The sequence below is a fragment of the Corynebacterium glaucum genome, assembly GCF_002287505.1.
Lineage (GTDB): Bacteria > Actinomycetota > Actinomycetes > Mycobacteriales > Mycobacteriaceae > Corynebacterium > Corynebacterium glaucum.
Window position 1 is genome coordinate 283,919 of sequence record NZ_CP019688.1, and the last position, 54,804, is coordinate 338,722.

Genomic DNA, 54,804 nt, shown 5'->3' on the forward strand with positions numbered 1-54,804 from the left:
CTGCTGCGCGGACAACGGCATCACGCCCGTCATTCTCGACGACTACTCGACGGGCCTGCGGGTCTTCGCCCACCGCTTCGACCACTACGACGGCGACATCGAAGACACTGAGCTTGTCGCCCGCGTGGCTGCGGAGCACCCGGACATCGACGCGGTGATCCACTGCGCGGCGATGATCGTTGTTCCCGAATCCGTCGAGCACCCGCTGGCGTACTACGACAACAACGTGGGCAAGTCGGTCACCCTGCTCGAGTCGCTGCAAGAGGCGGGCATCGATCGCTTCATCCTGAGCTCCACCGCCTCCATGTACGAGCCAGAATCGGACTACATGGTGGACGAGGCCAGCGACGTGAAGCCGCTCAGCCCGTACGCGGCGTCGAAGCGCATGGTGGAGCGCGTGCTTGAGGACACCGCTGCCACCGGCAAACTCACCGCGTTAAGCCTGCGCTACTTCAACCCGATCGGCGCGGACCCGCAGCTGCGCACCGGTCTGCAGAACCCGCACCCCACCCACGCGATGGGCAAGATGATCGAGGCCCACACCGCTGGCGAGCCCTTCACCGTCACCGGCACCGAGTGGCCGACTCGCGACGGTTCCGGCTTACGCGACTACATCCACGTCTGGGACCTCGCCCGCGCGCACGTCTCCGCGCTGAAGCTGCTCGTTGAGTCCGAGGCAGGCACCTACGACGTAATCAACCTGGGCACCGGCCAAGGCACCACTGTGTTCGAGCTCGCCGACGCTTTCGGCGAGGCCACCGGCACCCCGCTCGAAGTACGCACCGCACCGCCGCGCGACGGCGATGTCGTGGGCTGCGCCTCCCGCACCGAGAAGGCGAAGCACGTGCTCAACTGGGAAGCGGAGCGCTCGATTGCGGACGGTGTGCGAGATTCTCTCGCCTGGTCCCAGAAGCTCGCGGGCGTGCTCGAAGAGGAAGAACGCCTCAAGGCCGCAGAGCGCTCCGCCGAATGAGCCCGCGCAACCAGCCCCGCAACAAGCAGGGTAAAGCGGCGAGTGATAACCCTACGCTGGTTAGGCTAGGCGAGCAGATCGCGGCGCAGCGCCGGGAGGTGGGCCGCTTGCAGCAGGACGTCGCTGATGCCGCCGGGGTGTCCCGCTCGACCCTGCACACCATCGAGCACGGAGGTGCGGGCGTGCGTTGGGAGAAAGTTGTAGCGGTGGCCGAGGAGCTGGGGCTGCAGATGGGGTTTGGTCCCCAACCTGAGTCGGCCTTAGCTGTTGATAAGCCGTCCGAAGAACGCGTGAATTGGGCCTGAAAACAGCCAGGCAATGATCGAGGTAACTCCTAACATTGCCGCGAGTGAGATGAGCACGGTTGGGCTATTAGAAGATCCCTGCTTCTGCTTGCCACCCGTGGTCGTCGCGAATTCGTACGGGCGCAAATCCTGCTGACTGCGCACATACTCTTCGAAAACATCAGCATCGATCGGGATCTCTGACGTAATACGCTCAGCTTCCAAGAACCCGGTCATCCCGTCGCCACCATCAGCGATGAAGCGCGATACCGCAACGGTGTATTCAGCAGCATCTTCCAATGGTTTTCCGCTTTCGAGCTCGATATTGCTAACTCGTTGACCGAAGGGCGCGTCCGGGTCGAACTCGAACCTAAGACCAGCGGTTCGAGGGAAGCCCCCGCCGCCCGTGGGATTGGATTCAATGCCTTGCTCCAAAACTTGGCGGATTTGGGCACCGGTTGCTTTCACTGCGGTCACTGAGTTGCCGAACGGCAAGACCGATTTCAGGCTCCGGAGCGTAATGGGACCCTTCTCAATTTCTGCGCGCTGACCTCCTCCGTTCTGCAAACCGATCTCGGTATCGAAGTACTGGCGGTAGCCGTCGGCTACAAGATAGCCAAGGTCGGCTTTGGAAAGATCCTGTCTTGCAAAACCAACCTGCTTTGCGAGGCTGAGATCAAGCTCCTCATAGTAAGACTTGGATTTCTGCGCCCAAGCAGAATCTTCCGCGACTGTGGGATCAACCTTGATGCTCGTTGGAACCACCGTTACTTTCCCGGTTGCCCGGTTTTTCGTGATGTCTAAGTGCTCGACTGTGCCGTAATCGGCCTCAGGAGCGAGGATCCAACGTCCATCGGTGGTCTGTGAATGTTCAGCCGGTGTCTGTGCCCCGTTTTCCTCGCGGAGCGCAGCATCGATATCCGGTAAAGCTTCCATAACGTCGTGGGTCAAGTCGCGGTCAATCTGGGAAAGCAGAATGATGGAATCTGCACCCTGAGCTTGAAGCTCAGCCACTCCGGTCCGAGCCGAAGGGATGAAATCCTGGCTTACCACCTCGCGCGAGGCGGGCGTTCGCTGCAACTCATGAGTGAGAGCAATGAAACCAATTTTTAAGTCACCCTGATCGAGCAGAGCAGTGGCGCCATCAGGAGAAAACGGCTTGTCATCCGGGGTCGTCAGGTTCGTCGAAATCCAGGGGAATGAAGCGTTCTCGACCAGTTCGAGTGCGTATTCGGCGCCAAAGTCGAAATCGTGGTTGCCGAAGTTTGCGACATCAACTCCAATGGTGTTGAACGCATCCACGAACGGCTTTCCCCGGTAAACAGAGTTGAATAGTGTGCCCGAAGCTACGTCGCCTCCTACGGCGATAAGAGCACCATCTTCTTTCTCTTGGACTGACTGCAAAACGGTTACGAGGCGAGCCATTCCTCCATGTTCGCTACCGTCTTTCCAGACGCGGGGCTCGAACTCCTTCATGTCTTGGAAGTAGACGACATCGCCGTTCACGACGTTATCTTGAGCGAGAGCAGGAGTGATTGTGGTGGTCAGGGCTACGGCGACAAAGGTGGCAACTACTTTTCTCACGCTATTCAGATTTCACGAGGGCCAAAAACTTCTCGTAAATCTGGAGTGAAATTCTGCTAAAGGCTTCCGGGGTCTAAAGCCCCTCTTCGCGGCGCTTGCGCCGCTCCTCTTCCTCCCGGCGCTTGCGCTCGGCTTCTTCCCGCGCGCGGCGCTCTTTGAAGCGGTTCTTCTCGATGTTCCAGAGGAACTCCTCATCATCGTCCGGACCCTTGATGGCCGGGCGCTGCGGCTGCTTCGAGGCGGTGCCGTAGCGCTCGTTGGAACCCGGGCCGAAGGCGCGCCACATGAGGTAGATGGCGACGGCGACCAAGACGATGAGTAGAAGCCTTCCCATGACTACCAACATACTTGGTCAGCGAATACTGTAAATAACCGTGAGCGAGCAGATTTCCCAAACCGCAGCAGCACCCGACGTCGACCCGCAGGCCCGCGCGCGGGCGAACAAGGCGGCGGCGATTTACGGGCTGTACCGGCTGCTGCTGTTCATCGGTCTCACCGTGCTCATCCAGGCACTCGCCATGCTCATCGGTGCGCCGGTGCCGCTGATCATGTCCGCGCTGCTCGCGCTGATCGTGGCGTTTCCGCTTTCCATGTTCCTCTTCACCCGCCAGCGCGTCGAAGCCACCGAAGCACTCGCCACATGGAAGGCGCAGCGCACCGCTCGCAAGGAATGGATCGAGCGGGAGCTCTCAGAGCGTTAGCTTGACGACGGCTCCTCCGCCCCGCCTCAGCCACCGAAGAGGTAGGCAATCACGAGCATGGCGGGCAGCGAGAGGAACGTGGTGATGAAGACGGTGTCACGCGTCACGGTCTCGCCGACGCGGTACGTGGCGGAGTAGTTGTACACGTTCTGCGCGGTCGGTAGCGCTGCGAGGATGACGGCGGCGTAGAGCTCCGCCCCGGTGAGCCCGAACGCAACGCCAATTGCCCACGCGGCAGCCGGCATGCCTGCGAGCTTCAGCGCGGATGCGGTGATGGTGGGTTTTGGGTCCTTCTGCAGCACCTTGTCGCCCTTGAGTGAGGCGCCGAAGCTCATGAGAATCAGCGGGATCGACGCGCCGCCAAGGATTTCCAGCGGGGCCATGACCGGCTCCGGCACCGTCCACTCGGCTGCAGAAATGATGAAGCCAATCACTGCGGCAAGCACCATCGGTGCTGTGAGTCCCGCGATGATGGCCTTGCGGGTGGAGCCCTTCTCGGTGCCGCCCCAGTTCAGCCCGGTGATGATGATCGGGGTGAGCACCGCAACCTGGAGGACTAGGGCGGGGACGACGTAGGTGGGATCGCCGATCACGTACATGGCGATTGGCAGGCCGATGTTGACGGAGTTGTAGTAGCTCGAGCTTGCCGCACCCGCCATCGTCTCGGGGATGCTGCGGCGAAACAGTGCGGCGCTGAGTACCCAGTAGATCACCATCGTGGCGACGGAGGCGATCGCGATCACCAACACCACCGGCGAGTAGAACACGCTCGTGTCCGAGGTGGCCACCCGGTGGAAGATCAGTGAGGGGGTGGTGACGTAGAACGCGATCTGGTTCAGCATGAGCCGGTTGCTCTGCTGGATCACGCCCTTTTGGGCAAGAAAAAACCCCGCCGCGATGACGACGAAGATGATCGAAAACCCGGTAAGGACGTCTAACACGATGGCAAGTCTATGCCTGCGCGCGGTGGTTTAGAACGCGGCCTAGAAGAAGCCCTCTCGATAGATCTGGCCGTAGAAGAGCGCTTCAGTGTCACCGAGGGGGGAGGCGTCGTAGATGTGGCTTTGAATCGCCGCGATCTGGGCACCGGCCCACCACAGCGCGAGCGCGGTGACGATCGCCCAAACGAGCATGGCGCGGCCGTTCATACCCAGTACGGGGATGAGCTCCTTGCCGGTCGCCCCGCTTTGGACGGTGAGGATCGCCGAGACCGCGAACGGCAGTGCCGCCAAGCCGAGGAGCGCCGGGGTGCTGATGGTGCCCAGCAGCAGCGACACCACAAACGGCACCAGGGTGAGCGCGGTGAACAGCAGGCGCGAGCTGCCGTAGCCGAGCCGCACAGCAAGGGTGTTCTTGCCTGCGGCGGCGTCGGTTTCAATGTCGCGGATATTGTTCGCCAGGTTCACCGCGGCAGAGATCGCCCCGATCGCGATCGCTGCAAGGAACCCGATGCCGGAGACAAACCCGGTTTGCACGAACTCGGTGCCCATGACCGCCACGAGCCCGAAGAAGATGAAGACGGCTATTTCACCGAATCCCGCGTAACCGTAGGGGCGCGAACCGCCGGTGTAGAACCAGGCGGCGGCGATGCAGATCGCGCCGATGAGGATGAGCCACGGGGAGGACATGATCGACAGCACAATGCCCAGGAGGGCGGAGAGGCCGAAGGCGACGAACGCTGCAAGCTTCACGTCCTCCGGTCGTGCGAGACCGGAGGCGGTGAGGCGGGTTGGGCCGGTGCGGTCCTCATCCGTGCCGCGGATGCCGTCGGAGTAGTCGTTGGCAAAGTTCACGCCCACAATGAGCGCCCATGCGACACCGAGCGCGAGGAGCGCGCGGCCGATGTCGGCGCTGCTCCAAAATGCGGCAGCGCCGGTACCGGCGATCACCGGGGCGAACGCATTCGGCCAGGTGTGTGGGCGCGCTGCCTCCCACCAATCCTCGAACCTCGCGGCGTTGCGAGGCTTCTCGGGGGAATCCTGCGTTTCGTTATTCGGCGAGGCGGTGCGGTTCGCGTTTTCAGGGACATCGGAGCCGGGCTGCGCGGTGGTCATGCCACCTATCATGCCCGCAACACCGGCATGTGGCTACAGACTGGGGTTAGACGAAGCGGATGAACGGGCGGCGCTGCTTGTGGCGGAATTTATCTGGCTGGTGATGTGCCTTGGAACGCAGCGCGTGCGGGTTGTGGTTGGTGGTAAGGGTCGTCGCGTACTTCGGGTTCGTGGTGTGCGTTTTCCTGTGGAGCGTCTCGGTCCTCACACCCCCTGATTGTCGCAGAAATTACACCCGTGTGCTTTGCAACGCCGATGTCACCGAATGAACGCCCGGTGAACACCGGAAGGGAAGAGGATTTACGACTGTACTCGTAAAACTTGGGCACTTCGGCGAGATTTACGATTATGATCGTAAATTGTGAACCTGTTCCCCCGTCCCCAATATCTCGGCGAGTTGCTTGCCGTCGAAGGCAATGACCTAGTCAGACTCATCTCTGGTGTGCGCCGCAGTGGCAAGTCGACGTTGCTCCAGTTGTACCGCGAGGAGCTTGAGTCACAGGGAGTGAGCGCGGATCGCATCTTGGTAGTGAATTTCGAGGACATGGCCAACGATGCTCTCCGTGACGCGAACGCATTCCACGAGTTCGCGGTAGAGGCCATCGCGAACGGGGTGACCCACCTTCATGTTGATGAGGTGCAGGAGTTGGACCAGTGGGCGAGGGTGATCAACTCGCTGCGTTCAACCGAACAGGTGGAGATTTGCGTAACGGGATCCAACGCATCGATGTTCGTGGGGGAGGGGCTGACCTACCTCGCTGGCCGATACATCACGATTGAGATCTTTCCTCTCTCACTTGAGGAGTTCCGGATCTTCACACAGACACCTGAACTTGAGCCCACCGACGTCTCTTATCAACGATGGATGGATACCGGTGGCTTTGCCCGAAGCGTGCTCGCCACCACCCCAGACCTCACCAGGCAGATGAACCGGGATCTTTTCGATTCCATCTTCACCCGCGATATCGCCCTCCGCGGTGAGGTTCGTGATACCGCAGTGTTCCTTCGCGTAGCCGCATTCGTGCTCGATAACGCAGGCTCGCCTCTGTCGGCGAACAAGATCTCCAACACCCTGAAGTCCAGCGGGGTGAAGGTGAGCACCGACACCGTTGATCGTTACCTCAAGCTGATGACGGATGCGCACCTAATCTATCCCTGCCACCGGTTCGACACACGCGGCAGAGGATGGTTGAAATCCACACCCAAGTACTACTGGGTCGATGCTGGACTTCGCGACGCGTTAACCGGGCGGCGTGGTTCCAACTCCGGTCACGACCTAGAGAATCAGGTTTTTCTAGAGCTTCAACGCCAGCGGTACGAGGTGTTCACAGGCATTAGCCGTGGCGGCGAAATCGACTTTTTAGCTCGTCGCGATGATGTGACGCTCTACATCCAAGTGGCCCTCACGGCAATGGACCCGACGGTGCTGGACCGGGAGCTCTCATCTTTCGTTGGACTGCCTCCAGGTTCCCATTGCATTCTCATCACTGGAGACCGTGTTCGATTGGCCACGGGCAACGTCGATCAAATTAACGCCTTCGATTTTCTTTCGCGGCAGGCGCAGCTAAACGGGGTTTGGTAACGCAGTAGAAAATCCGGGCCACCCAGATTCAGAACAACTCGCGCACGGCGGCGCGGTCGACCTTGCCGGGGCCGAGCTGGGGGAGCACCGGGACGATCTTGAGCTCCTTCGGCACTTGCCAGCGCGGCATCTCGCCGGTGTCGACAAGCTCGTCGAAGGCGTCGAGCAAATGGGTGATCGTCGCGGAGCCGGAGTATGCGGCGCAGACGCGCTCACCCAAGCGCGGGTCCGGTGCGCCGATGACGCAAGCACTGGTGACACCCGGGATGCGCAGCATGAGCTCCTCAAGCACCTCGGGATGCAGCTTGAACCCACCAGAGTCGATGACATTGTCCACGCGGCCGTGGATGCGCAGTTGGCCGTCGACAAGCGATCCTGCATCTGAGGTGCGGAACCAGCCTCCCTTGAGGTCTTCGGCGAGCTCCGGTGAGCTGGGGTTGCGGTAGCCGCGGGCGACCATGGGGCCGCCGAGGAAGACGCGGCCGTCGGAGATTTTGACCTGCGCGCCGGGGATGGGTGTGCCGTTGTAGACGCAGCCGCCAGAGGTTTCGGAGGAGCCGTAGGTGGTCACGGCGTTGATGCGCAGTTTGGCGGCGGAGTCCAACAGTGCGGGGTTGGCGGCGGCGCCGCCGATGAGGACGGCGGTGAAGCGTCGTAAAGCATCGATGCCCTGCAACGACGACAGGGTTTTTGCGAGCTGCATCGGGGTGAGCGCGGTGTAGGTGCGCTCGCCCGTGTCGGCGAGTTCGTGGGCGCGGGCAGAGAATTCCGCGATGCTGAAGCCCTGCGACAGGTCGAGCGCGGCCGGCTCGACGCCCGCGACCATGCTGCGAACCAGCACCTGGATGCCGGCGATGTAGGCCGCGGGCATGGCGAGCAACCACTGGCCCTCGCCGCCGAGTGCCTGGTGGGTCGCGTCGGCGCTGGCGACAAGGTTCGCGGTGGTGAGCATTGCGCCCTTCGGCGTGCCGGTGGAGCCGGAGGTGGCCACGACTAGCGCGATGTCGTCCTTGATCGGCTGGCCGGGAGCGAGGGTGTTGCGCAGGAGGTTTGCGCGCTGCGGGTCGTCGGTGGGCACTGGCAGGATGGCGCGGCGGCCGGTGAGTGCTTCCTCGAGGATGGGCATGAGCGCCAACGGGTCGGCGGGGTCGACGGGGGCGAGCTCGAGGATGTGGGTCACGAGGTTTAACAATAGGCAGGGGAGAGACTTTATGGTTCTTTATGAATCGGCGAATCATAAAGAGGTATAAAAGACGCATGCAGATGAGTCCCTACACGCCTGGTGAGGTGGCCGAAGAGGTGTACGGGCGTGAGCCGATCCTCGAGGGGATTCGACGCGACCTTGCATTCATGACGGTTGAGCCGCGCTTTGCCGGACGGATCCGGGTGTTCGCGGGCCCACGTGGAGTGGGCAAGACGAGTTTGCTTCGCGCTGCGCAAGCAGATGCTGAGCGGGTGGGGCGGTTGGGCTTTCAGACGGTCTTTGTCACTGCCGGAGACGGGCCACTGTTGCTGTCTTTGATCGAATCGTTAAAAGAAGTGCAACTCGGGCCTGTGTCGTTCGGTGGTGAAGCCGGAGCGGCAGGGGCACCGGCTTCAAGCCAAGGAAGGCGCTTGCAACGGGTCTTGGTTGCCGCGGGTGAGGAAGCGCAATCTCGAAGTCACGGGTTGGTGATTCTGATTGATGAGATCCAAAGTGCTGATCCGGAGGGTCTTAAAGCGCTGGCCTACGCATGGCAGCAGATGCAATCTGAGCACAGAGATTTACCGATGGCGGCGTATACCGCAGGTTTGAGCCACTCACAGGACGTGATTACTGACGCAGTGAGTTTCGCGGAGCGGTTCAAATACCAGCACCTGCAAAATCTGTCCCGTCAGGATGCGGAGCAGGCACTGCGCTCACCCGCAGCGCAAAAAGGGGTTACGTGGAGCGAAGATGCGTTGGTGGCTGCGCTGGACCTCGCCGGAGGCTACCCGTTCTTTATTCAGGTTGTGGGGGACGAAACCTGGCAAGCGGCGGGCCATCCAGGGCCCGGAACGCTTATCGAGCCGAAGCAAGTAGCAGGCGCGATCAGTGGGTTTGATGACACTCGGCAGTCCTTCTTCCGCGCGAGGTGGCAAAAAGCGACTCCTGCAGAGTCCCAGTTCCTCCGAGCGATGGCAGCGCACGGGGAAGGGCCAGTACGGCGCGGAGCCATTGCTGATGAGATGGGCCGCAGCACCAACGACATCAGCATGGCACGACGGTCGCTGCTAGATAAAGGGCTCATCGACGCAACCAGTCACGGCTACCTCGAATTCACGGCTCCTGGGTTTGCGGAGTTTATCCGCGAAGAATCCTCCGATTCTCTATAAATTGACGTGCAGTTGAAATCCGGTGACCTCGTCCTCGCTGCGTTCGGCGCTGTTCTCGCCGCGTTGTACACCGTGGATGCCATCACCAAACCTGGCGACGCATCCGGCTGGGCGCAGGCGGCGCTTGCCTGGGGTTTTGTTGCTGCGCTGGCGATGTTGCGCACGAAACCCCTGTTTACCGCCGTGCTGCTCGTTGCCGGCAATGCCGCGTGGTCGGCGGTGTGGATGCTCGCACCGGTGAACATCGGCTACACGGTGTGGGTGGCTACGGTGCCGCTGGCAGTCTTCGTTGCCCGTCGCTTCCGCCGCGGCCCTGCGGTGGTCGCGGTGACGGTGGCGGCGCTCGCCTGGTCGGTGATCTCACCCTTCATGTGGACCTGGGACGAGCGCCTTGTACTGTTCTACCGCCACGGCTGGGACGCCGGACTCATGCTGGTCATGCACTGGGCGGTGGTTGCGGTGGCGTACCTGCTCGCCGCGAACCTTGCGGCGGAGGACGCTGCCGCAGAGGCAGCGCGCCAGCGGGAGGCGAAGGCTCGCGAAGAACGCCTGCTCATGGTCCGCGAGGAGGAACGCCTTGCCATCGCCCGCGAGATCCACGATCTGCTCGGCCACACGCTCACCTTGATCAAGGTGCAGGCGAACGCGGGGCTTACAGCGAATCAGGAGCGCGAATCGCTCGAGCAGATTCGCGCCGTCGCCTCCGAAGCGCTCGGCGACATCCGCATGCTGGTGCGGGGTTTGCGCGGGGACAACCCCGACTTCGCACCGACCGCGGGCATCGCGGAACTTCCGGCCACCCTGCAACGCTTCCGCGAGGCAGGGGTGCAGGTGGAGTACCAGGCGCCTCAGCACGTCCAGGTGCCCGCGGTGACCGGCTTGGCCGCCAACCGCATCGTCACCGAAGCCGTCACTAACGCCGCGCGCCACCAGGTGAATCCGCAGGTGCGCGTCACGCTCACCCCGCTCGACGAGGCGCTCGAAGCTACGGTCACTTCCCAGGGGGCCATCGCCCCGCGGACCGGAGCGGGCATCGGGCTCGAGGGCTTGCGCGAGCGGGCCGCAAGCACCGGCGGCACCCTCGAGGTGGTACAACAAGGCGACACCTTCACCGTCCGAGCAGTCCTGGGGGTTTAAGTTGCGCATTTTGCTTGCCGACGATCAACCGCTCCTGCTTTCAGCCCTCGCCACAGTCCTCGGAGCGCAGCCGGACATCGACGTTGTCGCCACCGCCCAGAACGGTGCCGAAGCGGTGGAGCAGGCACGCGAATTCACAATCGACGTCGCCGTGCTGGATATCCGCATGCCGGTGATGGACGGCATCGCGGCCGCGAAGGCGATCATGCCGCTCGGGCCCAAAGTCATCATGCTCACCACGTTTGACGACGACGCCTTGGTCCAAGCCTCCATCGAAGCGGGCGTGCACGGGTTCTTACTCAAAGACGCGGATCCAGATGTGCTCGCAGACGCGGTGCGCACTGTAGCCCGCGGTGAATCCGTGCTGGCCAGCGGGGTGACGGGGAAGGTTTTGGAGTGGGTGCGTGGCGGCGTCGATAAGCACAATGTCCTTTCTGACTTCGAGCGGCAGGGCCTCGGGCTGCTGACCGGGCGCGAGCTGGAGGTGCTGGCGGAGCTCGGTGCGGGGGCGACGAACGCGGAGATTGCGCAGGCGCTGTTCATTGCGGAGACGACGGTGAAGACGCACGTGTCGAGCCTGCTGGCGAAGCTTGGGGCGCGCGACCGGATTGCGCTGGTGCTGATTGCGCAGCGCGCCGGGATTTCCTCCTAGGGGAGGAACCGGTTTCGTCCCTGGGTCGGATCTGTTCGCGACGGGTGGTCGCGACGATGTGGGGCATGGAACTTCGACCATCCCAACTCGCCTGCGAGGGCGTCTCCGTCGCGTTCGGCGCGCAGCAAGTACTACACGACGTTTCCCTGGCCACCATCCCCGGGCACGTGCATGCGCTGCTCGGGCCGAACGGTGCGGGCAAATCGACGCTGATGTCGGTGCTGCTCGGGCTGCTGAAACCCGACGCGGGGACCGTGACGCTGATGGGGGAGCCGTTTCGGCGCGAGCGGCTGCGGCATGTGGGCGCGTCGATTAACGACCCTGCGTTTTACGGGCACTTAAGTGCGCGCAAAAACCTTCGGGTGCATACGACGCTGTTGGGCTTGCCGGATTCGGAGGCCGATCGCGTGCTGGAGCTCGTGGGGCTGGGCGGCGCTGGGAAGAAGAAGGCGTCGACGTTTTCCACCGGCATGAAGGGCCGGCTTGCGCTCGCGCAGGCGCTGATTGGCGAGCCCGACGTGCTGGTGTTGGACGAGCCACAAAACGGCCTCGACCCGGAGGGCATCGCGCACCTGCGCACGTATCTGCGTGAGTACGCGCGCGCCGGGCGCACGGTGCTGGTGAGTTCGCACCAGCTCGGTGAGGTCTTGCACCTTGCCGACGACGCCACCGTGATCGCCGGTGGCGGCGTGCGATTCGCCGGGGAGCTTGCTGCGCTGGGGCCGAACCTGGAGGAGTCTTTCTTCCGGCTCACCACGGGGCAGGCTGGGCAAGCTGTGCAGGGCGGCCAGGCCGAGCAGGGTGGTGAGGCGCGGTGACGGACACTAAGCAATATGTGCGAGCCGAGTGGATCAGGGCGCGCGGATCGACGCTGTGGTGGTTGGCGTTCGCGGGACTTCTGCTCGGGTGCGTGTTCACCGTCTTCGGGATGGGCTTCCAAGTGGAGACAGCGAGCGACCTGATGAACTGGCACGGGTTGCTGATCACCGGCATGGCAGCGCCGCTGGCTGCGTTGTTCGCGGGTTCGGCTGAAGCGCGGGAGCGCACGGCCCGCTCCGGCGGCACCGCGTGGCGCCCGGTGTCTGCGCGGGCGACGCGCGCCGTTCGTCTGCTCATCGTTTGGGCAGCACTCGCGGTGTTCTACCTGCTCGTCTTCGGCGTGACGTGGGTGGTGGCACTACTGCTCGGCTACGAGGGTTCGTCCCAGGTTGCGCTCGCCGGCCTCTTCGCCTGGGTTGGGGCGCTCGGCGCGGCCGGGCTGGCCGCCGGTGTGAGCCGCCGCATCGGGGTGCTACCGACCATCGGCATCGCCGCAGTGTGCAACCTGGGTCTGGGATTCTTCGTCGACCGTGACTGGTGGTGGTTCAACCCGGCCGCGTGGCCGCTGCGGTTAGTGCTGCCGGCGATGGGCAAACAGTTCAACTTGCTGCCGCTTGAACCGGGCTCGCCCATGTACGGGGAGTCGCCGCTGCCAGCGCTTGGGCTCTGCCTCCTCCTCGCCGCGGCTGGGTTTGCCTGCGCGGTGCTTATGGAACCGCGCACGGTGCGCCTGCGCCGCAAACCCGAGACCCACCAGGTGAGCGCCCCAAAAGCAACTGGCCCCGCAGTCGCGCGTCCCACCCATGTGGGATTCGGCGCGGCGCTGCGCGGCATCCATCGCGCCGCGCTCACACCAGCTCTCGTTGCCGCGCTCGCGCTCACCGTGCTGGTCATGGTGTTTGCCATTCGCTACCCAGCGGAGGTGCGCCACGCACTGGACAGCTATGCGCTCCTGCCGGTCGGTGCCGGGGTGCTGCCCACGCTCATTTGGCCCCGTCTGCGCCCCGCCTGGGCGTTGATGCAGATTGAGCACCCAATGACCCTCACCGCGCTGCGAACTTGGGTGCTTGCGGTGGTGGCACTCGTGGCAGCAGCCGCAGCGGCCACCGGCGGGGGAGCACCCGATGACGAGGCGCGCCGGTTCGTGCTCGCCGTGCTGACCACGGGTGCGCTTGCGCTGTTCGCGCTGATCGTCACCGCGCGCTTCGGTGTTGCCTGGGCGCTGGCGGCCACGATCGTGTGGACGATCTTCTCGGTGACCATCGGCGGCGATGTCCTCGCTTCCACGCCGCTGTGGATCCTTGCGGTGCCAGCGTGGCCGGAGGTCGCCGACACCACCGTCCGCTTCGCCATCGCATTCATCGCCGGGGTGGTGTTGCTCGCCGCGGCGTGGGCGGGAGCGGGGAGGGCGCTAAAGGGCATCGCACCTCTCCGTCGATAAGCAAACAGCCCTTTGTATACATTGGGCAAATATAAACTGCTATAAAGGGTGGCATGCAGCGCAGCCCATACACCCCCGGCAGTGTCGCACCCGTGGTCTACGGGCGCGAGGCACTGCTTCGCGATGCCCGCCGCGACCTGGCCTTCATGAAAGAATTCCCTGAGCTCAAAGGCCGGTTGGAGATTTTCGTCGGCTCGCGCGGGGTGGGCAAGACCAGCCTGCTGCGCACGATTGAGAACGACGCGCGCAGCCTCGGGTTCGCTTCGTGCTGGATCACCGCCGGCGACGGCCCGTTTATCGGCGCGCTCGTAGAAGCGTTGGACACGCTCTCGCGCGACTGGCAAGACACCGCGCGCGAGGAGCTCGCCAACATCCTGCGCAACCTCTCGGTCACCGTCGCCGGGGTCAAAGTCACCAGCGACGCCGACGCGCCGACGGTCGAGATGAGCAGCCTCGGGCGCGTCGTGCAGCAAGCACTCCAGGAAGCAGCAGAAGGTGCAGGTGATCCAGGGCTAGTCTTGCTTGTCGACGAAATCCAGGCCGCCGATGCCAACGGCCTGCGCGCTTTAGCTTATGCGTGGCAGCACCTGCAATCCGAGGCCCCTGGTCTGCCATTGATGACGTTCTGCGCCGGCCTGACCCACAGCCAGGATGTGATCACGGACGCGGTGAGCTTTGCCGAGCGCTTCCGATACCGGCAGCTGGAGAACCTCGACCCGGAATCCTCGCGGGCTGCACTGGAGGAGCCGGCGCTGGCGCGCGGCGTGCATTGGACGCCGGAGGCGCTGGACAAGGCGTTGGCGCTTGCGGCGGGATACCCCTACTTTTTGCAGGTGATTGGCGACGAAGCATGGAAAGCCGCCGGCTACCCCGACGCCGGCGAGGTGATCGGCGGCTCGCACGTGTCGGAAGCGAACAGCCAGTTCCGCGAGGTGCAGCGCATCTTCTTCCGCTCCCGCTGGATGAAGGCCACCCCGTTAGAGCAGGAATTCATGAGCGCGATGGCCGCCGACGGGGGATCGCCCGCGCGACGCGGCGAGATCGCGGAGCGCATGGGGCGCACCACTCAGTCGATCTCGATGGTGCGCCGCTCGCTCATGGACAAAGGGCTTATCGACGCCCCGGCTCACGGCTATGTCGAGTTCACCGCGCCCGGTTTTGCGGAGTTCGTGCGCCGCGAAGGTGACCCGTCCGAGGAGCGCTGAACCGATCCAGGACGCTGCGCGGCGAAACAGCTGGGGTGATTGTGACGATACTAGGGGTGATTCCACAGTTTTGACCTATCGCAGCCTTAGGAGTCCTCCGATGAAGAAAGTGATCGCTCCTGCGGTCGCCGTCGCCGCCACTCTTGCCCTTGTCACCCCCGCATCCGCTGCAACCCTCACTCCCGAAACCGATCAAAACGGCGGCCTGCAATGTCGCATCACCCTCACCGAGCCGGAACGCGTTGGTGCGCAGAAAGCTGAGGCGGTGGCCAAGACGCTCACGTTGGCAGGGCACGAGGTTGCCCGTGCTGAGGCGCTGGAGGCCGCATACCCGGGTGCGAAGGCGCACGGTGACGCGTACGTCGACGACCCGAACGTGCGCCAGTTCCTCAACGACGACCGCACACTCGCGCTCGGCCAGGCCAGCGGCAGCAAGTCCACGCCGGAGACACTCGCAGGCAAGGACCGTGCACGCGAAGCAGCAAAGGCAAAGCTCGTCTCAGTGGGTATGCATCCGACGACGGCGGACAACTACCTCGACAGCAAGCAGGGCACGCAAATCCAGGACCAGGCCTACCTGAAGCAGATGCCGCTTTCGGCGCAGTACGTCATCGGCATCGACCGCGGCTACCTGCGCCACAGCAAGCGCGACGGCGTGGTAGTGGGCAACACCGGTGAAACCGTGGCGCGCGGACTGCCGATCGATGAGCCGCAGCGCACCGCGTTCGTCTTCAACTTCAACAACACCTACTACGGGCGCGCGATCAACGAGCTTGAGCGAAGCTACGCCGACCAGCTCACCACCGCGCCCAGCGAGTGCCACAAGGGGTTGGGCGAGCTCTACTTCCCGGCTGACTTCGTCGTGCCCGAGCCGGAAACCACTCAGCCTGCACCGCCGAAGCACCCGGTGCTCGCGATGTTCGAAACCTGGTTCAAGGCACTCGGCTCGTTCATTGAGTCGCTGATTCCGGGTGCCAAGCTCCCAGTGACGCTCAGCTCCAGCTAGTAGTAGTACGGGAACTGATCCCAGTTCGGGGGCCGCTTCTCCAGGAAGGAGTCGCGGCCCTCGACTGCTTCGTCCGTCATGTATGCCAGGCGGGTGGCTTCGCCGGCGAAGACTTGCTGGCCCACGAGGCCGTCGTCAAGCAAATTGAAAGCGAACTTGAGCATGCGCTGGGCGGTGGGGGACTTGGTGTTGATCTCGCGGGCGGCCTGGATGGCTTCCGCTTCGAGTTCGCCGTGATCCGCGACGATATTCACAGCGCCCATGCGCTGCATGTCTTCGGCGGTGTAGGTGCGGCCGAGGAAGAAGATTTCGCGCGCGAACTTCTGGCCGACCATCTTGGCCAGGTAGGCGGAGCCGTAGCCGGCGTCGAAGGAGCCGACGTCGGCATCCGTCTGCTTGAAGCGGGCCTCCTGGCGCGAGGCGATAGTCATGTCGCACACCACGTGCAGGGAGTGCCCGCCGCCGGCTGCCCAGCCGTTGACCACGGCGATGACCACCTTCGGCATGGTGCGGATCAGGCGCTGCACTTCGAGGATGTGCAGGCGCCCGCCCTCGGCCTTCACGCGGGCTTCGTCAACCGTCTCTGCGGTCTCACCGCCAGCGTACTGGTAGCCGGAGCGCCCGCGAATGCGCTGGTCGCCGCCGGAGCAAAACGCCCAGCCGCCGTCCTTCTTGCTCGGGCCGTTGCCGGTGAGCAGGACAGTGCCTATCGACGGGTCGCGCCGGGCGTGGTCGAGCGCCTGGTAGAGCTCGTCGACGGTGTGGGGGCGAAACGCGTTGCGCACCTCGGGGCGGTCAAACGCGATGCGGACGATGCCGTCGGCGCGGGTCTCGCCTACGTGGCGGTGGTAGGTGATGTCCGTGAAGTCGAACCCCTCGACGCTGCGCCACTGGGAGGCGTCGAAGGGCTGCGCGGTGGAGTACTGCTGCTGCTCGCTCATGCAGACCGATGGTAGTGGCGTTGTAGACCTCAACGTTGTAGACCTCAAGCAAAGCGCCGAGGTAAAAGCCCAGGTGGGGTGTGACTGGTGTGGCGCCAAAACTGTTGAGGTCTACAACGTCAACCGGCGAATGGGATCCAGCGGCGCACGCGAGGCCTAGTGCAGCAACACCAGCACCAACGATCCCACCCCGAGCAGAAACACCGTCGCGGTCATAGCGAAGATCCGCCCGATCGCCGGATCCACCCGCTCGTGCTCGATCCCGGCCACCTCGCGCATGTACGCCGCGCGGTTGGACAACACCACGTACACCGCGGCGACCAGCGTCAACACGATCAGCGCAATCACCCACGGTCCGAACACGTGCGCCCAGCGCAGCAAGATCAGCGAAACCACCAGCATGGCCACGGCAGTGCGCGTCCACGACATCGACGTGCGCTCAGGCTGCAGCCCCGGATCAGCGTGCACGGCAAACCTCCTACACCACGATCAGCACGATAGTGATCGCCAGCGCCACGAACACCAGCAGCGACAGCACCGGGATGATGGCTGGCACCGGCAGCGGTTTGCCCGTGCGCATGGCGCGCTCCACGTGCACCCAGCGCACGGCCGCGCCCCCGGCAATCGCCACCCCGCCGAGGATGACCAGCACAGCCACCGCCGTCTGGTGCCGAGGATGCATGCCCTGGATCTCAAACGCCGCCAGCGCGATCCCGCCCGCCAAAAACGCGAGCGCGGTGCGCGTCCACGCGAGGAACGTCCGCTCGTTCGCCAGCGTGAAGCGCGGATCGGGCTCCTCGCCGTCGGGGAAGAGGCGGCGCGCAAACGCAGTGCGCTCGTCCGCGCGCTCGTCACCGCGCTCGCTGCCAGGTTCGGTGCTCATGGCCCCAACGCTACGCTGGCCTGCATGCCCACACCGCCCACACCGCCGTCACCGCATATCCCGCACCCGCTGCCCACCGTCGAGGAGATCCTCGAGCGCGCCCACGTCGTCGCGCTGCCGATGGCCGTGCGGTTCCGCGGCATCACCACGCGCGAGGCGCTGCTCATCGACGGCCCCGCCGGCTGGGGCGAATTCTCCCCGTTCGTGGAGTACGCCGCACCCGAAGCAGCGATGTGGCTGCGCGCCGGCGTCGAGGCCGCCTTCGAGGGCCTGCCCGAAGCGCACGGCACGGTCGAGGTCAACGGCACCGTCCCCGCCGTCGCCCCCGAAGAGGTCGAAGCGGTCCTCGCACGCTTCCCCGGCGTTCGCACCTACAAAGTCAAGGTCGCAGAAAAGGGCCAGTCGCTTGACGACGACATCGCCCGCGTCAACACCCTCCGCCACCTGCAACCCGAGGCACGCATCCGCGTCGACGCCAACGGAGGCTGGAGCGTGGAAGAAGCCGTCGCCGCCGAAGCCGCCCTCACTGCGGACGGCCCACTCGAGTACCTGGAGCAACCGTGCGCCACCGTCCAGGAGCTCGCCGAAGTGCGCGCGCGGGTGGGCACCCCGGTCGCCGCCGACGAGTCCATTCGCCGCGCCGAGGACCCATATCAGGTGGTGAAGCTCAAGGCGGCGCAAATAGGCGTCGTTAAGCAAGCGCCCCTTGGTGGGGTACGAAATGTGCTGAAGCTGGCGGCCGAGCTGGGCCTTGAGCTCACCGTAGCGAGCGCGCTGGACACTGCCGTGGGGATTGATGCGGGGCTGGTCGCGGCAAAGCTCACCGGGTCGCGCGCCGCGGGCCTTGCCACCCAGCGGCTGTTTCTTGAGGATGTCGCGCCGGAGCGCTCGCTTATCGACGGCTCCTTTACTCTGACTCGGACCACCCCCGACGCCGACCGTCTGCACGCACTTCGGGCTTCGGCCGAGCGGCGCGACTGGTGGTTTGAACGGGTTCGCGCGTGTTACCCCCATTTAAGGGCATAGCCGATATCAGTTCAGAAGCAAATTCTGCGTTTTTGCTATAGGCGGACGCTTGCAGGCTTAGAGTTTGGCGGACATCGGCGTACAGCCGTCCATGAATATCGTGAAAGAAGGAAGCCGCGATGTCTACTCCTGTAGTGCACGATTCGTCCGCACTGTCGGACGGCGATCTTGCCCCCAGTCCCGAACCGGGAGAGTGGCGCCGTCAACTCATCGGCCTGCTTGCGGGTATCGCTCTCGCCATCCTCATCTACTTCATCTTCCCTTCAGGCGCGGGTGACACCGTGGCTGCTTCACCGGGGGCCAAGGAAGATGTCGAATACACCTCGCAGGCGATGCGCGTCGTCGCCGCTACCACCGTGCTGATGGGCGTGTGGTGGATGACCGAGGCGATCCCGCTCGCCGCGACCGCGCTGCTGCCAATCGCCATCTTCCCGATTATGGGAGTAGCCAAGTTCAAAGATGTCGGTGCGCCGTACGCGTCCGCGACCATCTTCTTGTTCATGGGCGGCTTCCTTTTGGCGCTTGGCCTCCAGCGCTGGAACCTGCACCGCCGCCTGGCGTTGTACGTAGTCAAGATCGTGGGAACCTCTCCGCGCCGTCTCATCCTGGGCTTCATGCTGGCGACCGGATTTATGTCTATGTGGGTGTCCAACACCGCTACCGCCGTGGTCATGCTGCCGATCGGTACCTCCGTGCTGCTTCTCACAGCGGACACCGTCGGCGGAATGAAGAACCAAGCGAAGTTCGCCACCGCCCTCATGCTGGCCATTGCCTACGCCGCCTCCATTGGCTCGCTGGGCACGCTGATTGGTACCCCGCCGAACGCGCTGTTGAAGGGCTACATGGAGGAAGCACACGACATCACCATCGGCTTCGGCCGCTGGATGATGGTGGGCATGCCGGTCGCCATCATCTTCCTCTTCATCGCGTGGTGGCTACTGGTGACCGTCTTCAAGCCGGAGATCGACGAAATTCCGGGCGGCAAGGAACTCATCGACGAGGAGATCCGCAAGCTCGGACCGTGGACCTACCCGCAGATCATGGTGGGCATCATCTTCGTGCTCGCGGCCCTGTCCTGGATTTTCATCCCGCTTGGCATTGAGCGCTACGGCTGGGGCTTCCCGTACGACGACGCCATCGTCGGCATCATCGCCGGCCTGTTGATGTTCACCATTCCCGCGGCAAAGGATGGCAAGCGGCTGCTGGACTGGGAGACCGCGAACGAAATGCCGTGGGACGTGCTGCTCCTCTTCGGCGGCGGCCTGTCCCTGTCCGCGATGTTCACTTCCACCGGTCTGTCTTTGTGGATCGGTGAGGCCGCGAAGAGCCTGGCGACACTGCCGATGTTCCTGCTCATCGTGGCAATCTCCGCGCTGATCATCTTCCTGACGGAGCTGACCTCCAACACCGCAACGGCGGCAACCTTCCTGCCGATCATGGGCGGTGTTGCGGTGGGCATTGGCCTGACCGGCTCCACCGAGATGAACGTGATGCTGCTGTGCATCCCGGTTGCGCTCGCCGCTACCTGTGCATTCATGCTCCCGGTGGCGACCCCGCCGAATGCGATCGCCTACTCCTCCGGCTACGTAAAGATGGGCGACATGATCAAGGGCGGTATCTGGCTGAACCTCATCGGCATCGTGCTGATCTCCCTGGCGACCTACTTCATCGCCGTCCCAGTCTTCGGACTGGTGCTCTAAGCCCACAAACTTGCGGCGTCCTACGGATGAAAGTGGGTCAATCTGACGCTTAGGCTCGCGAAAGCTTAAGATTCGTGTCGTGCCAACCCGCGAGCCGCGCAGACCCACGATCCTCGACGTAGCCAGCGTCGCAGGGGTGTCGAAGTCAACCGTGTCGCGGGTGATGCAAAATGACGCACGAGTCGCAGAAGACACACGCGCCAAAGTGCGGCAGGCTATCGAGGAACTGGGCTACGTTCCGGCTCTTTCTGCTCAGCTCATGCGCGCTGAGCCGGCTCCAACAATCGGGCTGTTCGTCAGTTCCGTCGATATCCCGATCTTCGGACAATTGAACCGTTATCTTCACGAAGAACTCAACGCGCTCGGGTACCACGTACTTCAAGAAACAATTGTGAGCTCGACGCGCAGCGAGCAGGAATCCGCGATGGAAAACCTCGTTCGCATGCCTATCAAGGGAATGCTGGTATCAGTTGGGGGCGTCGAGAACGATCTGCATCAGAAGTACGCGGCGCGCGTGCCCCTTCTTGTCGTGGGTCGACCTGAGCCGAGCGGCACGCTCCACTCTGTCGGTTACGACGAGGATTATCACGGGGAAACTCTGGTTGATCACCTCGCGAAGCTGGGCCACCGGAAGATTATGATGCAAGACGCTCGAATGAACCGAACTATGGGTACCTGGACACGCGTTCAGGCGCAGAAACGACGTGCAGCGGCGTTGGGGATCGAGTTCGACGCGACCTACACCAGCCTGATGAGCGAACGAGAGCTTGAACAGTGGCTTCTGAAAACACTGGATGATGGATACACCGCGATCATGGCTGTGTTCGACCGGAGGCTTGTTCAGCTGCTCCAAGCCGCAAAACGATTAGGCATCAGGGTCCCAGAAGACATCTCAATGACCGGCTCGGACGGTGTCATGGACGGTGTCGACCTTCTCGGCTTAACAACTGTAAGAAAGCCAGTAGAACTGGTTGGACGCGGTGCAGCTCGCAGGATTGTTGAACTTGTGGAAGGCCCCGAACCTGCAGCTGTTATCAACGAGCGGTACCGCGGCGAACTCATCATCGGAACGACAGCCGGCCGACCCTAGAAACGAATGTGGCCGCGCGGAATGCGCGAGGCCACACTCAAGTGTGATCTTGCCTAGAGGGGGAGAACCTCCGGGAATGCCAGCATGTCATTGAAAATGTTGAATGCAGGTCGCTCGAGGTCAAAGACCTCGATCTCCCGCACCCACTCTGTGTAAAGTTCCGCCAACTCCGCGTTCAGGTCGGAGGTGAGTTCGGGCGCGCTCAGGCGGTAGCCGAGGCTCGAGTGAAACAGATAGGTGTCGAAACCTGGATCTGAAATCTCCAACACGTCGCGAAGCGTCGATCGGAACAGGTGCAGCTCGTTCGCCATCTGATCATCAACCGGCTCCAAGCCAACCGTGAGTGAGACCCCCAAGTCGTAAACATGGGTGGGCCGCATCCGCAGATCAGGCACGGGCGCGATGTCAGCTTCGGCGAGTCGCTGGCGCATCATGCTTACTGCGGTGGGCAGATCCATCACACCACTCAGCCAACCGGGCCACTTACCTGATTCGCCTTGGATGGCCCTGTCCTTCAGGCCGGGAAACACAGTCATGTGATAGCTCGACGGGGGGAGGAGGCCGAAATGCTCCGCCAGGCCTCGAGAGCGGACATCGTCTTGAATACGCTTCTCCACCTCGTAGGTGGGGCTGTCTGGGACAACATGCGCAACGAAGGTGGATCCACGGTGGCGCTTCGCCACACCTTCGGCAGTGAACTTTTCGAAGGTCTGCGGGTTGCTATCCAACGGAAACTTCGCCATTGCCCTAGTTGCCTGCACGCTTGTTGTAGGACTCGATCTCGTTGGATGCACCTTGCTGAGCTTCCTCAAGTGCGGTAGCCGGGTTCGAGCCGTTCGCAATCGAGGACATCGCAGCTTGGTACGACTGACGGGCAGCGTTTAACGCACCGGTCTTGCATCCAGCGGTGATCTTGTTGCTTGGGGTGTTTTGCAGCTGATCAACCAGGGCCTGCTGCTGCTCAGTTAGACCTGCGAGCGCGTCATTGGCACCGTTGGTGGTGGGCAGGTAACCGGTCTCCTCGAAGATTTTCTGCTGCACCTCGTCAGAACCGACATACTTCATGAACTCCCACACCGCTTCTTGGGTTTCTTTGGAGTGTCCCTCCTTGATTGCCCACAGCGAGTTGCCGCCCGGGACCGCGCCGGCTTCGTCAGTGTCACGGGGCAGGGCGATGATGGACCAGTCGAAGCTGGGGTTCGCCTCGGTGATGTTGCCGTAGTTTCCGGAGGAGTTGAGCTGGATTGCGGCTTGCTCTGACAGGAACGCACCGGTCGCAGCGGAGCCGTCGTTACCCGGATTGTGAATGACACCTGCTGAGTAAAGGTCCCCGATTCGCTCCCACAACTTGACGGTCTCGTCCGAGGTGAGATTGAACTCGGTCGCTGCCTCATCGACGCCGTTCTCCGGAGTGCAAAGGAACTGGTCGGTCATGGACTGGAACTGCTCCATGTACCAGCCGCTCTGGTGGAAGGTGAGACCTGGGCGTCCAGTCGTCTCGTGAACCTTTTCCGCCGCGTCGAGGAGGCCTTCTACGGTCTCGAGGTCAGCGTGGCTCAAACCTGCCTCTGCAAGAGCGGTGTCGTTCACGTAGATCGCTGGCTGGGACACCATGAACGGCATGGAATAGACCTTGTCTTCGAAGGTGTAGTAATTCGCCACAACGTCAACCAGATTGTCCCAGTCGTAGTCGTCTCCGAAGTCCTGGGCCGGTTCTGCAACACCGCTGTCGCGCAGGTACGCAGTCTGAACGTCCGAAGCCTGGAGGAGCGCCGGTAGGTCACCGGTTTGCACTGAGGCAATGAACTTGGCAATCGCATCCTCGTAGCCCCCCTGGTAGGAGGCCTGGACTTCGATTTCTCCTTGGTGCTCCGCATTGAAGTCACTGACGATTTCTTCGAGGGTGGTCGCAGCTGCGCCCGACGCGGAGTGCCAGAAATCGACGACGACGGCACCGTCGGCGGCGGTGGTGGTGTCACCTCCACCGCCTCCGCAAGCGGTCAGAGAAGACGCAGTGAGGATGGTTGCGGTTGCAAGAGCGAAAAACTTCTTGGACATTTACTTGACAGCTCCTTCGGTGAGGCCGCGGGTCAGGTACTTCTGACCGAACACGACGAGCAGAACGGTTGGGATGACGGCGATCATGAGGCCAGCAAGGACGAGACCAGTGTCGATAGCAGCTTCGTCGGCAAGCGCCTTGATGCCAGGTTGGATGGTGCGAACGGAAGCAGATTGGGTGATCAACAGCGGCCACATGTATCCGTTCCACGCGGCGATGGCACCCGTGACGATGGCGGTCATGCAGACCGAGCGGTTGAGGGGGAGTAGGAAGGACCAGAGGAATTTGAACGGTCCTACGCCTTCCAGAATCGTGGCTTCGCGGATTTCCTTGGGGAAGCCCAGGAATGCCTGATAAAAGAGGAACAACGTGAAACTGGACGCGAGGTACGGCAGGAAGATGCCGACGACGGTATCGTAAAAGCCCATGCCGCGAACCGTGAGGTAGTTACCAATGACGGCAACCTCACCGGGGATCATCATCGGCAGCAGGAAAAAGATGAGGACTTTCGACGCGCCGGGCAAGCGGCCGAAGACAAGTGCATATGCAGCGAGCACCGAAGTGATGAACTGTCCTGCCGTCTGGCACACGGTCACGATGACGGAGTTGATCAGCTGACGGCCAATCGAAGACTGCTCCCAGGCACGCGGGTAGTTGCTGAAGATGGTGTCGCCGAAAAACAAGGACTGGACACCGCCTTGGATGTCACCGGACGACCGGAACGAGCCAACTAGCGCGAACACGATTGGCAGCGCGATGGAGAAGCAGACCAGGAGCAACCAGATCCACATCACCACAGTTGTAAAGGGGGAACGAAGGTTGTTGTTCATGGGGCTTACCTGTTGTTTCGGTTCGAGAGCCTGAACTGGATCAGCGTGAGGACGAGGATGATGACGAACAGGACCATGCCACGCGCGGACGCGGCAGCGAAGTCCGCTGTGCCGCCGCCGAAGGCCAAGTCGTAGATGTCGAGCACCAGAGTTCGGGTCGAATTTCCCGGTCCGCCGCCAGTGAGAACCTGGAAAATGGTGAACTCCTTCATCGCCGCCATCGCCTGCGTGACAGAAAGAACCAGCAGCATTGGCGCGATGCTCGGCAGAATGATGTGACGGACGTACTTAGAGCCGGTTGCTCCATCAAGGTTTGCTGCCTCCACCATCTCCCCAGGAATGCCGTCGATGGCGACGAGCATGAGCAAAGTGACGAACGAAATGCCGATCCATACATCTGTGATAAGCACCGAGATCATCGCCATTCGAGGACTTGTCAGCCAGCCGATCTGGTCGAAGCCCAAGGACATGAAGATTTGGTCGAACAGGCCGACAACGGGTGCGAACATTTGGCGGAACACCAGGGTTCCAACTGCGGTGGAGACCGCCATCGGGATCAACACCACCGGCCTCATCCACACGGTGCCTTTCATGCGGTACGACAGCGGCAGTGCGATTGCTAGGCCGATAGCCAGCTTGAGAATCACCGATGCCACGGTGAACAGCAGGGTGCGGGAGAACGTCGACAGGAATGTTGGGTCCGAGAACATGTTGAGGTAATTGTCGAACCCGGTGAAGCCAGCTGGTCGGCCGAATAGGTCGGTCGACGTGAAAGAGAGGTAGAGCGCGCGGAAGAACGGCCAGAAGTCGAAAACAAGGAACAGAATGGTCGCCGGAAGAAGGCACAACCAGGCCCACAGTTCTCCTCGCTGGCGTGGGGCTTTCGGGCCTGCCGTGTTCTCCCGCGCTGCTTCGAGTGCGTCAACGGGAGGGACCTCGGGGCCGGGAGCCCCTTTCAGCTGCATACTCATCAGTTGATCCTCGCTGTGGTTTCAGCGTCGAACAAGTGCAGGAAGTCGCGATCGAAACGCAGGTCGAATGCGTCTCCTGCGGCGATCCGCAACGTGTTCGGCACGCGGATAATGAAGTCCCCGAGATCATTCAGACCGTCGATTGAAGCGTGTACGTACTTGTCGGAACCGAAGTTCTCGACGTACTCCGCCGCGGCGCGGGTATCGCCTTGACCATCGCTCACCACCTCAAGATTCTCTGGGCGGATGCCAAGCACAACGCGATTGGACGTCGGCTGCTGTGCAAGGGGCGGGAGGGGGAGTCGGATGTGTCCAATTGTGATCTCGCTGCCCTCGATCGTGCCCGTCATCATGTTCATCGACGGGGTGCCGATGAACGTGGCGACGAACGTATTCGCTGGCGTGCGGTACAGCTCCTCGGGCGAACCAACCTGCTGCATGTCACCGCCTTCGAGCACGGCGATGCGATCGGCCATGGTCATGGCCTCTGTCTGGTCGTGCGTCACGTACAACATCGTCGTGTTCAGGCGGCGTTGCAGCTGGCTGATTTCCGCGCGGGTGGACACACGAAGTTTGGCGTCCAGGTTGGACAGTGGCTCGTCCATCAAGAACACCTGGGGGTCGCGGACGATTGCACGGCCCATGGCCACACGCTGTCGCTGGCCACCGGACAGTGCTTTGGGAAGGCGTTCAAGATACTGGTCGAGGTCAAGCAAGCGGGATGCTTCTGCGACTCGCTTCTGCTGCTCATCCTTGGATACGTTTTGCATCTTGAGCGCAAAGGCCATGTTCTCCGCCACAGTCATGTGCGGGTACAGGGCGTACGACTGAAACACCATCGCTACGTCACGCTTGGATGGCGCGAGCGTGGATGCGGGGGTGTCGCCAATGTAGATCTCGCCTCCGGTCAGTTTTTCCAAACCGGCCACCATGCGCAGAGTTGTTGATTTGCCAGATCCAGAAGGTCCGACGACGGCTACGAACTCCCCGTCGCGAATCGCTAGATCCATGTTGTTGATGGTCGGACGGGGGTTACCGGGGTAGTGAAGGGTAGCTTTATCGAAAGTAATAGCTGCCATGTGTGATCCCCTACGAGTTAACGTTTGGTAAGAATGCCGAGGGATCGCAGTTCAAAGCGCGCTTGATCTACCGAACGCCACAGGTGCCCGTGCCAACCTGCAGCATGCGCTCCGACAATGTTCCTCTCTCGGTCATCGAAGAAGTGAATGGTGGAGGGTTCCACATCCGAAAAATGGCTCGCCGCAAGGTCATAGATCGCCCTGTCGGGCTTCATGAGGCCGTGTTCGGACGAGAAGACGAGGTGGGCGAAGACTGATGCCCAATCGCTTTCCCGAACGCTTTGCGCCATCCGGTGTGGAGCATTGCTCAAGATTCCGAGTGGCACGCCGGCATCCGCAATCTCGAGTAACAGTTGGTGGGGTTCCCTAGCAATGGTCGAAGCCAGCTCAGCATCCTTAGCTGCCGCGGAGGCAACCAGAGTTGGATCGGATTCGATTCCTGCACGCTGAAAGACTGGGGGCCAAAATTGTTCATCAGCCGCGCCGAGGTCGTACTCGTCCCGGATCGCCCAGTAGCTGTCCGTGAATACCTCACGGTCGAACTCGCCCTTCAGGGCAGCCACGTGATCCAATAGCTGCTGCATTCGGGTGCCTTCCGGTACGAGAACTCCGCCGATGTCGAAAATTACGACTGGTGACACGATGTCTCCCTTTCAACGCCTGTCAGTGGGAACGTTCTCACCCAACCGCACCCAGGTTTCTCTAAAGTGAGATTAAGTTAAAATCTAGTTGAACTTGCGGGAACGATTTCATGCAGTACATGGGCACAATCTGAAGTTTTCTGTGCAATCAAGATGGAGAGAATCCACGGTGGCGGTTTATCCTTTCCGCATGGATAACGAGACGCGCCAGTTTGGTTCTCAGAGCGACGCCCCTGAGCCGCAGCGCAGGCAGCGCCCCAAGCAATACATTCCGGAACAGCAGCTCCAAGAGCCGTCTTATAGCGAGCCCCACTATGACGAGCCGTACTATGCGCCGGAGCCTGCCGACTTCGAGCCCGAAAAGCGCGACAACGTTCCGGCCATCATCTTTGGTGTGCTGTTCGCGATCGCCGTGGCCGCGGCAACGGTGCTGTTCTTCCTTTGGCGCGGTGCCGCTGCGGAGGCGGACAAGCCGCCGGTCACGGTGACGCAGACCGCGACCGAGGTGGTCACCACGACTGAGACCACCACCCGCCGCCCGTCGCTCTTCGGCCGCGACGAGACGACGCAGGCCCCGGCCCCAGCCCCGGGTGAGCCGACTGTGACGCAGCCGCCGCAAACTCCCGCGCCAGCTCCGGATCTCGAACTCCCGTCAGATGTGCGCGACGCACTCGACGAGCTGGTGGGGGAGGCGGAGTCCCTCTTCCCGCAGCAGTAGGCTCACAAGGCATGGATTCGCACGCGCTTGCACACAGCCTTGCACACAGTGTCGTTGACTCGCTCGCCCGCAACGTCACGGATGTGGTGATGAGCCCAGGTTCGCGCAACTCACCGTTGGCTTACGAGTTGCTGGCTCGCACGGATCTGCGCGTGCACATGCGTATCGACGAACGGTCGGCCGCGTTCACAGCCCTCGGGCTCGCCCGGGTCCAGCGGCGTCACGTGGCTGTGGTGATGACGTCCGGGACAGCCGTGGCCAACGCGTACCCCGCGCTGATCGAGGCACACATGTCTCACACCCCGCTCGCGGTCGTGAGTGCGGACCGCCCCGAGCGGCTCATTGGCACGGGTGCCTCGCAAACAATCTGGCAGCAGGGGATCTTCGGCCGCTACGCTGCCACGCAGCAGGTCACCACGCTTGACGACGCAGCGGCGATCTCGTTCGTCGACGACCAGGTGCACATCAACGTTGCCCTGGACACCCCGCTGGTGCCGGATGCGCTTCCCAAGGCCCACGGCGCTCCTCGCCGCGTCGGCCCCGGCCGCCTGGACACGAAACCCGCCTGGGTGGACCACGGCGCCGTCGACGTAGATCTCAGCCGTGACACGCTGGTGATCGCCGGCGATGAGGCGTGGGATGTGCCGGGACTCGAACATGTGCCCACCATTGCGGAGCCGACCGCGCCGACCCCGTTCCACCAGGTGCATCCGTTGGCCGCGCGGTTCTTCGCTCAGAACGAGGTCGCCATTTCCCACGACGGCGGGGACTTCGCTGCCTCGACCAAGCCGCAGCAGGTGATTGTGGTGGGGCATCCCACACTGCACCGCGACGTGATGGCCCTGCTGGCGGATCCAGACATTGAGGTCATCGGCATCTCACGTACCGATGTCTTCACCGGCAAACCGGATCGGCGTGGCTCGCGCGTCAACGCCACCGGGCAGCCGAGCGATACGTGGTTGAAGATCTGCGAGGCAGCCGGTGACGTGGGGGCGGAAACCGTGCGCGCTGCGCTTGAGGACGACGAGTTCGGGTTCACCGGTCTCCACGTCGCCGCGGCCGTCTGTGACACGCTCGCCGTCGGCGACACGCTCATGCTCGGCTCCTCCAACCCGGTGCGCGACGCCAGCCTCGTTGGTATGCCGTTTGACGGGGTTGACACCTACGCCGCGCGCGGTGCTGCAGGCATCGACGGCACCGTTTCCCAGGCGGTGGGTATTGCCCTTGCCACCCAGGCGCTGCGGGCGGATGAGATCCGGGCGCCGCGCGCCGTTGCGCTCATGGGGGATCTCACCTTCTTGCACGACATCAATGGGCTGCTCATCGGCCCCGACGAGCCGCGCCCAGGAAATCTCACCATTGTGGTGGCTAACGATGACGGTGGCGGCATCTTCGAAGCACTGGAAGTCGGTGCCGAGCCAGTGCGAAAGGAATTTGAGCGGGCTTTCGGGACCCCGCACGGGGTGGACGTCGAAAAGCTTGCGACTGCCCATGGTGCGCACTACCTCAAGGTTGAAACCCTGGCTGAGCTCAGCGAAGCCCTGATTGAACTGGAAGCGGAGCCCGCCCCGATTGCCGTAGTGGAGGCGGCGACAACCCGCGCGACTCGCCGCGCGCTTGCGCAGAGGCTGGCGAAGTAATGCAGGTGCGTCGCCGCCTACAGCAGCTCGTGCTGGCGCTGTACACCGCGGCCCTCCTCGGAGCTGTTGCGATGGTGCTCGGGCCCGTGATTAACGATGCGCACATTCACGCCGACCCCGGTCGCGGGATTGCCACCGTGCTCAAAGTGGATCAGCACCGTACCGCCGTGGAGTACGAGGGCGAGGATGGCAAGCTCCACGCGCCACGCGCTGGATTGTTGTACCCATCGGGCCTGGGGGAGGGGCAGCGAGTCTGGGTGACGTATGCCAAGTCTGACCCTGACCTGGTGAAAGTCGAAGGCCGCGGGTGGTACCTTTCGCTGCTGCCCGCCGGGTCGGTGGCTGTGGTGGCGACGTTGATCGCCGCGGCTGGCTGGTTCGCGGTCTCCCGCGCAAAATTCATGTGAATTTTACGTCCGATTGGGCAAGCGTTTGTCCAGCGATGAAAGAATGCTACGCATGCGTGTGGGAATCGTGGCCGAATCCTTTTTGCCGAACATCAACGGAGTGACCAACTCCGTGCTCCGGGTGCTCGAGCATCTCAAGCGCGAAGGCCACGAAGCCATCGTGGTCGCGCCGGGTGCCCGTGACTTCCAGGAAGAGGTGCCGGACTACCTCGGGTTTGAGATCGTTCGCGTGCCCACGGTGATGATTCCCCTGATTGACTCGCTGCCGATCGGCGTGCCCACCACCACGGTTGCTGCCGCGCTGGCGGATTTCAAGCCGGACGTGATCCACCTGGCCAGCCCGTTCGTGCTGGGTGGCGCAGGTGCGTTCGCTGCTCGCCAGCTCGACATCCCTGCTGTGGGGCTGTATCAGACCGACGTCGCTGGATTTGCCACGAAATACCACGCGGCGATGGTGGCTAACATTGCCTGGGACTGGACCCGCACGATCCACAACATGTGCCAGATGACGCTCGCGCCGTCTTCGGCGACGATCAGCGAGCTGGAGTCGCGCGGTATCAAAAACGTCAACCACTGGGGCCGCGGCGTGGATGCGGAACTGTTCCACCCGACGCGCCGCTCCGAGGTGCTGCGCCGCCAGTGGGATCCGACGGGGTCCAAGAAGATTGTTGGTTTTGTGGGGCGTTTGGCTGCGGAGAAGAGCGTGCACCGTCTCGCCCCGCTGGTGGCGAACCAAGACATCCAACTGGTTGTTGTCGGCGATGGTCCGGAGCGCCAAGCGCTCGAGGAAGCGCTGCCCGGCGCAGTGTTCACCGGCGCACTCTCCGGCGAGTCCTTGGCGCGCGCCTACGCGTCGCTCGACTTGTTCATTCACACCGGCGAGTTCGAGACCTTCTGCCAGGCGATCCAGGAAGCGCAGGCCTCCGGTGTGCCTACCATTGGTCCGCGCGCCGGCGGTCCGATCGACTTGATCGACCACGGGGTCAACGGCCTGCTGCTCGACGTGGACACCTTCGAGGCCGAGCTGCCGGATGCGGCGGGCTGGGTCCTCGACGATGCGCGCCTCGACGACCTCAAGGACACCGCCCGCGAGTCGATTGCAGACAAGACCTGGCAGGCGCTCGGCGAGCAATTGATGGGCTACTACGAAGAGGTTGTCAAGGGCTACAACCGCAACGTGATCCGGATCTTCGGCCGCGATGTCAACCTGCCCGCGTGGGCGCGGGGACCGCGCCGCCTGCGCCGCGGGGCGTGAACTTCGCCACCTTCACGGAAAAGCCGCTCGAACCGATTCCCATTCACGCCTAATTAGAGTAGCTTCACTTTTGTAAAGCAAGCCTAACTTAAAGGAGCGTGCAGGCATGGGCGCGGCGACTCTATTCGACATTCCGGTAGGCAACCGCGCGGTGATCAACGCCGCAACCGTCGACGCCACACTGAACCGCCGACTCCGCGAACTGGGCCTGCGCAACGGCGCCGAAGTCACCGTCATCCAGAAGACGGCCGGCGGCGGCCGAGTCGTCAAAGTCCGCGGCACCCACTACGCGCTGGACAAGTTCGCGCTGAAGCACATCCTGGTCGACGCGGCCAAGGGTGCCACCAAATGAGCACCCCGAAGATAGGGACGCCGGATCCCACCCTCACTGGGACCGGATCAGGGACCGGATCAGTGGAAGCGGCAACCACCGCGGCCTGCTCCCACTGCGACGCACCCGCCGCCGAGGTCGCCACCGGCGCGCCAACCATCGCACTGGTCGGCTCTCCGAACGCAGGTAAGTCGACCCTCTTCAACGCGCTGACCGGCGCCGGCGTGAAGATGGGCAACTGGCCGGGCACCACCGTCGAGGTCTCGCGCGGAGTGTGGCACACACCCGGGGCGGGCAGCGACCGCCTCAATGTCATCGATTTCCCCGGCGCTTACTCGCTCGACCCGGTCAGCCCCGACGAGGCCCTCACCCGCGAGCTGCTGCTTGATAGCCCCGATTCCCAGCGCCCCGACCTGGTGTTGGTCGCGGTGGACACCTCGAATATCGCGCGCGGCCTCTACCTCGCCGCCCAGCTCGCCGAGCACCCGTACCGCATGGTCATCGCCCTGACCAAGGCTGATGTGGCGCAGCGCCAAGGCCTCGAGGTAGACCCGGTTCGTCTCTCGAAGGCCTTGGGCATCCCGGTCGTCGCCGTCGACCCGCGCCGCCGCGATGTCACCACCCTCGCCGAGGCCGTGCACGCAAGGCTTCACGCGCCGATTGAACAGGTCCGCCCCGCAGACGCCCCCACGAGCCCGAAGAACACGGCCGGCACAGACGACCCGGACGCCGAGTTCGCCGCAGCCGATGCCCGCTTCGCGTGGATCGACCAGGCCGTTGCCTCCGCCACTGTTCGCGATGAGCACCAGGCCTCCACCACCGAAACCATCGACCGCTTCGTCCTCCACCCCGTCCTCGGACCGCTCATCTTCCTCGCGGTGATGTTCCTGGTCTTTCAAATCACCATCACACTCGCCGCCCCACTGCAAACCCTCCTCGAAGACTTCTTCACCGGCCCGCTCTCACAGTGGGCGGAAGCAGCACTCGCCGCCGTCGGGCTCGACTTCCCCTTCATTAAGGGCTTGCTTATCGACGGCCTGATCGGCGGTGTCGGCATGGTCCTCACGTTCGTCCCTCTGATGGCGCTGATGTTCCTGTGCCTCGCAGTCCTGGAAGATTCCGGGTACATGGCGCGCGCTGCCGTTGTGGCTGATCGGCTGATGCGCGCGATCGGCTTGCCGGGCAAAGCCTTTATCCCGCTCATCGTCGGGTTCGGCTGCAACGTCCCCGCGATCTCTGCGACGAGAGTGCTCAGCACGCCGCTGCAACGCCGGATGACTGCGCTGCTCGTGCCGTTCACCTCTTGCTCGGCGCGGCTTACCGTGTACGTGATGCTGGGTCACACGTTCTTCCCTGAGCACGCGGGACTCGTGGTGTTCGCCATGTACGTGGTTTCGATCCTGCTGGTGGTGTTCGCCGGCCTGCTGCTGAAGACGCTGCTGTGGCGCACCATGGGGGCGGACCCGTTGGTGATCGATCTGCCCGTGTACCAGCTGCCCACCGCGCGTCTGACTGCGACGGTCACCTGGGCACGCCTCAAGGGATTCCTGCGCACCGCAGGCGGCATCATCGTCGCAACCGTGATCGCCATCTGGTTTCTGCTTTCCACCCCAGCGGTCGCAGGGCACAGCTGGGGTGACGAGGAGCTCGCGCCGCAGGACTCGGTCTACGGCGTGGTCTCCGAAACCATTGCGCCGGTCTTTGAACCCGCCGGGTTCGGTTCGTGGTCGCTGACCGGTCCGCTGATCACTGGCTTCCTGGCCAAGGAGGCGTTGATCTCCACTTGGGCGCAGACCTACGCTGTGGAAGAAGACTCGGCGGATCTAGCGACCGCAGTACGCGAGGATTTCGACCAGGCCTCCGGCGGCCACGGCATCGCCGCGGTGTGGGCGTACATGATCTTCCTCATGGCCTACACGCCGTGCGTGGCCACACTCGCCGCACAGCGCCGCGAGATCGGCCTGAAGTGGACGCTCATCGGCGTGGTGGGACAACTCGCGCTTGCCTGGTTGCTCGCGGTGGGCGCGTTCCAAATTCTTCGGTTCTTCATGTAGGGCGTGAGCAATGTTTCGTCGACAAGCAACTAAGCCCCAAACCCCGCAACGTCCCGTGGAAGCGGTGACCCAAGCGATCCGCGACGGTGCCCGCAGCCGGGCCGAGATCCGGCGAACCACCGGCTTGAGCGACTCGACGGTGGACGCGATCATCCACCACCTGCAGCGAACCGGGCGGCTGAGCCTGGAAGCACTCGGCGGCAGCTGTGCCGGCGGAGGGTGCAACTCATGCGTGGCGGCGAAAGCGAACGGCGGCTGCGCAACGGGCGCGGGCGGGGGAGGCCCTGTCGCACTCGTGCTGACCACGCGCAGGCCGGAGTAGGCCGCCCGCGTAGACTTGCCAACCATGGCCAAGGCGAACCTGGACAAACAGCCCTTCGATGTTGCCGGGATGTTCGATGACGTGGGGGAGCGCTACGACATCACCAACACGGTGCTGTCTTTCGGCTTGGATAGAAGGTGGCGCACCAAGACCCGCAAGCGCCTGGATCTGAAACCGGGGGAGCGGGTATTGGACCTCGCAGCTGGCACGGCGGTGTCCACCGTGGAGTTGGCGAAGTCGGGCGCGTGGGTGGTGGCGTGCGACTTCTCCCAGGGCATGCTTGCTGCCGGCCGCAACCGGGATGTGCCGAAGGTTGCCGGAGACGCGATGCATCTGCCGTTTGCGGACGAAGTGTTTGACGCGGTCACCATCTCCTACGGGCTGCGCAACATCCACGATTTCGAGGCGGGCCTGCGCGAAATGGCGCGCGTGACCAAGCCGGGTGGGCGGTTGACAGTCAACGAGTTCTCCACGCCGATCGTGCCGGGTTTCCGCACCCTATATAAGGAGTACCTGCCGCTGGCGCTGCCGCGTGTGGCCAAGGTGTTCTCCTCCAACCCGGAGGCGTACGAGTACTTGGCCGAGTCCATTCGTGCATGGCCGGACCAGGAGGAGTTGGCCGCGGCGATCAACCGCAACGGTTGGGAAGGTGCAGGCTGGCAGGACCTCACCGGTGGGATTGTGGCGCTGCACAGCGCGACGAAGCCGGTGAATGAGGCCGCGTAATTAAGCCGCGTCCCACAACGGCGCGTCCTTCGGGGCGAGCTTGCCCGCCGTGCGCCAGGCGCGAGCGACGAGGTCGCGGTCTGCGTCGCTGATCATGTTGCCCATGAGCCGTGCTGCTGCCGGCATCAGGTACTTGCCGCCCGGGCCACGCATGGCCAGCGGGGCGACCGCCGGGAGGAACTGGGGGTAGGTCAACAGGCGCGCGGCAGTGCGCGCCAGGGCGAATGCCTCGCCGTAGGCCTCCCGCAGCGCGAGCGGCCAAGCCAGCGTCAGATCAGGGTGCTTGCCGGCGCCGGTAATCAGGTCGACGGCCATTACCGCGGTTTCCATGCCGTAGTCAATGCCCTCGCCGTTGAGCGGGTTCACGCATGCCGCGGCGTCGCCGATTAGCGCCCAGTTCGCGCCCGCCACGTTGGATACAGCCCCGCCCATGGGCAGCAACGCCGACGTGACGGCTTCCTCGGGGCCCAGCCCCCAGGTGTCGCGCTGCTGCGACGCGTAGAAGCTGAGGAGTTTTTTCGTGTTCACCTTCGCCGGGCGGGTGTCGGTGGACAGCGCCCCGCAACCGAGGTTCACATAACCGGTACCGTCGAGCTCGCCCAGCGGGAAGATCCAGCCGTAGCCGGGTTGCACCTCGCCGCTGTCATCGCGCAGCTCCACGTGGGAGTGCATCCAAGGCTCGTTGGCTGTCTCAACTGCATCGGTCGCGCAATACGAGCGGGCGGCGATGCCGTAGACCTCGCTCTTGTGCCAGATGCGCCCGAGCTGCTTGCCAAAGGGGGAGCGCACGCCGTCGGCGACAATCACCCATTTCGCGCTCACCGGCCCGCGGGCGGTGTGGACGTGGCTGATGCGCCCGCCGTCGAACTCCGCTCCGGTGGCGGGGCACTCCTGCCACACGGTTGCGCCGGCGTTGGCTGCCTCGGTGACCAGCGCGTCGTCGAAGATTCGGCGTGGGCTTGCGGAACCCTCGGTGCCGTAGACGCCCTCGGGCCAGGGGGCGGTGACATCGCCGCCAAAGCCGTGCAGTTTCAGCCCGCGGTTGCGATACGCAGGCAAAACGTGGTCGAGTCTGAGCTGCCGAAGCGTGTGCACCGCGCGGGGGGTGAGTCCGTCGCCGCAGGTTTTGTCTCGGCGTTTGGCAGAGGCGTCGATAAGCAAAGTGTGCAAACCGGCACGCTGTGCGGCGATGGCTGCCGTGGACCCGGAGGGGCCGGCGCCGACGACGACGCAATCGAACGCGAATGTGCTCACCCCGGTCATTGTGCCAGCCGGGGGCCTACTGTCGTGCGCGGGGGAGGTATTCGGCTACGGTATTTGAAGACATGTGCGCGCCGTTTCTGACGCCATTTTGCAGCCGACAACCGCCCATAACTTGCAAGGACAGTGACCGATGACCCACGGCATCCAACCGTCGCCACGAGGCGGGTTCACCATCGACCTCGGCGACGAGGCGCTGTCGATGCGTGTGGCCCGCGGGATGAGCGCGGTGGAAGACCTGCTGGGCGAGCGGCTGAACCACGGCGAGCCGTTCATCGCGGAAAAGGTCAACCACCTCGCCTTTGCCGGCGGGAAACGGTTCCGCCCGCTCATGGCCCTGCTGTGCAGCGAGTTCGGGCCGGATCCTGAAGCAGAGAATGTGGTCAAGGGCGCGGTGCTCACCGAGATGGTGCACCTGGCGACCCTGTACCACGACGACGTTATGGATGAGGCGGAGAAACGCCGCGGCGTGGAATCGGCGAACCTGCGGTGGGGGAACTCTGTGGCGATCCTGGCCGGCGATATCCTGCTCGCGCACACCTCACGGCTGATGAGTGAGATCGACACCGAGACCGTGGCGTACTTCGCGGACACCTTCCAGACGTTGGTGACCGGGCAGATGCGTGAGACTGAAGGCGCGCGCGGCACGGATCCGGTCGAGCACTACATCAAGGTGGTCGAGGAAAAGACCGGTGTGCTGATCGCCTGTGCCGCGTACCTGGGGGCGAAGCTCTCTGGGGCGCCTGAGGATGTGCGCAGGAGCTGCGAGCGCCTCGGCGCCGCCGTGGGCGTGGTGTTCCAGATCGTCGACGACATCATCGACATTTTCTCCGACGCTTCCCAGTCGGGAAAGACCCCGGGAACCGACCTGCGCGAAGGCGTGTTCACCCTGCCGGTGCTCTACGCGCTGGAGGAGGACTCGCCGGCGGGCGAGGAGCTGCGAGGCTTGCTCACCGGCCCGCTGACCGACGACGCCGACGTTGCGCGGGCGCTTGAGCTGATCAGCCAGACCCGCGGGCGCGAGCGAGCACTGGAGAAGGTCCGCGAGTACCTCGCCGTAGCGGAGCGGGAGCTCGCTTCGCTTCCCGACGGCCCGGCCAACGAAGCACTCCAGCGACTGGCGGAAGTCACCGTCGACCGCGTGGGCTAGGCGCCTCGTTTGCCGTGGTGTACAGGGAATTTGCAACCAGGCGCTAGTGGTGATGTAGAGTAAGCAACGCACTTTGAGTGCGCGCCAGGTTGCCCGAGCGGCCAAAGGGAGCGGACTGTAAATCCGCCGGCATTGCCTTCAGAAGTTCGAATCTTCTACCTGGCACACAGACGAAAAACCCGTCACTTTCACTGCGAAGGTGGCGGGTTTTGCCGTTGCGCTTGTGGACGGGTTTGAGTGGTGCAATCGCGTTAAACGGGCCGTCGATAATGGCCCCGAAACTTGCTCCGAACTGCCGATTTGTGTTCATTCGACACATCGGGTTAATCTCTTTAAGGCTTCAACGGAGCGGGCCGCGTAAGAGTACATCTTGCGAGGTTCACAACAAAGAGGCTGTGCCCCCTTAGCTCAGTCGGCAGAGCGTTTCCATGGTAAGGAAAAGGTCATCAGTTCGATTCTGATAGGGGGCTCTGTTGTTTGCGTAAGCAAGCACATGGCGGTGTAGCTCAGTGGTAGAGCAAGCGACTCATAATCGCTGTGTCGAGAGTTCAATTCTCTCCATCGCTACGTACCTCGATCGGGTGCGGTGTGTGAAAAATTCGCGCCGAGGCTCGTGATAGGGTCTAGGTGCATTGCACATTTCGCGCGATGCTCTAGGGGCGTGGCGCAATTGGTAGCGCAACGGTCTCCAAAACCGTAGGTTGCAGGTTCGAGTCCTGTCGCCCCTGCCAATCCATCACAATGGAGGAGTTTCTTTGACTAATCCGAACGGTCAGACCCCGGCACAGCCGACCGGTAAGCGTCAGCTGCGCGGAGCTTCTCCGGTTTCTTCCTCCACCTACGAAGAAAAGCGCGCTCCTGCCAAGCAGGAAGCCAAGGCCGAGGAGAACTACGGCGGCGGTGCCGCGCAGTTCCCGGGCGAAGTCGCTGCTGAGATGAAGAAAGTCATCTGGCCCACCGGCCGCCAGATGGTCAACTACACGCTGATCGTATTCGCGTTCCTCATCCTGGTCACCGTGTTGATGTGGGGCACCGATGTGCTCGCAGCGAAGCTGATTGGCTGGGTCCTCATCCCCTAAGCTATACTTTTCGACGAACATTCCCGCCGCCTCGGAGACACGAGGAGGGCGGGATACTTTTTGGCCCGTGCCTATCGGAAGGTAGGTACGCTGTGTCGCAAAGTAGCAATGCCGTAAAAAGTGTCACAGATGAAAGGAGTTCACCATGGTTGAAGCGAACAAGGACGCGAAGAACACCGTCGAGAACAACGAGCAGGAGATGATCGACGAGGGTGCTCCGGTGTCCCCGAAGACTGACCCTGAAGCCAGCGAAAGCGACCAGCACGGCAAGGAAGGTGACTCCTCCAACTAAGAGGAGTGGAGTATGGAACGTGAACAAGAGCTCCGCAACGATCCGGAGCTGAAAGCTGAAAAGCAGATGATCGCTGAGGACGTGGAGTCCGCAGAGGAGTTTGCCGAAGAGGTCGAGGACAACCAGGAGATGATCGACGAGGGCGCTCCGGTGATTCCGGAGACCGAGCCGCTCCTGGGCGAGTCCGAAGCCGAGGTTGAAGCGGAGGCAGAGGCCGACGCGGAGGCTAACGACGAGGTTGTCGAAGAGCCCATCCAGGAAGGTGACCTGGCCGCAGCAGAGGCAGCCCTCGGCGGGGAGGCAGAGGACACCGACAGCGAGTACCGCCGTCGCCTGCGAGAGTACACCCGCGAGCTGAAGAAGCTGCCCGGCGAGTGGTACATCATCCAGTCCTACTCCGGCTACGAGAACAAGGTGAAGACCAACCTCGACATGCGTATCCAGACGCTCGAGGTGGAGGACTCCATCTACGACGTCGTCGTGCCCATCGAGCAGGTCCTGGAAAACAAGGACGGCAAGAAGAAGCTGGTCAAGCGCAAGCTGCTGCCCGGCTACGTGCTTGTGCGCATGGACATGAACGACGCTGCGTGGTCCGTGGTCCGCGAGACTCCGGGCGTGACCAGCTTCGTTGGTAACGAGGGTAACGCCACCCCGGTGAAGCACCGCGACGTCGCTAAGTTCTTGATGCCCAAGGCTGAGCCTGCCGCTGGCGAGGCTGCAAAGGCGAACGAGGACGGCGAGACCGTCATCGCAATGCCGGAGGAAGAGACCAAGCCGGCACTGGCGCACGACTACGAGGTCGGCGAGGCTGTGACCATCCTCTCCGGCGCGCTGGCGTCGGTGTCCGCGACGATCAACTCGATCGACCCGGAGACCGGCAAGATCCAGGCTCTCGTGTCCATCTTCGGCCGCGAGACCCCGGTGGAGCTCACCGCCGATCAGATCGAGCGGAGCATCTAGCAGCATTTTGCTTTCGGGCGTTTGCGCCCACTACACTCAAACGTCGCGTCTGCCGCACCTGGCAGCGCGACGTTTTTCAATCGTTTCTCCCCGGTGGCTGGGCTACGCAAAAAGCGGAACCCCGGCATCCGGAGGTGCGCGCGGCATTCATCGTGGCCGCGCGTGCCGTACCAAGGAATTGAGGTAAATCGATGGCTAAGAAGAAGGTCACCGGCCTGATCAAACTGCAGATCGAGGCTGGTATGGCAAACCCGGCCCCGCCGGTTGGCCCGGCGCTTGGTGCCCACGGCGTGAACATCGTTGAGTTCACCAAGGCATACAACGCTGCAACCGAGTCCATGCGCGGCAACATCATCCCGGTTGAGATCACCGTCTACGAAGACCGCTCGTTCGACTTCGTGCTGAAGTCCCCGCCGGCTGCATCCCTGCTGCTGAAGGCCGCTGGCCTGCAGAAGGGGTCCGGCGTGCCGCACACCGACAAGGTGGGCAAGGTCACCTGGGAGCAGTGCAAGGAAATCGCCGAGACCAAGAAGAACGACCTTAACGCCCGTGACATCGAGGCAGGCGCCGCGATTATCGCTGGTACCGCCCGCTCCATGGGCATCGAGGTCGAGAAGTAACACCCCACCCCGTGGCAGGGCCGGCCAGGCCCGCACCACAATTTCCGGAAGGAACCGAACATGGCACAGTCCAAGCACTACAAGGAGCAGCTCGCGAAGATTGACCGCGAGAACCTCTACCACCCGCTCGAGGCCGTCACCCTGGCTCAGGAGACCTCCTCGAAGAAGTACGACGCCACCATCGACGTCGCTATGCGCCTGTCCGTCGACCCGCGCAAGGCTGACCAGCTGGTCCGCGGCACTGTGAACCTGCCGCACGGCACCGGTAAGACCGTGCGCGTCGCCGTCTTCGCTGAGGGCGAGAACGCCACCAAGGCGCAGGAGGCTGGCGCCGACATCGTCGGCACCGACGAGCTGATCGAGCAGATCAACGCAGGCCAGATCGACTTCGACGTGGCAATTGCAACCCCGGATCAGATGGCTAAGGTCGGTCGCGTCGCCCGCGTGCTCGGCCCGCGTGGTCTGATGCCGAACCCGAAGACCGGCACCGTCACCCCGGATGTGGCTAAGGCTGTCGAGGAGTCCAAGGGCGGCAAGATCGCCTTCCGCGTGGACAAGGCTTCGAACCTGCACGCGCTGATCGGCAAGGCATCGTTTACCCCGGAGCAGCTCGCTGAGAACTACGGCGCGCTCCTGGATGAGGTGCTGCGTCTCAAGCCGGCATCCGCCAAGGGCATCTACCTGAAGAAGATCACCGTGTCCGCAACCCAGGGCCCGGGCGTTCCGGTTGACCCGAACGTGCAGAAGAACTACGCCACCAAGGCGTAACCGCTTCGCGCTTTTAAGCACAGCCCCGATCCTCGGTATCTATTCCGAGGGCCGGGGCTTTATGCTTTGCCCCATGTCACCCCGCGCCGTCGTCGTAGGAGCCGGGCCGAACGGGCTCACCGCCGCCGCCCGGCTATTATGCGTGTGGGAATCGTTGCTGAGTCGTTTTTGCCAAACGTCAACGGGGTCACAAACTCGGTGCTCCGCGTGCTGGAACATTTGAAGCGGGAGGGGCGCGAAGCCATGGTCATCGCCCCCGGCGCCCGCGACTTCCAGGACGAAATTCCGGACTACCTCGGTTTTCCCATCGTGCGCGTGCCAACGGTGATGGTGCCGCTGATTGATTCGCTGCCGATCGGCGTGCCCACCACCACCGTCGCGGCGGCGCTTGCGGAATTCAACCCGGACATCATCCACCTGGCCAGCCCGTTCGTCCTCGGCGGCGCCGGTGCCTTCGCGGCGCGCCAACTGGGCGTGCCGGCGGTGGGGCTGTACCAGACCGATGTGGCTGGGTTTGCCACGAAGTACCACGCCGCCATGATTGCCAACATCGCCTGGGACTGGACGCGCACGGTGCACAACATGTGCGAGATGACGCTCGCACCCTCCTCGGTGTACATCCGCGAGCTGGAATCCCACGGCATCAAAAACGTCCGGCACTGGGGCCGCGGCGTGGACACGGAGCTGTTCAATCCCACGAAGCGCTCCGACGTGCTGCGGCGCGCCTGGGATCCGACAGGGGAGAAGAAGGTCGTCGGATTCGTCGGCCGCCTCGCCGCGGAAAAGTCAGTGCACCGACTCGCCGCGCTGCACGGGGACCTGTCGATCCAGCTCGTGATTGTTGGCGGTGGTCCGGAGCGCGATGCGCTTGAGTCGCTCATGCCGGACGCCGTGTTCACCGGCGCCCTGTCCGGCGAGGAACTCGCCCGCGCCTACGCCTCGCTGGACCTGTTCGTGCACACCGGCGAGTTCGAAACATTCTGCCAGGCCATCCAAGAAGCGCAAGCCTCCGGCGTGCCCACCATCGGCCCGAAGGCCGGCGGCCCCATCGACCTCATCGAACACGGCGAAAATGGCCTACTGCTCGAGGTGGACACCTTCGAAGACGAGCTACCCGATGCGGCCGCCTGGCTTCTCGACGCCGCCCGCCACCCCCAACTCCAACTCACCGCACGCGAGTCCGTAGCCGATAAAACCTGGGCAGCACTGGGGGGCCAGCTGTTGGGCTACTACGAAGAGGTGCTGCGCAGCTACCAGCGCAACGTCATCCAGCTCATGGGCCGGGAAGTAGCGGTGCCGCACTGGGTGCCGGCGCGCATTTCGCAGCCGCGCTCGGTACTGCGGTCTCGCACCGCGTAGGCGCATGCGCGCCGCCAAGTAGAGTGGCGAGCATGTCTGTCAGCGACCTGTCCACCAGCACCCAGAACTACCTCAAAGGCATCTGGGCGATTTCGGAATGGTCAGATACGCCGGTGACAACGTCGTCTGTGGCCAAGCACCTCGGACTGCGGAAATCCACCGTCTCCGACGGGGTGCGCAAACTTGGCGAGCAGGGCCTAGTGGAGCACAAGCCTTACGGCGCCGTCGAGCTGACTGACACTGGCCGCACGTACGCGGTGGCGATGATCCGCCGCCATCGCTTGATTGAAACGTTTTTGGTGGAGGCGTTGGGTTACACCTGGGACCAGGTGCACGACGAGGCTGAAAACCTCGAACACTCGGTGAGTGACTTCATGGTCGATCGCATCGACGCGTTTTTGGACTACCCCAGCCGCGACCCCCACGGCGACCCCATCCCCTCAGCCAGCGGCCGCGTCGACACCCCGGCGGCGGTGCCGCTGACCGCTGTGCAGCCGGGGCAGAAGGCCACGATTGAACGCATTGCCGACGACGACCCGAAACTGCTGCAATTCTTCGACAGTCACGGGCTCGTCGTCGGCGCAACCCTCGAGGTGGGAGAGGGTGCCCCTTACTCCGGCGCGGTCGCGGTCCGGCTTGCCGGCGCGGCGGAGGCGGTGCCGCTCGGCGAGGAAGCCACGGATTCCGTCTTCGTGCGCGTGGATGCGTAACGACGACCCCGCAGCACCCCATGCGGGCCGAACAGGTACACCACACCAAACACCACACCTTGGGCGAGCACGATCATGCCGCCAGAGGCCGTGTCCAGGTAGTAGGAGCAGTACAGGCCCACAATCGCACACGCCGCCGACATGGTCGGGGCGATGATCAGCATCGTGCCGAATTTGTTGGTGAGCAGGTAGGCGGTCGCACCCGGGATGATCAGCATCGCCACCACCAGGATCACGCCAACGGCCTGGAGTGCCACCACTGACGTCAGCGCCAGCAGTGCCAGCAGGGCCGCACCGAGCAGGCGCGGATTCAACCCAATCGCGTGTGCATGGGTGGGATCGAACGCGTAGAGGGTGAAGTCGCGCCGCTTGAGCACCAGCACGCTCAACACGATCGCTCCCAGGATGGCCACCTGCAGCAGGTCCCCACGGGACACACCAAGCAGATTGCCGAAGATGATGTGGTTCAGATCCGTGTGCGAAGGGGTTACCGAAATGAGCACGAGCCCCAGCGCGAACATGGTGGTGAACACAATGCCAATGGCCGCATCCTCCTTCACCCGGGACGTATCGCGCACCAGCCCGATCAGTGCCACCGCAAGGAACCCGAACACCACCGCGCCGACGGCAAACGGCACGCCCAGAATGTAGGCCAGCACCACGCCGGGCAGGACAGCGTGGCTTACCGCATCGCCCATCAGCGACCAGCCAACCAACACCAGCCAGCACGACAACAGCGCGCAGACAATCGACGCCACCAGCGAGGTCGCAAGCGCACGCATCATGAACTCGTACCCAAACGGCTCCGTAAGCAGCGCAATCATGCTGACACCCCCATACCGAAGCCCTGTACCAAATTGTCCGGCTCTAACACCACTTCAGTCGGGGCGTGCATCAACACCCGGCGGTTCAACAGCACTGTCTCCGGCGCGAGCTGGGGCAAGGCAACCAGGTCGTGCGTCACCACAAAAATAGTGGTGCCTTCTGCCGCGAGGTCACGCAGCAGCTCAGTGATGGTGGCCTCGGAATGTTTGTCCACGCCGGCGAAGGGTTCGTCGAGAAGCATGATGCTCGCACCCTGAGCGATACCGCGGGCGATGAAGGCACGCTTCTTCTGGCCACCCGAAAGCTGACCGATCTGGCGGTCTGCGAACGACTCAAGGTGGGTGCGCTCAAGCGCGCGATCCACAGCCGCAATGTCCTCCGCACGCGCGTGGCGGGTAAAGCCCATGTGGCCGTAGCGGCCCATCATGACCACATCACGCACTGTGACCGGGAACTGCCAGTCCACGTCCTCGCTCTGCGGGACGTAGCCCAGCACCTGCGTCTTGCGGGCGCGCATGGGGTCGATGCCGTTGATACGAACCGTGCCGCGATCCGGCTTGACCAACCCCATGATCGCCTTGAGTAGCGTGGATTTGCCCGCGCCGTTCATCCCGATCAGCCCACAGATACGGCCTGGTTGGACGCTCAAAGTTGCGCCGTCGAGCGCGACGACGTCGCCGTAGCGCACCGCAACATCGTCAACCGCGATTGCGGGGATCACTGCTTGCCCCCGTTCAAACCGTCGATGATCACCTTCGTGTCGTGGCGAATCAGATCCAGGTAGGTCGGCACCGGACCGTTTTCCTCAGAAAGCGAATCGACGTAGAGGGTGCCGCCGTACTCCGCGCCGGTGGCCTTCACGACCTGCATCATCGGCGCGTTAGAGACCGTGGATTCACAGAACACAGACGGGACGTTGTTTTCCTTCACAAACTCGATCGCGCCGGCGATCTGCTGCGGGGTGGCTTCCTGCTCAGCGTTGACCGGCCAGATGTAGCGCTCGGTCAACTTCGCGTCGCGAGCCAGATAGGAGAACGCACCTTCGCAGGTGACCAAGGCGCGCTGCTTGTCGGGGACAGCGGCGAGCTTGGTTTCCAGCTCGTCTTGCACAGCCTGCAGTTCCTGCTTGTATGTTTCGCCGTTGGCCTTGAAATCATCGGCGTGCTCCGGGTCGAGTTCGCTGAACGCGTCGACGATGTTGTCCACGTACTTCTGCACGTTCACCGGACTCATCCAGGCGTGCGGGTTGGGCTTGCCGGCGTAGGCGTCCTCCGCGATGTCGATCGGGTCGACACCTTCGCTGACCACGGCGTGGGGCACGTCCAGGTCGGAGACGAACTGGGAGAACCAGTTTTCCAGGTTCATGCCGTTGTCCAGGATCAGGTCGGCGTCGGAGGCGCGCGAGATGTCGCCCGGGGTGGGCTCGTAGCCGTGGATTTCCGCGCCGGGTTTGGTGATGGACTCCACCCGTAGGTGGTCGCCGGCGACGTTCGAGGCGATGTCCTGGATCACCGTGAACGTGGTGAGCACGACGGGGGTGTCTTTGCCGCCTGCGGTGTCTGCGCTGTCCTGCGAACAGCCTGCCAGGCCGGCAGCAAGCGCAGCCGTGGCGGCGAGCGCGAGCACCTTGGATTTCAACATGTTGGTCCTTTTCTTTCTGTGTTCTTTCTGGGCACTTTCCGTGCGGTTAGAGAAGCGGCGGCGGGCCGACGCGGTGGGACGTGGCAATGAATCGGTCGAGCTTTTGCGGGGATTCGTCGCGCAGGTAGACAGCGAGCAGCCGCATCAGGTCCCATACCGGCGAATAATAAAGTTCGTCTGGCAGAACTTTCAAGTGTTGTCTTGTCGTACGACCCCCGTTTGCGGGGGACGAAGTGGACTTGCGCACCATGGCCAAGGCAGACCTGGAGAAGAACCCCTTCGACGTACCTAGGAGGTTTTCACATGGCAAAGAAGAAAGTCACCGGTCTGATCAAGCTGCAGATCGAGGCTGGTATGGCGAACCCGGCCCCGCCGGTTGGCCCGGCGCTTGGTGCGCACGGTGTGAACATCGTTGAGTTCACCAAGGCCTACAACGCTGCAACCGAGTCCATGCGCGGCAACATCATCCCGGTGGAGATCACGGTCTACGAAGACCGCTCGTTCGACTTCGTGCTGAAGTCCCCGCCGGCTGCATCCCTGTTGCTGAAGGCTGCTGGCCTGCAGAAGGGCTCCGGCGTCCCGCACACCCAGAAGGTCGGTTCCGTGACCTGGGATCAGTGCAAGGAGATCGCGGAGACCAAGAAGAACGACCTCAACGCCCGTGACATCGAGGCAGGCGCCGCTATCATCGCCGGCACCGCGCGCTCCATGGGCATTGACGTGATCAAGTAAAACTATTCACCCGTGGCAGGGCCGGCCAGGCCCGCAGACCACATTCCGCGTCGCGCCTCCCCTTCGCTGTGGCGAGTGCGGCATGGAAGGAACCGAACATGGCACAGTCCAAGCACTACAAGGAGCAGCTCGCGAAGATTGACCGCGAGAACCTCTACCACCCGCTCGAGGCCGTCACCCTGGCTCAGGAGACCTCCTCGAAGAAGTACGACGCCACCATCGACGTCGCTATGCGCCTGTCCGTCGACCCGCGCAAGGCTGACCAGCTGGTCCGCGGCACTGTGAACCTGCCGCACGGCACCGGTAAGACCGTGCGCGTCGCCGTCTTCGCTGAGGGCGAGAACGCCACCAAGGCGCAGGAGGCTGGCGCCGACATCGTCGGCACCGACGAGCTGATCGAGCAGATCAACGCAGGCCAGATCGACTTCGACGTGGCAATTGCAACCCCGGATCAGATGGCTAAGGTCGGTCGCGTCGCCCGCGTGCTCGGCCCGCGTGGTCTGATGCCGAACCCGAAGACCGGCACCGTCACCCCGGATGTGGCTAAGGCTGTCGAGGAGTCCAAGGGCGGCAAGATCGCCTTCCGCGTGGACAAGGCTTCGAACCTGCACGCGCTGATCGGCAAGGCATCGTTTACCCCGGAGCAGCTCGCTGAGAACTACGGCGCGCTCCTGGATGAGGTGCTGCGTCTCAAGCCGGCATCCGCCAAGGGCATCTACCTGAAGAAGATCACCGTGTCCGCAACCCAGGGCCCGGGCGTTCCGGTTGACCCGAACGTGCAGAAGAACTACGCCACCAAGGCGTAACCGCTTCGCGCTTTTAAGCACAGCCCCGATCCTCGGTATCTATTCCGAGGGCCGGGGCTTTATGCTTTGCCCCATGTCACCCCGCGCCGTCGTCGTAGGAGCCGGGCCGAACGGGCTCACCGCCGCCGCCCGGCTCGTGGTCAGCGGCTGGGAGGTCGAGGTCATCGAACAAGCCCAGGTGATCGGGGGAGCAGCTTCCACACTTTTGCTTGACGACGCCACCTCCGCCCCAACCCCAATCCGCATCGACAGGGGCGCGGCGTGTCACCCGTTCGGCGTAGCTAGTCCCGCGTTCCGGGCACTCGAGCTTGATCGCCACGGCCTGGAGTGGGTGCGCGCGCCGTACGAGATGGCGCACCCGCTGGACACCGCGGCTTCCGGGGGAGAAGCCGCGTTGCTCGCCGGCACGCTGGACGCAACCGCGGCGGGTCTCGGGCCGGATGCTGAAGCGTGGGTGCATTTGCACCAACCGGTGACAGAACACATGGACGCCCACCTTGAGAACGTCCTTGCGCCGGTGACGCGTTGGCCCGCCCACCCGTTGCTCATGGCGCAGTTTGGCGCCCGCGGTGTGTTGCCGGCGACCTCGTTGGCCAACCGTGTGTTCCAGACCGAGCGCGCGAAAGCGTTGTTCGCCGGCAGCGCCACGCACGCCATCACGTCACCGGCGAACGCGTTCACTGGCGCCTTCGGCTTGCTCTTCGGCGCCCTTGGGATGACGCGCGGATGGCCCGTTGCCAAAGGTGGTTCGGGTGAGGTGGTCGCGGCGTTGGGACGGGTCGTCGATAAGCATGGCGGCACTGTGCGCACGGGTGAGGAAGTGACGGAGCTGCCGCGCGCTGATGCTGTGATTTTGAACCTGACTCCCGCGCAGGTGCTGCGGCTGGACGGCGTGGAGTTGCCGGCGCGACGGGCGCGTGCGATGCGGCGGTGGCGATACGGTGCGGGCGTGCACAAGGTGGATTTTGTGCTGGATGCGCCGGTGCCGTGGGTCGACCCGCGGGTTGGGCAGGCGGCGACGGTGCATGTGGGCGGAGCGGTTGAGGAGATTGTGCGGGCTGAGGATGAGGTGGCGCGTGGACGGTTGCCGCAGCGACCGTTTGTGATGGCGTGTCAGCAGTTTGCGGCTGATGCGTCGCGGGGGCTGATTCTGTGGACGTATGCGCATGTGCGGCACGGGTACCGCGAGCGTCACCCAGGTGAGGTAGCCGAGCGCATTGAGGCGCAGATCGAGCGCTTCGCTCCCGGTTTTCGCGAGGTGGTGCGGCGGCGGATTGAAACGAGTCCGGCCGAGCTTGAGGCGCGGAATCCGAACCTGGTTCGCGGAGACATTGCGGGTGGTGCGATGCGCGGGGTGCAGACGCTCCTGCGCCAACCCCACCGGTTGCGGCGGGGGCTCTACTTGGCGTCCGCCTCGACGGCGCCGGGGGCAGGAGTGCATGGGATGCCGGGGTGGTGGGCGGCGGAAGCCGCCTTGCGCGACTTCGGGTGACGCAGGTGGTGGTGGGGTGACTCGGGGCGCAAGCTGCGCAATCGTGAGACCGACCTTAATTTGTTATAAGGTCGTGCTGAATCTGTTGTACACTGAGCCGCGTTGCCAGAGCCCCGTCGAAAGGGAAATTCGTGTTTATGCAGTCCACTGTCGTCCGCCCCTCCGTTATCGCAGTCGCCCTCGCCGGATCCCTCGCCTTCGCCGGGAGCCCGGTGGCGCATGCTGAGCAGATCGTGCTGGAGAGTGGCCACCTCAACGCCTTCAACGTGACGGCTAAGAACGGGCAGTTGAAGCTCGACCTGAAAGAGGACATCACCGGGCTGAATGTTGAACGCCCCGCAGAGGACGTGACCATGGTGGTGCACAAGGACGCCTACACCGACGCCACCAAGGCGCTGCCGCAGGTTGGCAAGAGCGGTTACGTCCTGCCGCAGGGCTACCACCAGGGCATGCTGCGCCCAGGCTGGACCACCCTGATGGCGCGCTGGGACGGGTTCACCGACGTGAAGATCCGCATCGACGAGGTCACCGGCCCCGGCGAGGTCTACATGTTCAACACTGACGGCAAGGGCGGCTTCAAGGCTGCCGCTGAAGACGGTAACTTCCAGCTCACCCCGGGCAGCGCCATCCACCAGGAAACCCCGGCGCACCTGCACACCCACTGGCTATTCACCGAGCCGGGCGTCTACACCATGAAGGCGACGGCGCTTTCCAACGGCAAGGAATCGAACCAGGCGACCTACACCTGGCAGGTGGGTCAGAAGGCGCACGCACGCCCGATTATGGACGAGCCGCTCTCGCTGGAGCGTATGCAGACCCTGGCCAATGCAGGCAAGCCTGTGCCGCCGGCAGTTGACCCGGTTGAGAAGGGGGCGGTTCCGCCGGCGGCAGATGCTGCGGCGAAGGACGCGGCAAACGCACCGGCGAAAAATGCGGCAGACGCAGTGGCGAAGAACGCCGCCGCCGAGGCTGGGCAGCAAAGTGCCGCTCCAGCGGACGGCTCGGCTTCGCGCCCAGCGACAGTGGCTGGGGAGGATCTCAGCGCGAAGCCGGAAAACCGCGACGAGCTCAGCGCGCAGCCGTCGGAGCAGGGCGGCCTGAGCGCAGAATCCTCATCCGCAGAACGTGGTGCAGGCTCGGCAGATCTTTCGGCGGCTGCGGAATCTAAGCCAGCCCTGGCCGGCCTGGCTCTCGTGCTGGCAATCCTCGGCGCTGGCCTGACGTTCCTGCAGACCGGCGCGCTGAAGGGTATCGCGCTGCCGAAGTTCTAAGCCGGTGGTCTACTGCTTCTTTGCCTCGGCCTGCTCGCGGCGAACCTGACGGCGGCCCGCCCGGCTACCAAGCGCACGCGCGATGCGCTCTGGAGTGATGGAGCCGGAGAAAGTCCACTCGGCTTCACCCTCGCGCTCGAGTGCCTCGCGGAACTCGGGGCTTTCCTCCATGAGCTTGCTCTTGAGCTTCATCGAGGAAGCGCCGTAGCCGCGGTTCTGCTTGTAGATGTCCTTGAGGGTGGAGCGGAGGCGGTAGTACACGATCGCGTCTTCAGCGAAGTACGGCTCGTACCCGGCGATGGTGGCGCGAATGCTGAAGTCGACGTCGTCGTGGGAACCCAGCTTCTCGTCGAAGCCGCCTACGGCCTCCCACACCTCGCGGCGCAGACCGAAGCCGGCGCCGATGACGTAGCGGAATCCGCCATCCCAAACCGGCAGGCCGTTCGCGGTGGGGGATGCCGGCACCGAAGACATGCTGGCCGGGTCGTTTACGGCGACGATGTCCAGGTTGCAGCCGATGAACGGGTGCTCCTCGAGGTGCTCACGAACCCGGTCCAGCCAATCCGGGGCGACGATATCGTCGTTGTCGCAGAACGCGAGGATGTCATGCTTTGCGTTCTTCACGCCGATGTTGCGGGAAGCGGTCACGCCCACGTTGGTCGGGTTCACGATGAGGTTGATCCGCTCATCGTTATTCACCTGGGCCACTGCTTCCTGTACGGTGCCGTCACCGGAACCGTCGTCCATCAGCACAATCTCGTCGCCCGGCTTCAGCTGCTCCAGTACCGCACGCAGCTGGTACACCAAGATGGTGCTCCGCTTCCAAGCACAAATCACCACAGAAATATTTTGCATGTCGTACCAATTCCTCACTCATGGCTTACAATTAATGGTCTTCGTAACCTGGTCATTATGTTCCATATGTTGATATCACCGCAACAGCGCCTTCGTCCACTGTCCACGACAGGTTGATCGATTTGGAGATGCAGCTCGGGCCGAGTACTCTCTTGTTCTGAAGTTTGAACGGGTTGCGCATCTCGCAGCCTGAGCTCAAGTTTCACCGAAGACCGTCGGTCGCTTCCTCGCGGAAGCCGAAGGTATCCCGCTTGCGGGATCGACCCACGCAGGAGAAACGTGGCCAGCCTTTCATGGGTGCCTCGTGCTTCTGCACGGGGCTTTTTTCGTCGCAAAGCGATAAAGCTCCGGGCGGATACAACAACATGAAGTTATTGGAAGGAGGCGTGTGTCATGGCAAACCCGAAGAACGTTGCTGAGCTCGCAGAGCTCAAGGAGAAGTTCGAAGGCTCGTCCGCTGTGTTCCTCACCGAGTACCGCGGCCTGACCGTGAGCCAGCTGCAAGAGCTGCGCGGTGAGCTCGGATTTGACGTTGAACTGCACGTCGCCAAGAACACCCTTGTGAAGATCGCTGCAAATGAGCAGGGGATCGAGGGTCTCGATGACCTCCTCGTCGGCCCGACTGCCGTCGCCTTTATTAAGGGCGATGCGACCGTGGACGCCGCGAAGGCCATGAAGAAGTTCGCCAAGGACAATGAACTGTTCATTGTCAAGGGCGGCTACATGGACGGCAACGCACTCGACGCGGCTCAGGTGGCTGCTGTTGCGGAGCTGGACAACCGCGAGACCACCTTGGCCAAGATCGCAGGCGCATTCCAGGGCTCTTTGGCGAAGGCTGCCGGCCTGTTCCAGGCTCCGGCATCCAAGACGGCACGACTCGTTGCCGCGCTGCAGGACAAGCAGGGCGAAGCCGCCTAAAGGCGTCGTCCAGAAACAACTACACACCCCAAATACCGGCCCGCGCTAGGGCCAAAGAAAGGAAGCCACCATGGCTAAGCTCACCAAGGACGAGCTCATTGAGCAGTTCAAGGAAATGACCCTCATCGAGCTCTCCGAGTTCCTGAAGGAATTCGAGGAGGTCTTCGACGTGACCGCTGCTGCTCCGGTTGCAGTTGCAGCTGCAGGCGCTCCGGGCGCTGCTGGCGGCGACGCTGCTGCGGCTGAGGAGAAGGACGAGTTCGACGTCGTTCTCGAGGACGCTGGCGACAAGAAGATCGGCGTGATCAAGGCTGTCCGCGAGCTCGTTCCGGGCCTGGGCCTGAAGGATGCCAAGGAGATGGTCGAGGGCGCACCGAAGGCCATCCTCGAGGGCGCAAACAAGGACGACGCAGAGGCTGCAAAGGCCAAGCTGGAAGAGGCTGGCGCAAAGGTCACCCTCAAGTAAGCATTTGCTTGTCGACGCTTCCCCCGTCCCCGCATTTCAACGCGGCGGCGGGGGTTTCGCGTTCTTCCAGGTAAGCGGGTAGAGAAACGTCGCCGGGTTGTCTTGCGGTAGGGTGCCGTACATGCAACAGTCCCGCATTTGGTCAGCGCTTTTTGTCGGTCTCGGCGTTGCGTTGATCGTCGGAGGCCTGGTTGCGCCCCGTTTTCTGCTTGGCGACGGCCGCCTGCCACTGGATCTCGGCGACGTCACCTGGACCATCGAGGATCCGAACGGCATGCGAGACGGTAAGTCCGCGCCCGTGACGCGTCAGCTGCACCTAGAGATCCGCGACCCCTCCGATGCGGATGTGGCGAGCGTGCGCGTCGGAGACAGCGTTCGCGCCGGCGAGGCGGGCAGTGATTTCGACAACCTGGCCACCGCCTCCACATGGGCGTTTGAAATGGACCGCGTCACTGGTCAAGCTAGCAGCCCCGCGCAGGTGCAACTCATCATGGGGATGCCTGCCACCGAGGTGGACATCGAGGGGGTGTGGCTGAAGTTCCCCGCCGATGTGCGCAAAGAAACCTACGACGTCTTCGACACCACGCTGCGCGGCACTGCCCCGGCGGAGTTCATCGCCGAAGAGGAGATCGCTGGTCGTACCATCTACCGCTTCCGCCAGCACATCGCGCCCACCAACATCGCTCAGCGCTACGCCGACCCCCTCAACACCGGAATTGAAGAGGGGCCAGACGGCGAGCAGATTCGCACCTTCCTCTTCCACTCCGCCGAGCGTGAGCTGCTGGTCGATCAGGTCAGCGGTCTCGTCGTTGGCATCGAGGAAAAGGTCGATCAGTATTACGGCGATGCGTCAGGCAAGGGCATCCAGAACATCGTGCTTTACGACGGCACCATGGATCCCGCCCAGGTCGAAGCTCTGGTGCAAGGTCTTGGCAACGTCACTTCGGCGGCGCGGTCGAAAACCATCACCTGGATAGCTATTGGTCTCGGTGTGTTGCTCGCAATCGCTGGCCTTATCGGTACCGTCGCCGGAGCGCGACGACGCAGCTAGACAGCCTAATTGAGGGATCTTCCCGCAAACATTTTCGGTGTCGTTGTTGCAATTTGCGGGCGGTGTGCTGGTAGGCTCCCTCCTGCATCGTGAGGACCCCTCGGACGGCATGAAGGTGGCTCACGATGCGGGGGAGGACACGACACGGGGGACGGTCGTCGTGCCCTTTACAAACTTTCGGTTGTGGTATAGAGTCGACCTTTGTGCTGGAAGCCGTCTCCAGTGTGCGCGTGAAACCTTGTACAAGCGGCGTCGAAGATGCCGGTTTGACAAGGTGACTTTGTTGTCTCTGGGGGCGGGTCTTCGAAAGCAGATCAATTGCTAATCTAACCAGCGGAAACACCGCCAGTCTGTATGCCAGAACGGATTGCGTAGGGTGTCCCGCCTTAGGTGCTGGAAGGACCCAACTTGGCAGTCTCAAACCAGACCATGAACCAAAGTCGGTCAGTGGCTGAAATCCCCGGCGCGCCAGAGCGCTACTCGTTCGCCAAAATTGCTGAGCCCGTCACCGTTCCGGGGCTTCTCGATGTGCAGCTTGAATCCTTCGCGTGGCTCGTCGGCACGCCGGAGTGGCGCGAGCGCGAGCAGGAACTGCGCGGGGACGCCGCCCGCGTGACGTCGGGTCTTGAGGACATCCTCGAGGAGATCTCCCCGATCCAGGACTATTCGGGCAACATGAGCCTGACCCTGTCCGAGCCGCGTTTTGAAGACGTGAAGTACTCCATTGAGGAGGCGAAGGACAAGGACATCAACTACTCCGCACCGCTGTACGTCACCGCGGAGTTCATTAACAACGACACTCAGGAGATCAAGTCCCAGACTGTCTTTATCGGTGACTTCCCGCTGATGACGGACAAGGGCACCTTCATCGTCAACGGCACCGAGCGTGTCGTCGTCTCGCAGCTGGTGCGTTCCCCGGGCGTCTACTTCGACGAGACCATCGACAAGTCCACCGAGCGCCCATTGCACTCGGTCAAGGTCATTCCGTCGCGCGGTGCATGGCTGGAGTTTGACGTGGACAAGCGCGACACCGTTGGTGTGCGTATTGACCGCAAGCGTCGTCAGCCGGTGACCGTGCTGCTGAAGGCCCTGGGCTGGACCGCTGAGCAGATCACGGAGCGCTTCGGCTTCTCCGAGATCATGATGACCACCCTCGAGTCTGACGGTGTGGCCAACACCGATGAGGCGCTGCTGGAGATCTACCGCAAGCAGCGTCCGGGCGAGCAGCCGACGCGCGACCTTGCGCAGTCCCTGCTGGAGAACGCCTTCTTCAAGCCGAAGCGTTACGACCTGGCACGCGTTGGCCGCTACAAGGTCAACCGCAAGCTCGGCCTGGGCGGCGACCACGAGGGTCTGATGATCCTCACCGAGGAAGACATCGCCACCACGCTAGAGTACCTGGTGCGCCTGCACGCCGGCGAGGCCGAGATGAAGGCGCCGAACGGCGAGATGATACCGATCAACACCGACGACATCGACCACTTCGGTAACCGTCGACTGCGCACTGTCGGCGAGCTGATCCAGAACCAGGTCCGCGTGGGCCTGTCCCGCATGGAGCGCGTCGTGCGTGAGCGCATGACCACGCAGGATGCGGAGTCCATCACCCCGACGTCCCTGATTAACGTGCGTCCGGTGTCTGCGGCGATCCGCGAGTTCTTCGGTACCTCGCAGCTGTCGCAGTTCATGGACCAGAACAACTCCCTGTCTGGCCTGACCCACAAACGTCGTCTCTCTGCGCTCGGCCCGGGTGGTCTGAGCCGTGAGCGCGCCGGCATCGAGGTGCGCGACGTGCACCCGTCCCACTACGGCCGCATGTGCCCGATTGAGACTCCGGAAGGCCCGAACATTGGCCTGATCGGCGCGCTCGCGTCCTACGCGCGTGTGAACCCGTTCGGTTTCATTGAGACGCCGTACCAGAAGGTAGAAAACGGTAAGCTCACCGACCAGATTGACTACCTCACCGCCGACGAGGAAGACCGCTACGCCATCGCGCAGGCGGCGACCCCGATGGACAAGGACGGCAACCTGGAGGGCGACCGCATTGAGGTGCGCCTGAAGGACGGCGACATCGGCGTTGTCGGTC

58 protein-coding genes and 4 tRNA genes (2 of these 62 only partly in view) are annotated in these 54,804 nt (G+C 63.2%); 42 read left to right on the forward strand and 20 right to left on the reverse strand.

Going from position 1 to position 54,804, the window contains the following annotated elements; all coding sequences use genetic code 11:
* Together galE and CGLAU_RS01380 are read left to right on the forward strand one after the other, a co-directional pair.
* A protein-coding gene (gene galE / locus CGLAU_RS01375; RefSeq protein WP_095659145.1) for a UDP-glucose 4-epimerase GalE crosses the window boundary here: on the forward strand, positions 1-973 show its 3' portion. The gene continues 53 nt to the left of window position 1, outside the view; 973 of the gene's 1,026 nt are visible here — the last part of the coding sequence; its start codon lies beyond the left edge, outside the window; the stop codon is at positions 971-973.
* Positions 970-1,278, forward strand: a complete 309-nt coding sequence (locus tag CGLAU_RS01380; RefSeq protein WP_095659146.1) for a helix-turn-helix domain-containing protein — start codon at positions 970-972, stop codon at positions 1,276-1,278. Before galE ends, CGLAU_RS01380 begins: the two co-directional genes overlap by 4 nt.
* On the opposite strand, the gene CGLAU_RS01385 is transcribed toward CGLAU_RS01380, so the two are convergent.
* Both CGLAU_RS01385 and CGLAU_RS01390 read right to left on the reverse strand, forming a co-directional pair.
* The gene (locus tag CGLAU_RS01385) at positions 1,234-2,841 is read right to left on the reverse strand and encodes a bifunctional metallophosphatase/5'-nucleotidase (RefSeq protein ID WP_157731224.1); all 1,608 of its coding nucleotides are present in this window, start codon (positions 2,839-2,841) and stop codon (positions 1,234-1,236) included. The genes CGLAU_RS01380 and CGLAU_RS01385 overlap by 45 nt on opposite strands.
* Positions 2,842-2,914: 73 nt before the next feature.
* Positions 2,915-3,175, reverse strand: a complete 261-nt coding sequence (locus tag CGLAU_RS01390) for a hypothetical protein (RefSeq protein WP_095659148.1) — start codon at positions 3,173-3,175, stop codon at positions 2,915-2,917.
* 40 nt (positions 3,176-3,215) lie between these two features.
* Between CGLAU_RS01390 and CGLAU_RS01395 the strand changes: the two genes are divergently transcribed.
* Positions 3,216-3,542, forward strand: a complete 327-nt coding sequence (locus CGLAU_RS01395) for a DUF4229 domain-containing protein (RefSeq protein WP_232507145.1) — start codon at positions 3,216-3,218, stop codon at positions 3,540-3,542.
* A gap of 26 nt (positions 3,543-3,568) precedes the next feature.
* On the opposite strand, the gene CGLAU_RS01400 is transcribed toward CGLAU_RS01395, so the two are convergent.
* Genes CGLAU_RS01400 through CGLAU_RS12205 form a run of 3 tightly spaced genes read right to left on the reverse strand, consistent with a single transcriptional unit; the run spans position 3,569 to position 5,804 of the window.
* Positions 3,569-4,483 carry an AEC family transporter gene (locus CGLAU_RS01400; protein ID WP_095659149.1) on the reverse strand — a complete coding sequence of 305 codons (915 nt, stop codon included), beginning with the start codon at positions 4,481-4,483 and terminating at the stop codon, positions 3,569-3,571.
* Positions 4,484-4,525: 42 nt separating this feature from the next.
* Positions 4,526-5,596 (reverse strand): 1,4-dihydroxy-2-naphthoate polyprenyltransferase, encoded by a 1,071-nt coding sequence (locus CGLAU_RS01405; protein ID WP_095659150.1) that lies wholly within the window; start codon positions 5,594-5,596, stop codon positions 4,526-4,528.
* 46 nt (positions 5,597-5,642) lie between these two features.
* Positions 5,643-5,804 (reverse strand): hypothetical protein, encoded by a 162-nt coding sequence (locus tag CGLAU_RS12205; RefSeq protein WP_157731225.1) that lies wholly within the window; start codon positions 5,802-5,804, stop codon positions 5,643-5,645.
* A 153-nt stretch (positions 5,805-5,957) separates the two neighbouring features.
* Between CGLAU_RS12205 and CGLAU_RS01410 the strand changes: the two genes are divergently transcribed.
* On the forward strand, positions 5,958-7,178 hold the full coding sequence (locus CGLAU_RS01410) for an ATP-binding protein (RefSeq protein WP_095659151.1): 1,221 nt from the start codon (positions 5,958-5,960) through the stop codon (positions 7,176-7,178).
* Between the two features lie 28 nt (positions 7,179-7,206).
* Here CGLAU_RS01410 and menE read toward each other — a convergent pair whose 3' ends face one another.
* Positions 7,207-8,358, reverse strand: a complete 1,152-nt coding sequence (gene menE, locus CGLAU_RS01415; protein ID WP_095660969.1) for an o-succinylbenzoate--CoA ligase — start codon at positions 8,356-8,358, stop codon at positions 7,207-7,209.
* A 107-nt stretch (positions 8,359-8,465) separates the two neighbouring features.
* On the opposite strand from menE, the gene CGLAU_RS01420 reads away from it, so the two are divergent.
* From CGLAU_RS01420 to CGLAU_RS01450, 7 genes are all read left to right on the forward strand, one after another.
* The gene (locus CGLAU_RS01420) at positions 8,466-9,533 is read left to right on the forward strand and encodes an ATP-binding protein (RefSeq protein WP_198304970.1); all 1,068 of its coding nucleotides are present in this window, start codon (positions 8,466-8,468) and stop codon (positions 9,531-9,533) included.
* Between the two features lie 6 nt (positions 9,534-9,539).
* Entirely contained in the window at positions 9,540-10,670 is a 1,131-nt protein-coding gene (locus CGLAU_RS01425) for a sensor histidine kinase (RefSeq protein ID WP_095659153.1), read from the forward strand.
* A 1-nt stretch (position 10,671) separates the two neighbouring features.
* Positions 10,672-11,322 carry a response regulator transcription factor gene (locus CGLAU_RS01430; protein ID WP_095659154.1) on the forward strand — a complete coding sequence of 217 codons (651 nt, stop codon included), beginning with the start codon at positions 10,672-10,674 and terminating at the stop codon, positions 11,320-11,322.
* A gap of 65 nt (positions 11,323-11,387) precedes the next feature.
* Positions 11,388-12,140 carry an ATP-binding cassette domain-containing protein gene (locus CGLAU_RS01435; RefSeq protein WP_095659155.1) on the forward strand — a complete coding sequence of 251 codons (753 nt, stop codon included), beginning with the start codon at positions 11,388-11,390 and terminating at the stop codon, positions 12,138-12,140.
* The gene (locus CGLAU_RS12450) at positions 12,137-13,582 is read left to right on the forward strand and encodes an ABC-2 family transporter permease (protein WP_095659156.1); all 1,446 of its coding nucleotides are present in this window, start codon (positions 12,137-12,139) and stop codon (positions 13,580-13,582) included. Before CGLAU_RS01435 ends, CGLAU_RS12450 begins: the two co-directional genes overlap by 4 nt.
* 53 nt (positions 13,583-13,635) lie before the next feature.
* Entirely contained in the window at positions 13,636-14,787 is a 1,152-nt protein-coding gene (locus CGLAU_RS01445; protein WP_095659157.1) for an AAA family ATPase, read from the forward strand.
* A gap of 100 nt (positions 14,788-14,887) precedes the next feature.
* Entirely contained in the window at positions 14,888-15,793 is a 906-nt protein-coding gene (locus tag CGLAU_RS01450; protein ID WP_095659158.1) for a hypothetical protein, read from the forward strand.
* Here the strand turns inward: CGLAU_RS01450 and CGLAU_RS01455 are convergent.
* The 3 genes from CGLAU_RS01455 to CGLAU_RS01465 form a co-directional block, all read right to left on the reverse strand.
* Positions 15,790-16,734 carry a 1,4-dihydroxy-2-naphthoyl-CoA synthase gene (locus CGLAU_RS01455; protein ID WP_095659159.1) on the reverse strand — a complete coding sequence of 315 codons (945 nt, stop codon included), beginning with the start codon at positions 16,732-16,734 and terminating at the stop codon, positions 15,790-15,792. The genes CGLAU_RS01450 and CGLAU_RS01455 overlap by 4 nt on opposite strands.
* A gap of 156 nt (positions 16,735-16,890) precedes the next feature.
* On the reverse strand, positions 16,891-17,202 hold the full coding sequence (locus tag CGLAU_RS01460) for a DUF202 domain-containing protein (protein ID WP_095659160.1): 312 nt from the start codon (positions 17,200-17,202) through the stop codon (positions 16,891-16,893).
* Positions 17,203-17,212: 10 nt separating this feature from the next.
* Entirely contained in the window at positions 17,213-17,617 is a 405-nt protein-coding gene (locus CGLAU_RS01465; protein WP_095659161.1) for a YidH family protein, read from the reverse strand.
* Positions 17,618-17,641: 24 nt separating this feature from the next.
* Between CGLAU_RS01465 and CGLAU_RS01470 the strand changes: the two genes are divergently transcribed.
* From CGLAU_RS01470 to CGLAU_RS01480, 3 genes are all read left to right on the forward strand, one after another.
* Complete coding sequence (locus CGLAU_RS01470) at positions 17,642-18,643, forward strand: o-succinylbenzoate synthase (RefSeq protein ID WP_198304972.1); 1,002 nt, start codon at positions 17,642-17,644, stop codon at positions 18,641-18,643.
* 119 nt (positions 18,644-18,762) lie between these two features.
* A complete protein-coding gene (locus tag CGLAU_RS01475; RefSeq protein ID WP_095659162.1) occupies positions 18,763-20,343 on the forward strand; it encodes an SLC13 family permease in 1,581 nt (526 codons plus the stop codon).
* Positions 20,344-20,422: 79 nt separating this feature from the next.
* Entirely contained in the window at positions 20,423-21,433 is a 1,011-nt protein-coding gene (locus CGLAU_RS01480) for a LacI family DNA-binding transcriptional regulator (RefSeq protein ID WP_095659163.1), read from the forward strand.
* Between the two features lie 53 nt (positions 21,434-21,486).
* Here CGLAU_RS01480 and CGLAU_RS01485 read toward each other — a convergent pair whose 3' ends face one another.
* From CGLAU_RS01485 to CGLAU_RS01510, 6 genes are read right to left on the reverse strand one after another with little or no spacing between them, the layout of a single operon-like run.
* Positions 21,487-22,176, reverse strand: a complete 690-nt coding sequence (locus CGLAU_RS01485) for a DUF1868 domain-containing protein (RefSeq protein ID WP_095659164.1) — start codon at positions 22,174-22,176, stop codon at positions 21,487-21,489.
* A gap of 4 nt (positions 22,177-22,180) precedes the next feature.
* Positions 22,181-23,491, reverse strand: a complete 1,311-nt coding sequence (locus tag CGLAU_RS01490) for an ABC transporter substrate-binding protein (RefSeq protein WP_095659165.1) — start codon at positions 23,489-23,491, stop codon at positions 22,181-22,183.
* Positions 23,492-24,322, reverse strand: coding sequence for a carbohydrate ABC transporter permease (locus CGLAU_RS01495; protein WP_095659166.1), 831 nt, complete (start codon positions 24,320-24,322; stop codon positions 23,492-23,494).
* Positions 24,323-24,327: 5 nt separating this feature from the next.
* Complete coding sequence (locus CGLAU_RS01500) at positions 24,328-25,293, reverse strand: carbohydrate ABC transporter permease (protein WP_232507147.1); 966 nt, start codon at positions 25,291-25,293, stop codon at positions 24,328-24,330.
* Positions 25,293-26,372 carry an ABC transporter ATP-binding protein gene (locus CGLAU_RS01505; RefSeq protein ID WP_095659167.1) on the reverse strand — a complete coding sequence of 360 codons (1,080 nt, stop codon included), beginning with the start codon at positions 26,370-26,372 and terminating at the stop codon, positions 25,293-25,295. The genes CGLAU_RS01500 and CGLAU_RS01505 overlap by 1 nt, the downstream gene beginning before the upstream one ends.
* 17 nt (positions 26,373-26,389) lie before the next feature.
* A complete protein-coding gene (locus CGLAU_RS01510; RefSeq protein WP_157731228.1) occupies positions 26,390-27,013 on the reverse strand; it encodes an HAD-IA family hydrolase in 624 nt (207 codons plus the stop codon).
* A gap of 190 nt (positions 27,014-27,203) precedes the next feature.
* Here CGLAU_RS01510 and CGLAU_RS01515 point away from each other — a divergent pair, with 190 nt between their 5' ends.
* The 8 genes from CGLAU_RS01515 (at position 27,204) to CGLAU_RS01550 (ending at position 34,466) form a co-directional block, all read left to right on the forward strand.
* The gene (locus tag CGLAU_RS01515) at positions 27,204-27,731 is read left to right on the forward strand and encodes a hypothetical protein (RefSeq protein WP_095659169.1); all 528 of its coding nucleotides are present in this window, start codon (positions 27,204-27,206) and stop codon (positions 27,729-27,731) included.
* Positions 27,732-27,742: 11 nt separating this feature from the next.
* Positions 27,743-29,371, forward strand: coding sequence for a 2-succinyl-5-enolpyruvyl-6-hydroxy-3-cyclohexene-1-carboxylic-acid synthase (gene menD / locus CGLAU_RS01520; protein ID WP_095659170.1), 1,629 nt, complete (start codon positions 27,743-27,745; stop codon positions 29,369-29,371).
* A complete protein-coding gene (locus tag CGLAU_RS01525) occupies positions 29,371-29,778 on the forward strand; it encodes a DUF3592 domain-containing protein (RefSeq protein WP_232507148.1) in 408 nt (135 codons plus the stop codon). Before menD ends, CGLAU_RS01525 begins: the two co-directional genes overlap by 1 nt.
* Before the next feature lie 52 nt (positions 29,779-29,830).
* Complete coding sequence (locus CGLAU_RS01530) at positions 29,831-31,033, forward strand: glycosyltransferase family 4 protein (RefSeq protein WP_095659171.1); 1,203 nt, start codon at positions 29,831-29,833, stop codon at positions 31,031-31,033.
* A 106-nt stretch (positions 31,034-31,139) separates the two neighbouring features.
* Complete coding sequence (locus tag CGLAU_RS01535; protein WP_095659172.1) at positions 31,140-31,385, forward strand: FeoA family protein; 246 nt, start codon at positions 31,140-31,142, stop codon at positions 31,383-31,385.
* The gene (feoB, locus tag CGLAU_RS01540) at positions 31,382-33,418 is read left to right on the forward strand and encodes a ferrous iron transport protein B (protein ID WP_095659173.1); all 2,037 of its coding nucleotides are present in this window, start codon (positions 31,382-31,384) and stop codon (positions 33,416-33,418) included. Before CGLAU_RS01535 ends, feoB begins: the two co-directional genes overlap by 4 nt.
* 10 nt (positions 33,419-33,428) lie before the next feature.
* Complete coding sequence (locus tag CGLAU_RS01545; protein WP_232507149.1) at positions 33,429-33,740, forward strand: hypothetical protein; 312 nt, start codon at positions 33,429-33,431, stop codon at positions 33,738-33,740.
* A 24-nt stretch (positions 33,741-33,764) separates the two neighbouring features.
* Complete coding sequence (locus CGLAU_RS01550) at positions 33,765-34,466, forward strand: demethylmenaquinone methyltransferase (protein ID WP_095659174.1); 702 nt, start codon at positions 33,765-33,767, stop codon at positions 34,464-34,466.
* On the opposite strand, the gene CGLAU_RS01555 is transcribed toward CGLAU_RS01550, so the two are convergent.
* Positions 34,467-35,729: a geranylgeranyl reductase family protein gene (locus CGLAU_RS01555; protein WP_095659175.1), complete on the reverse strand. Its 1,263-nt coding sequence runs from the start codon at positions 35,727-35,729 to the stop codon at positions 34,467-34,469.
* A 130-nt stretch (positions 35,730-35,859) separates the two neighbouring features.
* On the opposite strand from CGLAU_RS01555, the gene CGLAU_RS01560 reads away from it, so the two are divergent.
* The 12 genes from CGLAU_RS01560 to CGLAU_RS01610 all read left to right on the forward strand — a co-directional run bounded on the left by CGLAU_RS01560 (position 35,860) and on the right by CGLAU_RS01610 (position 42,664).
* Positions 35,860-36,876 carry a polyprenyl synthetase family protein gene (locus CGLAU_RS01560; RefSeq protein ID WP_095659176.1) on the forward strand — a complete coding sequence of 339 codons (1,017 nt, stop codon included), beginning with the start codon at positions 35,860-35,862 and terminating at the stop codon, positions 36,874-36,876.
* Between the two features lie 83 nt (positions 36,877-36,959).
* Positions 36,960-37,041: transfer RNA gene (locus tag CGLAU_RS01565), tRNA-Tyr, on the forward strand.
* Between the two features lie 232 nt (positions 37,042-37,273).
* Positions 37,274-37,346, forward strand: a tRNA-Thr gene (locus tag CGLAU_RS01570).
* Between the two features lie 25 nt (positions 37,347-37,371).
* A tRNA-Met gene (locus tag CGLAU_RS01575) sits at positions 37,372-37,443 on the forward strand.
* Between the two features lie 88 nt (positions 37,444-37,531).
* Positions 37,532-37,607, forward strand: a tRNA-Trp gene (locus tag CGLAU_RS01580).
* Between the two features lie 24 nt (positions 37,608-37,631).
* A complete protein-coding gene (gene secE / locus CGLAU_RS01585) occupies positions 37,632-37,955 on the forward strand; it encodes a preprotein translocase subunit SecE (protein WP_095659177.1) in 324 nt (107 codons plus the stop codon).
* Between the two features lie 145 nt (positions 37,956-38,100).
* A complete protein-coding gene (locus CGLAU_RS12210; protein WP_157731229.1) occupies positions 38,101-38,247 on the forward strand; it encodes a hypothetical protein in 147 nt (48 codons plus the stop codon).
* Positions 38,248-38,376: 129 nt separating this feature from the next.
* A complete protein-coding gene (gene nusG / locus CGLAU_RS01590) occupies positions 38,377-39,207 on the forward strand; it encodes a transcription termination/antitermination protein NusG (protein WP_095660973.1) in 831 nt (276 codons plus the stop codon).
* Positions 39,208-39,398: 191 nt separating this feature from the next.
* Positions 39,399-39,827, forward strand: a complete 429-nt coding sequence (gene rplK, locus CGLAU_RS01595; RefSeq protein ID WP_095659178.1) for a 50S ribosomal protein L11 — start codon at positions 39,399-39,401, stop codon at positions 39,825-39,827.
* Between the two features lie 60 nt (positions 39,828-39,887).
* A complete protein-coding gene (gene rplA / locus CGLAU_RS01600) occupies positions 39,888-40,595 on the forward strand; it encodes a 50S ribosomal protein L1 (RefSeq protein ID WP_095659179.1) in 708 nt (235 codons plus the stop codon).
* 138 nt (positions 40,596-40,733) lie between these two features.
* Positions 40,734-41,954, forward strand: a complete 1,221-nt coding sequence (locus CGLAU_RS01605; RefSeq protein ID WP_095659180.1) for a glycosyltransferase family 4 protein — start codon at positions 40,734-40,736, stop codon at positions 41,952-41,954.
* Positions 41,955-41,986: 32 nt separating this feature from the next.
* Complete coding sequence (locus CGLAU_RS01610; protein ID WP_095659181.1) at positions 41,987-42,664, forward strand: metal-dependent transcriptional regulator; 678 nt, start codon at positions 41,987-41,989, stop codon at positions 42,662-42,664.
* On the opposite strand, the gene CGLAU_RS01615 is transcribed toward CGLAU_RS01610, so the two are convergent.
* The 3 genes from CGLAU_RS01615 to CGLAU_RS01625 are packed head-to-tail and all read right to left on the reverse strand — an operon-like array spanning position 42,565 to position 45,130.
* On the reverse strand, positions 42,565-43,488 hold the full coding sequence (locus tag CGLAU_RS01615; protein WP_051952118.1) for a metal ABC transporter permease: 924 nt from the start codon (positions 43,486-43,488) through the stop codon (positions 42,565-42,567). The two genes, CGLAU_RS01610 and CGLAU_RS01615, sit on opposite strands and share 100 nt — an antisense overlap.
* Positions 43,485-44,210: a metal ABC transporter ATP-binding protein gene (locus tag CGLAU_RS01620; protein WP_034997179.1), complete on the reverse strand. Its 726-nt coding sequence runs from the start codon at positions 44,208-44,210 to the stop codon at positions 43,485-43,487. Before CGLAU_RS01620 ends, CGLAU_RS01615 begins: the two co-directional genes overlap by 4 nt.
* Entirely contained in the window at positions 44,207-45,130 is a 924-nt protein-coding gene (locus tag CGLAU_RS01625) for a metal ABC transporter substrate-binding protein (RefSeq protein WP_095659182.1), read from the reverse strand. The genes CGLAU_RS01620 and CGLAU_RS01625 overlap by 4 nt, the downstream gene beginning before the upstream one ends.
* 303 nt (positions 45,131-45,433) lie before the next feature.
* Here CGLAU_RS01625 and rplK (CGLAU_RS01630) point away from each other — a divergent pair, with 303 nt between their 5' ends.
* The 4 genes from rplK (CGLAU_RS01630) (at position 45,434) to CGLAU_RS01645 (ending at position 49,431) form a co-directional block, all read left to right on the forward strand.
* A complete protein-coding gene (rplK, locus tag CGLAU_RS01630; protein WP_095659183.1) occupies positions 45,434-45,862 on the forward strand; it encodes a 50S ribosomal protein L11 in 429 nt (142 codons plus the stop codon).
* Positions 45,863-45,960: 98 nt separating this feature from the next.
* Positions 45,961-46,668 carry a 50S ribosomal protein L1 gene (rplA, locus tag CGLAU_RS01635; RefSeq protein WP_095659179.1) on the forward strand — a complete coding sequence of 236 codons (708 nt, stop codon included), beginning with the start codon at positions 45,961-45,963 and terminating at the stop codon, positions 46,666-46,668.
* A 73-nt stretch (positions 46,669-46,741) separates the two neighbouring features.
* Positions 46,742-48,160, forward strand: a complete 1,419-nt coding sequence (locus CGLAU_RS01640; RefSeq protein WP_095659184.1) for a phytoene desaturase family protein — start codon at positions 46,742-46,744, stop codon at positions 48,158-48,160.
* Between the two features lie 137 nt (positions 48,161-48,297).
* Complete coding sequence (locus CGLAU_RS01645) at positions 48,298-49,431, forward strand: choice-of-anchor M domain-containing protein (protein ID WP_095659185.1); 1,134 nt, start codon at positions 48,298-48,300, stop codon at positions 49,429-49,431.
* 9 nt (positions 49,432-49,440) lie between these two features.
* On the opposite strand, the gene CGLAU_RS01650 is transcribed toward CGLAU_RS01645, so the two are convergent.
* Positions 49,441-50,286: a glycosyltransferase family 2 protein gene (locus CGLAU_RS01650; RefSeq protein WP_095659186.1), complete on the reverse strand. Its 846-nt coding sequence runs from the start codon at positions 50,284-50,286 to the stop codon at positions 49,441-49,443.
* A 393-nt stretch (positions 50,287-50,679) separates the two neighbouring features.
* Here CGLAU_RS01650 and rplJ point away from each other — a divergent pair, with 393 nt between their 5' ends.
* The 4 genes from rplJ to rpoB all read left to right on the forward strand — a co-directional run.
* Positions 50,680-51,204 carry a 50S ribosomal protein L10 gene (gene rplJ / locus CGLAU_RS01655; RefSeq protein ID WP_095659187.1) on the forward strand — a complete coding sequence of 175 codons (525 nt, stop codon included), beginning with the start codon at positions 50,680-50,682 and terminating at the stop codon, positions 51,202-51,204.
* Positions 51,205-51,274: 70 nt separating this feature from the next.
* Complete coding sequence (gene rplL / locus CGLAU_RS01660; RefSeq protein ID WP_095659188.1) at positions 51,275-51,670, forward strand: 50S ribosomal protein L7/L12; 396 nt, start codon at positions 51,275-51,277, stop codon at positions 51,668-51,670.
* Positions 51,671-51,791: 121 nt separating this feature from the next.
* Entirely contained in the window at positions 51,792-52,721 is a 930-nt protein-coding gene (locus CGLAU_RS01665; RefSeq protein ID WP_095659189.1) for a cell envelope lipid trafficking protein PgfA, read from the forward strand.
* A 390-nt stretch (positions 52,722-53,111) separates the two neighbouring features.
* Positions 53,112-54,804, forward strand: partial view of a DNA-directed RNA polymerase subunit beta gene (gene rpoB / locus CGLAU_RS01670; protein WP_095659190.1) — the start only. It continues 1,817 nt past the right edge of the window; only the first 1,693 of its 3,510 coding nucleotides appear in the window; the start codon lies at positions 53,112-53,114; its stop codon lies off the right edge, out of view.

What these genes read in the sequence shown, in the direction of transcription:
- CGLAU_RS01380 (WP_095659146.1), top strand. Translation starts at nt 970, where the DNA reads ATGAGCCCGCGCAACCAGCCCCGCAACAAGCAGGGTAAAGCGGCGAGT.
- CGLAU_RS01390 (WP_095659148.1), bottom strand. Translation starts at nt 3,175, where the DNA reads ATGGGAAGGCTTCTACTCATCGTCTTGGTCGCCGTCGCCATCTACCTC.
- CGLAU_RS01405 (WP_095659150.1), bottom strand. Translation starts at nt 5,596, where the DNA reads ATGACCACCGCGCAGCCCGGCTCCGATGTCCCTGAAAACGCGAACCGC.
- CGLAU_RS01435 (WP_095659155.1), top strand. Translation starts at nt 11,388, where the DNA reads ATGGAACTTCGACCATCCCAACTCGCCTGCGAGGGCGTCTCCGTCGCG.
- CGLAU_RS01445 (WP_095659157.1), top strand. Translation starts at nt 13,636, where the DNA reads ATGCAGCGCAGCCCATACACCCCCGGCAGTGTCGCACCCGTGGTCTAC.
- CGLAU_RS01450 (WP_095659158.1), top strand. Translation starts at nt 14,888, where the DNA reads ATGAAGAAAGTGATCGCTCCTGCGGTCGCCGTCGCCGCCACTCTTGCC.
- CGLAU_RS01455 (WP_095659159.1), bottom strand. Translation starts at nt 16,734, where the DNA reads ATGAGCGAGCAGCAGCAGTACTCCACCGCGCAGCCCTTCGACGCCTCC.
- CGLAU_RS01465 (WP_095659161.1), bottom strand. Translation starts at nt 17,617, where the DNA reads ATGAGCACCGAACCTGGCAGCGAGCGCGGTGACGAGCGCGCGGACGAG.
- CGLAU_RS01470 (WP_198304972.1), top strand. Translation starts at nt 17,642, where the DNA reads ATGCCCACACCGCCCACACCGCCGTCACCGCATATCCCGCACCCGCTG.
- CGLAU_RS01475 (WP_095659162.1), top strand. Translation starts at nt 18,763, where the DNA reads ATGTCTACTCCTGTAGTGCACGATTCGTCCGCACTGTCGGACGGCGAT.
- CGLAU_RS01485 (WP_095659164.1), bottom strand. Translation starts at nt 22,176, where the DNA reads ATGGCGAAGTTTCCGTTGGATAGCAACCCGCAGACCTTCGAAAAGTTC.
- CGLAU_RS01490 (WP_095659165.1), bottom strand. Translation starts at nt 23,491, where the DNA reads ATGTCCAAGAAGTTTTTCGCTCTTGCAACCGCAACCATCCTCACTGCG.
- CGLAU_RS01495 (WP_095659166.1), bottom strand. Translation starts at nt 24,322, where the DNA reads ATGAACAACAACCTTCGTTCCCCCTTTACAACTGTGGTGATGTGGATC.
- CGLAU_RS01500 (WP_232507147.1), bottom strand. Translation starts at nt 25,293, where the DNA reads ATGAGTATGCAGCTGAAAGGGGCTCCCGGCCCCGAGGTCCCTCCCGTT.
- CGLAU_RS01505 (WP_095659167.1), bottom strand. Translation starts at nt 26,372, where the DNA reads ATGGCAGCTATTACTTTCGATAAAGCTACCCTTCACTACCCCGGTAAC.
- CGLAU_RS01515 (WP_095659169.1), top strand. Translation starts at nt 27,204, where the DNA reads ATGGATAACGAGACGCGCCAGTTTGGTTCTCAGAGCGACGCCCCTGAG.
- menD (WP_095659170.1), top strand. Translation starts at nt 27,743, where the DNA reads ATGGATTCGCACGCGCTTGCACACAGCCTTGCACACAGTGTCGTTGAC.
- CGLAU_RS01525 (WP_232507148.1), top strand. Translation starts at nt 29,371, where the DNA reads ATGCAGGTGCGTCGCCGCCTACAGCAGCTCGTGCTGGCGCTGTACACC.
- CGLAU_RS01530 (WP_095659171.1), top strand. Translation starts at nt 29,831, where the DNA reads ATGCGTGTGGGAATCGTGGCCGAATCCTTTTTGCCGAACATCAACGGA.
- CGLAU_RS01535 (WP_095659172.1), top strand. Translation starts at nt 31,140, where the DNA reads ATGGGCGCGGCGACTCTATTCGACATTCCGGTAGGCAACCGCGCGGTG.
- feoB (WP_095659173.1), top strand. Translation starts at nt 31,382, where the DNA reads ATGAGCACCCCGAAGATAGGGACGCCGGATCCCACCCTCACTGGGACC.
- CGLAU_RS01545 (WP_232507149.1), top strand. Translation starts at nt 33,429, where the DNA reads ATGTTTCGTCGACAAGCAACTAAGCCCCAAACCCCGCAACGTCCCGTG.
- CGLAU_RS01550 (WP_095659174.1), top strand. Translation starts at nt 33,765, where the DNA reads ATGGCCAAGGCGAACCTGGACAAACAGCCCTTCGATGTTGCCGGGATG.
- CGLAU_RS01555 (WP_095659175.1), bottom strand. Translation starts at nt 35,729, where the DNA reads ATGACCGGGGTGAGCACATTCGCGTTCGATTGCGTCGTCGTCGGCGCC.
- CGLAU_RS01560 (WP_095659176.1), top strand. Translation starts at nt 35,860, where the DNA reads ATGACCCACGGCATCCAACCGTCGCCACGAGGCGGGTTCACCATCGAC.
- CGLAU_RS12210 (WP_157731229.1), top strand. Translation starts at nt 38,101, where the DNA reads ATGGTTGAAGCGAACAAGGACGCGAAGAACACCGTCGAGAACAACGAG.
- nusG (WP_095660973.1), top strand. Translation starts at nt 38,377, where the DNA reads ATGATCGACGAGGGCGCTCCGGTGATTCCGGAGACCGAGCCGCTCCTG.
- rplK (WP_095659178.1), top strand. Translation starts at nt 39,399, where the DNA reads ATGGCTAAGAAGAAGGTCACCGGCCTGATCAAACTGCAGATCGAGGCT.
- rplA (WP_095659179.1), top strand. Translation starts at nt 39,888, where the DNA reads ATGGCACAGTCCAAGCACTACAAGGAGCAGCTCGCGAAGATTGACCGC.
- CGLAU_RS01605 (WP_095659180.1), top strand. Translation starts at nt 40,734, where the DNA reads ATGCGTGTGGGAATCGTTGCTGAGTCGTTTTTGCCAAACGTCAACGGG.
- CGLAU_RS01610 (WP_095659181.1), top strand. Translation starts at nt 41,987, where the DNA reads ATGTCTGTCAGCGACCTGTCCACCAGCACCCAGAACTACCTCAAAGGC.
- CGLAU_RS01615 (WP_051952118.1), bottom strand. Translation starts at nt 43,488, where the DNA reads ATGATTGCGCTGCTTACGGAGCCGTTTGGGTACGAGTTCATGATGCGT.
- CGLAU_RS01625 (WP_095659182.1), bottom strand. Translation starts at nt 45,130, where the DNA reads ATGTTGAAATCCAAGGTGCTCGCGCTCGCCGCCACGGCTGCGCTTGCT.
- rplK (WP_095659183.1), top strand. Translation starts at nt 45,434, where the DNA reads ATGGCAAAGAAGAAAGTCACCGGTCTGATCAAGCTGCAGATCGAGGCT.
- rplA (WP_095659179.1), top strand. Translation starts at nt 45,961, where the DNA reads ATGGCACAGTCCAAGCACTACAAGGAGCAGCTCGCGAAGATTGACCGC.
- CGLAU_RS01640 (WP_095659184.1), top strand. Translation starts at nt 46,742, where the DNA reads ATGTCACCCCGCGCCGTCGTCGTAGGAGCCGGGCCGAACGGGCTCACC.
- CGLAU_RS01645 (WP_095659185.1), top strand. Translation starts at nt 48,298, where the DNA reads ATGCAGTCCACTGTCGTCCGCCCCTCCGTTATCGCAGTCGCCCTCGCC.
- CGLAU_RS01650 (WP_095659186.1), bottom strand. Translation starts at nt 50,286, where the DNA reads ATGCAAAATATTTCTGTGGTGATTTGTGCTTGGAAGCGGAGCACCATC.
- rplJ (WP_095659187.1), top strand. Translation starts at nt 50,680, where the DNA reads ATGGCAAACCCGAAGAACGTTGCTGAGCTCGCAGAGCTCAAGGAGAAG.
- rplL (WP_095659188.1), top strand. Translation starts at nt 51,275, where the DNA reads ATGGCTAAGCTCACCAAGGACGAGCTCATTGAGCAGTTCAAGGAAATG.
- CGLAU_RS01665 (WP_095659189.1), top strand. Translation starts at nt 51,792, where the DNA reads ATGCAACAGTCCCGCATTTGGTCAGCGCTTTTTGTCGGTCTCGGCGTT.